Raw genomic sequence first — 57,671 nt, 5'->3', positions numbered from 1 at the left:
CAGAAAGGTCATCAAGGCTCTTGTTTGAGACGTGTCGCCTTACCCGATTATGTCAGGCATCTGAAGGTTGAAAAATGTTGCTGTTGCCAGTCTTCGCTTATCGATATTAAACCCACCAAATACATTGAGCGACAGGTTTTTGATCCAGGTAGACCCGGAGAATTTGAAGTTACCGCGTACTGGGCAGACGTTAAAGTATGTCCTTGTGGTAAACGGAACACCGCTGAGTTTCCCCAAGGAGTGAAAGCCGCTGCTCAATACGGAGAAGTGACTCAGGCAATGGCTGTTCATTTAAACCAGTATCACTTCATCCCATATCACCGGGTGTCTGAGTATTTCAATACTATTTATTGCATGAGTGTCAGCGCAGGCTCTGTTGCCAATTTTGTTGCCTATACCCATGAGAACCTGGCCTCTACTGAGCAGAGTATCCGCGATGCTTTACAAGAAAGTCCGGTTGCAGGAGCGGATGAAACTGGCATGCGGGTTGACGGTTCACTGTGGTGGTTACACATTATGCGAGATGACCAATGGACGCTTTACTACCTCTCAGAAAGGCGAGGTTGTGAAGCAATGGATGCAATGGGCATCCTGCTGACTTTTGCAGGCATTCTGGTTCACGATCATTGGAAGTCCTACTTTGCCTATGCGGCAGTGCATGTGCTTTGTAATGCCCATCATCTGAGAGAGCTTCAGGGAGTTGTCGATAGGGATGCGAATAAGCTGGCTCTGCGGCTGATGAAATTGCTTACGCTCTCCTGGCACTTCTGCAAGAAATACAAAGCAGCCGGTCTGACTCAAATGCCTGGTGCAATACAGCTTCGCATTGAGACGATATACGACCAAATCCTTCAAAGGGCTCTCACGAAGGAAACCGCTTATATGGAAAAACAACGACAGGTGCTTGGACGTAAGAAGGTCAGGAATACCAAGGCCTACAACCTGTTCAAAAGGCTTATTGAGTTTAAGGTTGAAACGTTGCGCTTCATGTCGGACTTTTCAATTCCCTTCGATAACAATGGCAGTGAACGTGATGCCAGGATGGCCAAACTTAAGCAGAAGATCTCAGGCTGCTTCAGAAGCGAAGACGGAGGTACCATGTTTACCCGAATCCGAAGCTATTTATCATCTGCTAAAAAGCAGGGGTTGAACATATTTCAGGCGCTTCTTAAAGCGGTTCGAAATTACAACAATACGCCTTTGCTGGGTGCTGAATAGTTACAAACAATGAATAAGTACCTAGCCAATGACAGTCATTTTATCAGAGCGTGTGGTGGCGGTACCGTTGGTTATTGTGTAGCTGTCGCCATTGACAGGGAAGAAGGTTTGGTTGGCGTGCGTGATACTAAAGATAATCACAAGCATACGCTGGTATTTAACAATGAAGAGTGGCAACGCTTTATCGCAGCTGTGAAAGCCGGTGAATTTGATGTCCAGCAGTAGTTAGTATTGATAAATACAGTGAAAGGTAATGTGGATAAAAGATTACTTCTGGCTTTGAATCGCTTTTGATGATATGTGTCATTAATGGTTTGAATGGCATATATCATCAGTCTTATTGGCCAACAGCTGAAATCAGCGTGGAACCATGAGGCACTCTCCTAGACATATGGAGGTTCATATGAATACTGTCCAGCCACTGGAACCTATCCAGAAAGTGATGATCCGGCCAATTTCTGAAGAGGATTTTCCGGCATTTCTTGCATTGTCTACCGTCATGCATAAAGAGTCTGAATACCGACATCTGTCATTCAGTGAGAAGCGGGTACATGCGTTTTTTCGCAAACATTTGACTGAGCCTGATTTTGCCGGCTGGGTTGTAGAAGTGAATGGCAGTCTGGTTGCCGGTTTCCTCGCCCAGTATAGCTATATCAGCCAGTTTTCAGATGATCGTGTAGCCTTTGAAAATGGTTTTTTTGTCCATCCTGACTACCGGTGTCAGGGCATCGCTGAGCAATTGTTTAATAGGTATGAAGCGTGGGCTCAGAATAAAAACTGTCGTTACACATATTGCTCAGTAACGACCGAAGTGGAAGATAAAAAGACAGTCGCACGGATAGAAAAAATGGGTTACAAACCGTGCGGCACATTACTCAAAAAAGCGTTTTTAGATGAATGCGCTTCTTTTTGTCGTTAACGTAGGTTACCAACTGGTTAAAAAAGGCGAAGCATCAGGGATGCTGTGATTCCTTTGTAGTAGAAGCGGATGTGCATTTTCCTGATAATTTGAGTCTGCATCAGGGGGGCTGCCGTAAAATAACCGAGATATCAGGAATTGTGGCCTTTGAGCTTGGTGATACCATCCTGCGTCAATAGAATTTTCTATTGAATGAGCTGGTCAATCGATACCATGCGGTTCGCAGGCTTTCACACACTTCAGCCAAAAGCGAACAACGTCAGGCGTCTAAAGCCAGACAGATAGAAGACGCTTGCGTGGCATATTTTAAACACTGAAAATATATCCGGATAAAATGTCAGACAACTTTTTCTTTATAGGATAAACGGAGTTTAAAGACAGTCACCCGAGTACCGGGAAGTGGATTAGCTGCTTTTGAACGGAGTCTAGCCTTCGCAGTTGTCAGTAATAACCTTCAACGTCTGGGTAAACATTACTCGTGCGGGACAGGGATAAGCCACATATCCAGAAAAGAACAGCATGAATAGAGAAATCTCCGAATTACGAACTGATATCAACTCCGATGAGAGTAGCAATTATCTGGAAATTGCCGTTTCAACAGAAAATCAGTTTCTGAATTCAAGAAACCGAGTAAAAGCAAAATATAAATGAGTCTTACATGCTCAATGAGTTTATGGCTGTCGCTTTGGAGGGGGGGGCAGACACTATTTTCATATCAATCGGAACTTTTTGATAGCTATCAGGTCGGATACTTACACACAAGAAATGTATTTATATCCAAACCTTAAGTAACGGACTACATTATGCAAGCCATTCATTCTCATAGGCCTAGTGTTCCAATGCAGGAGCCAAGTCGGCCTGAAAATACTTCATTGTCATCGCCAAGCCTTACTGAGTCTGGTCTTGCTCCAGCTCAGCAGGAAAAAGCATTAACTGAATACAAAGTTGCCATAACCAGTGCTGTCCCAAGCCTGAAAGACACCAGTCAAATACCCGATCTGATGCCTGAAGATGACATCGTATCGATGCCTTCTCTGTCTTTTACCAACGGTAAAGAATATCAACTGGTCGAGCCCATTCCTGATCAAGTATGGTGTGAGTTTAAAACCGAGTTGGCAAGCAGAGCAGAAAAAACTAAATGTACTTTGTCGAACTTTGATGACAAAGAAAGGGCATTCACAATAAAGTTGGAAAAACAATTAGATTTTGGAGAGTGGGGGGCTACCTATTCAGGTTTGGTAAAAAAAGGGCAAACCATAGAAGATCCAAATCGAGCCGTATTTGATTTTTTTTCGATGAGGATTTGAATGAAGATAGTTCACCATTTGAGTTGTACATGAGTACTAATCGGTTGATTCCCAGACTGGTGAGTAATATCACGCCTGAGGAAGATGAAGATCATGTAAGAATAAAAATATATGCATGTCCTCTTATGGAAACCCCCTACTGTGACGGTGAGATAAACAAAATCCCACCGAAGACTATCGATAAATCAGCCAAATGGCATTATCTGCATTACCCACAGGCTGCCTTCTGTGAAAGCACCAATCATCTAATTGTAACCCGTGGCATTATTACCTGTTACGCTTTGGCACTGCAGGATATGAAAACAAAACAAACGTTTTTTATTCATAATTTATTTTTCGGATTCAGCCACGAAAACATGTCAAAAACTCTTGAAAAATGTAGGGCGAAGGGCATGGACAATTTGCAGGTTTCAATCATAGGAGGGCATGGGTATGCTTTTTATTTAGATGGAAGCCTTATTGAATTATGTCAGTTTCTCAGGAAACACAATATCCCGGTAAAACAATTCCATGTCGGACATTATGGTGATCGCCCTGAAGATATAGTGCTTGACACTTCGAGCTTCACCATACATGAAGTAGATATAACAAGTGAGTGTCAACCTTTAGAATGGGATACAGAAGAAGACAGTAAGAACGAGTCAGGATATAAGCTATATCATTGCAAATGAGATCAGCGCGATTTCTGGTGACACTGTCTATATAGTGCCTGTCCAAATACCTTTGAGGCTGAGATAAACGGTTACAGTGCTATTTTTAATAGTGAACCCGCAGTCGGGATGACAACTGCTTATCATGTTTTTTCTGTATACGTTCGACAGGCAGGCATTGCATAATCAAGCCATTGAGCCAGAAACTGGTTATGCTGCTCTTTTTCATCCGGCTGATGCATTTTACTATTGGGGTAATCGTATCGTGGTTGGATTATGTGGCTTGTTTTTCGAGAGACAATTTCAGCCATATCAACGTCGTGATAAAGACGTACTTCAGCTTGTGGCATTTTGAATAACTGCCCCCAGTCAGCTTCCATTTGCACCTTTAGCAAGGTGGTAAATGGAGACCGCTCCAGGACGTCAATAGTCAACCATTCCATACCATTGTTCAGACTGTTCCTATGCTTAACCGGGAGGCGAAAGTGTTCCTGCTCTGATAACTCTGGCAGCAGGCGCATAATGCGTAAGTAGTTTCTTTCACAAACCTGCTGCAGGCGTATCAGGTTGACCTGGTAGTTTGGCTTTAGAGAATTTCTTTTCATAGTATCTATTATAGCGTCCTCCTCCCTTCAGCCTAAAGAAGCAATATCCATAGAGGAATTCGTCATACTACTGCATTTTTTGCGTAAATTAGTGTAGATTTCCTTGATCTGAGTTTGATACAGCGATTTTATCCCCCACCAGGGACCAGTCTGTAGGCCTTACAATGAGAAGTGCAATGACCGACTGGCGAACTTTCCAAGGATCACAAAATTATGTCACGTAATAGTCGTAGAGGGTTTCTGCTTGCTGCCCTGGCGGGTGCCGTGTTGAATGTACAGGCTGCGCCAACTCAGTACAACCTGCTGGATGTCTACAATATGGCGCTGGAGAATGATGCTCAGCTGGCGGCTGCACAGGCATCCATGAAGGCGACTCAGGAGACAGTTAACCAGAGCCGGGCTACATTGCTTCCAACACTTGGGCTATCTGCTAATACGCAATACAACAAAGCGGCCCGTGACTACGTTAGCGGTGGGGATCAGGAAGATAACTATAACTCCCACGGTTGGGGTGCGACCTTGACGCAGCCTCTTTTCAATATGAACAGCTGGTTTAACTATGAGCAGGCCAGGTCCGTGGGTGATCAGGCCTCTGCAGTATTTGCCAATGCCCAGCAACAGTTAATTCTGCGTGTGGCAGAGTCCTACTTCAATGTGCTCCGGTCTGAAGATAGTCTGATGACTGCCAAAGCTCAGGAAAGGGCATTGAAACAGCAGCTGGATCAGGCTCGTGAGCGTTACAATGTCGGCTTGATTGCAGAAACCGATGTACTCGATGCTCGTGCAGCTTATGACAACGCCCGTGTTGCCCGTATCCAGGCTCAGAACCAGGTTTCAGTGAGTTATGAAGGTTTGCGTACCATCGTTAATCAGGACGTAACCGATATTGCCCAGCTGGAAAAAGCAATGCCGGTGGTTGCTCCGACACCAAACAGTCCTGAAGAGTGGGTGAGCACTGCTCTGGCCAACAATCTGGGATTAAAGGCCGCCCGTGAAGGCCTGCAGGCATCCGAATCCAAAGTGAAAGCCAGTAAGTCTGGTCATGCACCAACGGTGAATGCGTTTGCCAGCTATAACTATAGCTCCAGCAATTCAGCGACTGCCAGGGTGCCAGCTAATAATGGTCTGACTTATTCTGGTGATGGTAACCAGACGGTTGTTGGTGTTCAGTTTGATCTGCCGATTTTCTCTGGCGGAGCAACCACATCTGTGACCCGTCAGGCGGGCTACCAACTGGAAGAAGCTCAGAAAAATTACGACCAGCAGCTTCGTGACACCAACGCCAGTACTCGTAACCTGCTGAGAACCGCTACCTCTGATGTAGACCGTGTTCATGCCAGCTGTCAGGTGATCATCTCTTCTGAAAGCGCATTGAAAGCGACTCAAAGTGGCTATGAGGTGGGTACCCGTAACATAACGGATGTTCTGGACTCTCAGCAGCAACTCTATTCTTCCATCAGTAACTACCTGAACACCCGTTATGACTTTATCGTCAATACGCTGAAGCTCAAACAGGCTGCGGGGACTCTCAGCCCAGCAGACCTGGAAGAGCTGAACCAGTGGATGACGGATGCCAGTGACGAACTCTCTGTACCGGACGAGTGCCGTGGTTAATTACTGATAGTATTACTGTTTTTTGAAAAACGGCTCCTTAGGGAGCCGTTTTTGTATGGCATGGCAAATTCTGTAGAACGAGCGTTGTCGATGAATTCATTCTTCTATACTGAATAAATACCCGTTTATGGAAGATGACGTCATGGATGAGCATATCAAGAACTGTGAAGCCCGTATGAAAACCTTTGTAGATGATGGCTGCTCGTTAGCTGAAGCTTTTCTGAAAACTTTTGCCCATGAGGACCTGGAGGAGCAGCAAAGGGTTATGAACCGGATTCTTGGAAAATTGTCCATTCAGGGGCTTCAATCCGGCAGTGATTACTACTTTGTGGATGGTAGTCGCCTGAATATTGATCCCGCAGTTGACTCCATGCTGGCAACCAAGTCATCCAGCACGGATATCAGGCCAAGACCCTCTGTCTAACTATGCTTCATAAACTGGCTGATCAGTGAGAGTACTCTATCAAGTGCTCCACGATTAGCGTTGACGAATTCACCTGCCTGTCTGCTCATCTTGAGATACTCACCTTGATCCTGGATCAATCGAGTCGCTTCCTTGGCCAGTTCTTTGCTGTCATCCACAATTTTCAAGCCTCCTGCCTGAACAAGTGATTCACTGATCTCTTCAAAATTAAACACATGAGGCCCGGACAAAACCGGCAGGCTTAATGCGGCTGGTTCCAGCATATTATGGCCACCAGTTGCTACCAGGCTGCCACCCACAAAGGCTATGTCAGATGCGGCAAACAGCTTCATCATTTCACCCATGGTGTCCCCGAGAATCACTCGAGTCTCATCAGAGGGCTGGGTTCCCTGACTGTGACGTACCACTGGGAGCTGGTTGTCCTGAATCAGCTGATGAACACTGTCAAACCGCTCAGGGTGTCTGGGGACTAACAGCAAGCGAACTTCAGGTGACTCTGTCAGAATGGTTTTGAACGCATCAAGAACTTGCTGGTCTTCACCTTCATGGGTGCTGGCGGCTACCAGAATACGAATATCACTGCCCATACCCTGCTGCCATTTATGCCTAAGCTCCTTGCCCGCTGTGATAACTTCTGGAGAGACGTCAAGGTCAAATTTGACACTGCCGGTAACGTTGAGTTGCTGTTTGGGCAGGCCAAGCTCCAGAAATCGTCGGCCGGTTTCATTGTTCTGGGCAGCGACCATGTCGATCTGCTCCAGCATCGGGCGGGTAAGAAAAGCAAAACGTCCATAGCCTCTGGCAGAGCGCTCGGAAAGTCGAGCATTGACAATCAGCACTGGAATAGAACGTTTGTGGCAGGCTGCGATTGTGTTGGGCCACAGCTCTGTATCAATGACGATAGCCATGACCGGCTTTACCTTGTCCAGAAATCGCCTGACAGCGGCTGGAAGATCATAGCTGGCATAGACATGGTCCACACTCTCTCCATGAATCTTTCGTACCTGAGCTGAGCCAGTGGGTGTCATGGTGGTAATTAAAATGCGATGGGCTGGGTAGTGCTTCTGCAGTTGCTTTACCAGCGGGCCACTGGCAATCGTTTCCCCCATGGATACCGAGTGCACCCAGATAATGGGTTTATCTGTGGCGGGAAGGCTGAAGAAGCCGAACCGTTCTGCCTTTCTTTGCCAGTACTCTGGCGCCTTTTTGGAGCGCAGGTAAAGGCGAACCATTACCAGAGGGGAGATCAGGTATAACAGCAACGAATAGAAGAAACGACTCATGCACCAGTGCCAGTTTGCTCAATGAAACGGAAAATAATAACAGATTAGGGCGGTTCTAATGGATACCTGTTCTTTTGATGATAAGCATCGTAATAAGTTCTACCGTTAAGTGTGCTTTTTTACCTTTGAACTTTTCTGCCCTTATAATGCGGCTCACTCATTTCTAACAGGCTGGAATTTCCGTTATGGGCAGCAACACAACACACACGCTGATGGTTCAGGGTACGACCAGTGACGCCGGGAAAAGTGCATTGGTGGCAGGGCTGTGCAGGGTGTTCAGACGGCACAATATCTCTGTAGCTCCCTTTAAGCCCCAGAATATGGCGCTGAACAGTGCGGTTACCGAGGATGGTGGTGAAATTGGCCGGGCTCAGGCTCTCCAGGCGGCTGCGGCTGGACTTGAGCCTCATACGGATATGAATCCGGTGTTGCTGAAGCCGAACAGTGATATCGGTGCCCAGGTGATTGTTAATGGCAAAGCCGTGGGGGAAATGAATGCGGTTGAGTATCATGCCTATAAACCTGAGGTCATGACCGCCATTCTGCGTTCCTGGCGTCGGCTACAAGGCCATTATCAAGCCGTGCTGGTGGAAGGTGCAGGCAGCCCGGCAGAAATTAATCTTCGGGAAGGGGATGTAGCCAATATGGGGTTTGCTGAAGAAGCGGACTGCCCAGTAATTATTATTGCGGATATCGATAAGGGGGGAGTGTTCGCCCACCTTTACGGTACGTTGGCACTGCTCTCGGAATCTGAGCAGGCGCGGGTGAAAGGTTTTGTGATTAACCGTTTTCGAGGTGATGTAAAACTGCTCGAGCCGGGCCTTCGTTGGCTGGAAGAAAAGACCGGTAAGCCGGTGCTGGGGGTTTTACCATACCTCCACGGCTTACATCTTGAGGCAGAAGATGCCGTCATTTCTCATCAACATATTGAAGATCAGAAAAAAGTTTTGAACGTCGCTGTGCCGATTCTGACTCGCACCAGTAATCACACAGACTTTGATCCTTTGCGTCTTCATCCTGAGGTGAATATTCACTTTGTTGGAAAGGGACAGCCTATTCCAGAATGTGACCTGGTCATTATTCCCGGTACTAAAAACACCCGAACCGATCTTGAATTTGTAAAAGAAAATGGCTGGGATCAGGATATTCTCAGACATCTGCGCTACGGCGGTAAATTGATGGGGATCTGTGGCGGCTACCAGATGCTGGGCAAAGCGGTACATGATCCTGATGGTATTGAAGGTTCTGCCGGAAGCTCTGATGCGTTGAACCTTCTGGATCTGGAAACGACCATGATTCGTCAGAAGACACTCACTCGGGTCAAAGGGGGTATGCAGTTGCCGGGTCAGGAACCTGTACCTGTAACTGGATATGAGATTCATGCCGGGGTAACAAAATTATCAGCGCTGAATCAACCATTAATCAAACTCGACCAGGAAGTGGATGGTGTAATGTCTGACGATGGTCAGATATTTGGTACCTATCTGCACGGGGTGTTTGAGGAGCCTGATGCCTGCACAGCGATTTTGAAGTGGGCAGGCTTGCGGGAAGCCTCAAGAATCGACTATCACCTGCTGCGGGAAGAGGGTATTAACCGCATGGCAGACGCCATCGAAGAAAATCTCGATATGAGTAAAATCTTTGCACTGTGTGATGTTGAACCACAAAGTCACTAAAGCACAAAGAAAGCGAAATAAGACAGTCTAAGGCACACGGTTATAGATGTGCCTTTACATTACTCCGTGTCTCTGTGCCATTGTGGTTCAAGACCGGTTATCAAGATTGCTAAAAGAATCTGAGACATGACTGAAAAAAAAGGCTATAGACTTACCCGAATCTACACCCGTACCGGTGATAAAGGCACAACCCGTATTGGTGATGGCCAGCAACTGCCAAAATCCCACCCGAGGATACATGCTATTGGCTCTGTGGATGAAACCAACAGCTGGCTGGGTATGCTGATCCACTCCCTGAAGCAGGGTAATGAAGTCACTGAGCAGCAGCTGAAAGAGATTCAGGATATCCAGCATCGGATGTTTGATGTAGGTGGTGAGCTGGCCATGCCGGGTTATCAGCTGATTCAGGAAGCCCATACTAAAGCGATTGAGGCTCTGATTGACGAACTCAATGAACCATTACCACCCCTGAAAAACTTCACGCTGCCTGGCGGCGGACAGTCTGCCTGTCATTGCCATATGGCTCGAACCGTATCCCGTAGGGCTGAGCGTCATATCATTGAGTTAAACAATGAGCTTCAGGAAAGCGGTGAAAAGATCAATGAACCATTGCTGAAATTTGTTAACCGCCTGTCAGATCTAATGTATGTTCTGGGGCGTCATTGTGCGCTTCAGGATGAAGGTGAAGTGCTCTGGCAAGCATCAGATACCAATCGTATTTCCTAACTCCCTATTGCGCTGTCTGTCTGGTGCGTAACCCTGCGTTGAAGCTCCTCGCCATAGCTACCGCTATGACTCGTCACGTCGCCTTGCTTTACACTCCAGACAGCCATGCTCATAACGGGGTTAGAAAATTAGATTGGTATGAGAAAAGCAAAACAGCTGACCCGGATCAAAAATAAGTGCAAGAAATCGACAAGTCCCTAGTGATTTAAGACGAATGTTTGGTTAGTATTGCGAAACTTTGTAAGGGTTTCGTCAGTGATTGGTTGGAATCACGACGCTTTTGACCGCTCATCTCGGATGCAGCGAATGAGTCAAAAGAGGGAACAGGGTGAAAGACCCTGACTTTACCCGCAACTGTAATGGAAGAGTTCTCAGCAATACCATTGCTGCTTGCTAACAGTGAGAGCGAGCAAGTTATTTTGGGCAATTGGGCAAGGCGAAGTGACGAGTCATAGCATTACTATGGCGAGAAGCTTCAACGCAGTCCAATTGGTAAAAATAGCTGCACAGCCCACGGTTAGCGAGTCGAAATGGTATCAACGTCACTGGTTATACCGGGAAGGCAGTTGAGAACGACGACGCCAGAGTCAGGAAACCTGCCTTTGCAAAGCCCAAGATGGGAGCCAGTCGGATTTACCACTGACCTACTGCGAAAAAGCCGGATTTGGCCATTTTTTATGCTGCTTTTCGTTGAATAGAACCACTATTCGCCTCAAATCAGCATAAAAAATGACTCAAATAGGACTTTCTCTCGCTACGGTCGGCTAAGCCCGGCAGACTCCCGAGCAGCCTGTATATTCGGGCGCAAACCGGGCGGGTAACCTGGCGGCTGGGAACACATCTCCTTTTACACTGTGCTTTTTCTGAAAAAGTACAGTGGCCGCGTGTGCCGCCCTGAGTATTGGTTGTGACTCAGGGACACCATGAAAACACATTCCGTACAATACAAGACACTGAAGAACAGACTGCCCAGGGTAATGCTGGTCATGGCTATGGCGTTGGCCAATGCAGTTTCGTTTCCTTTCAGTACTGTTCAGGCGAGCGAGCCTGATAGCCAGTATTGTGTGACCGACATGAGCGACCGCTCTGTCTGCCTGAATACCCGTTCGCCCAGAATCATCAGCCTGTCTCCCGGCTCCACTGAATTGTTATTTGCTGCCGGTGCTGGAGATCGTGTCATTGCCGTTGACCAGCACAGTGATTTTCCTGAAGTGGTCAAACAACTGCCTAATGTGGGTGGTTACCCGAATGTGAATGTTGAAGCCATCGTGGCCATGAAGCCTGACCTGGTAGTGGTATGGACCGCGGGCAATTCCCAGAAAGTGATTCATCAGCTGGAGTCTCTGGGCGTCCGCACCTTCCATGTTGATGTGGTGGATTTTGCCGGCATTGAGCAGGCCATCCGAAGTCTTGGTCAGGTAGCTGGGACAGAAAAAGCAGCGAACCGTGTTGTTGAGGATTTTTCTGTTCGTTTAAAAACGCTGCAGAATAATTATGGCCAGCGAGAGCCTGTATCGGTGTTCTTTGAAATCTGGCGATCACCGCTGCTGACGGTAGGTAATGGTCAGGTCATTGATGATGTGATCTCTCTGTGTGGTGGTCAGAATATCTATGGTGATGTCTCTGAGCGTATTCCCAAAATCGGTATTGAATCCCTGATTACCCGTGACCCACAGGTCATTATTGGTTCTGACCCGAGAGGCGACACCCCGGAAACACGGAAAGATTTAATGGACTACTGGAGTCAGTGGCAAAACCTGCAGGCAGTAAAGAGCCATCAACTGTTTTCAGTACCCAGTGATCTGATTGCCAGACCAACGCCCAGGATTCTTGAGGGGGCAGAAATGATCTGCCACCAGCTACAGGCTGTTCGAACCGATGCGGGTCATACGGACTATGTGGCAGCCCAGACTCCATTTCATCAAGAGAGTCAGCTCTGAGCAGCATGAGCTAAAGACTGACTACGAAAAGTTTTAAGACCATTCGCTTACACTAAGGATGTAATCTACATGTCGTTTAATCAGCGTTCTATTTTTGCACGCACCGGGCTTTCTATTGCCGTTGCAATGTCCGTGATGAGTTCTGTTGCCCTGGCAGAAGAGGTTTATGAACTCGGAGAGATTGTTGTTACTGCGGCGAGAACGGCCCAAACGGTCGACGAAACGCTGGCTCCTGTCACTGTGATAAACCGTCAGCAGATTGAGCGTGCTCAGGCGACGACGGTAGCAGAACTGATTAACCAGTCGGCTCCGGGAGTTCAGGTTACCTCAAATGGTGGGCCTGGCAGTTCTTCTGGTGTTTATATCCGAGGCACAAAAACGGCACAGACTTTAATTTTGATGAATGGGCAGAAAATTAATACAGCCAGTTCTGGGTCGGCACCTTTGGAATATCTGGATACTGACCAAATTGAACGTATCGAAATTGTTCGTGGGCCGCGTTCAACACTCTACGGTGCAGATGCAGTTGGTGGGGTTATTAATATCATCACAAGAAAAGGCTCTGGTGACCCTGCTCTAACTCTTAAAGCTGGTGGTGGTAGCCGTGGTACGGGGGAGTACGGACTTAACTTTGCGGGCGAAATTGAAGGAACTCAGTTCAATCTTGGGGCCCGTCTTTTTGAAACACAAGGCTGTGACCGAACAGTTGATGGCGATAAAGGCACTAACTGGGATGATGATGCATATAGAAACAAGTCAGTTTCAGGCAGTCTATCCAGAAACTTTGATGATGGTATAGAGGCAGGGGTTAACTTTGCGCATGCTGAAGGGAAGTCAGAGTATGATAATGTTTATGATTTAGCTGCTTATCCTGTTTCTGATTTTGAAGAATCGCTGATAAATACATATGTATCAACGTCGATAAACGACATTTGGGGTAGCCGGATAGAAGCAGGGTTTGTTCGCGACCATCGGGCCGATTCAGGGAATGGTGACTCTAGCTATGCCGAGAATAAAAGATACTCTTTTAGTTGGTTGAATGACATCTCTTGGGCAGAAAACCAGTTGCTTACGACTGGAATTGATTACTCAAATGATACTGTTAACAGCAATACTACATACATCATTAGTGAGCGTTATAATACAGGCATCTTTGCTCAGAACTTGACAACCTTTGATAATAGCGATTTGCAACTTGGCGGTCGCTATGACGAAAATGAAGCTTTTGGTGGTCAATTTACCGGAAATGCATCATGGGGTGTTAATCTGCCGAAACAGATGAGATTGGTTGCTTCCTATGGTACAGCTTTCAGAGCGCCAACCTTTGCTGATATGTACAGGCAGTCCAGCTCTCAATGGAGCCAATCAATACCTAATCTTGACCTCAAGCCTGAGCATTCGAAAAATGCGGAGTTAGAACTCCGAGGTCAATTGGATGCTGAAAGTCATTGGACTGTCAATATTTACCAAAATGACATGGATGACATGCTGGCTGCTATGGAAGTTGAGCCAAGCACCTGGCAAACCGTTAATGTCGACAAAGCCCGTATCCGGGGGGTTGAGTTTGAAGTCGGCACCCATTACGCCGGTTGGGATATCAACACGAATTTAACCTATGTTGACCCTGAAAATCGCTCGGGCAAAGACAGTGGTAAGAAACTCCACTACAGAGCCCAGCAAATGGCTGCATTCAATATGGATAAAGACTTTGGTCGATGGTCGTTTGGAGGAACCTTCCGGGCTCAGGGCAAAACCTGGGTGGATACTGCCAATACGGCACAGCTGCCTGGTTTTGGAACGGTTGACCTTCGCGCTTCGGTTGAGCTGACACCTCAGCTGGAAACTCAGTTTAAAGTGGTTAACCTTCTGGATAAGAATTATCAGCCGGTTAAGGGTTATCAGGGAGAGCCAAGAGGCGTATTTGCGACTTTTGTCTGGTCTCCGAAGCTGTAAATGTTTTCAGGATAGCCCTTTCCCTTGTTTTCAATTTGCCTAAAACAAGGGAAGGGTGTCTGGTTCTTGAGAGCTCCTTTTCTGAATACATAGTTGTAGTGCCATATACATTAAGGTCAGGAGACTTCTTAACTCACCATTTTCCAGAATGCTCTCAATTTTACTCTGCGCACCTGCGCGGCTGTTTTGCTGGATTAATTCAACCAGGTCTTTAGTTTTATATGCCTCATCCAGCTTTTGAGTCGTTAATGTGTCATGTAATAGTTGCTGGAATCTTATATTCAAGGAATTTGCGTTTACCTGTTCTTCAGGGTTCCTGTGAATAAAATCGGCTATTAATGATTTGGCATTTTGATTGTAAGCGTTGGTTAGAAATCGCCGAGGATTATTTATTTTTATAGGAGAGCCGCCTTGTAGCGTAAATGGAGAACAATTATCTGTAAGAGGCTTGGTAAGGTCGCTTCTTTTGAGTTCGGATAACATCTCCTCTAACTTCATTTCAGCAAGGCTCTTATCTGCAGAGCCTAATGGAATAGCATCGCTTCTTTTAGGTGTTCGTATTTCACATTCCGTAAAGAGTCGATCTGTCTGCGTGGCCACTGTTTGAGAGGTCTCTGTCTGTTGATGATGATGGTCTGTTTGTGTGCTCATCGTTACGGTTTTCGTTGCTGATGGTGATACCTTACTGAGAGTGAGTGTATTAGTTGCCTGATAAAGGTTGCTCATGGATTGGCAGTGCTGCATTCTGCCCCGGCTATCAGTGACTCTGAAAGGGGTTGGCTGCGTTAGAGTTATCTTTGGCATGCGAGAGGGCTTTTCATTTTTTCTCGATGAATCTGTTGCTTCTCTTGCAGTTACTTCGGACGCTTTAATATAGGGTTTACCAGGCTGCACTTCCTTGGTTCTTCGTTGAAACGCCATTGAGACTGAGCTTTTACTTGCAGAAGCCGGTGAGCGTGACAGATCATCCATCGATTTTGAAAACGACATGTTGTGATTTGATAAACCCATTCGATCTGCCATAAAGATTTCCTGATAGTGATCAGCGTATTTGTAGACCGAGTGATTACTGTTTGGGTTCTGTAAACATTTAAGTAACCTGATTTTAGGTGTCAAGATGACTTTGAAATACTCCGGTGATATCCGTGAGCTCTGCTACCCATTTATCTACGAAGACTCCCCCCTGTGTGATTATGAAATTCTTACTGATGAACTGTGTGCCACACTCGGCGGAGTTATCAGTGAGCTGGAAGGGGATGAGCGGTTCGCCGATATCTATAATTTTCTGGATAAACTGCAGCCCAGAATTTTCCATATGAATGGCTCGGTTCGTGGAAAGCAGGCGATATTTGAAGAGCAGATTCAGTGGCTGGCGGGTTACTTTGACCAATACCAGAAAGAGATTGAAGGGCAGCTTCATGGCTTTGTACTTCCCAGGGGCGCGCGACCAGTACAGCTACTGCACAGTTGTCGTTCACTCTCCAAGAAGGCTGTCAGAGCGTTGGTCAAGGTAGACGCTCATGGAATTGAGGTGCCGGATGAGTTGCACCGGTTTGGCAATATGCTCTGTAATCTGTTTTTCCGGTTAACCGTGGTGATTAACCGTCGGTTAGGCATTGTCGAGCCAGAATATCAGAGTTTGAGTTATAACCTGAAGCCACCTTCCAGAAAGTAGGTCAGTTACATACCAGTGTAAATGAGTAGCTCGGCTCCCCTGAGTGGGGAGCCGACCAGATATTAATGCGTGCCGATCTTGCGGTAATCAAAACCCTTGAAGTTAATCTTGTACAGCAGTGAATAGATCACCGGCAGTACGACCAGCGTCAGTACGGTGGCAAAGCCAAGGCCAAAAATAATAGTCACGGCCATGGATTTGAAAAAGGCATCAAACAGCAGGGGGATCATTCCCAGCATGGTGGTCAGTGCTGCCATGCATACTGGACGCAGACGGCTGACGGATGCGTGGAATATTGCCTCATGCTCTTCCCAGCCTTCTTCCAGTTCCAGCTTGATCTGTTCCACCAGAACTATGCCGTTTTTAATCAACATGCCTGACAGACTCAGCAGTCCCAGCAGCCCCATAAAACTGAAAGGCGTATTGAGCACCAATAAGCCGGTAACAACTCCAATCAATGCCAGGGGAACGGTGCACCAGATGGCTAATGGCTGTCGTATGGTATTGAATAGAAACACCGTGATCAGAAACATCGCCAGATACCCCATGGGAATTGAGGCAAACGTGGCGTTCTGTGCATCGGTGGAGAGCTCATAAGCGCCACCCCATTCCAGTGTATAGCCCTCTGGTAATGGAATGGCTTCAATACCTGCACGAACTTTTCGGAACACACTGTCGGTGGTCTCATCGCTCATCAGGTCAGGGTCTGCCATGACCGAGAGCATTCGCTTGCGATCTCTGCGGATAATCAGGGGGTTTTCCCACTCGGTATCAAAGCTGGAAATTGCCTGAGTGATGGGTACATAGCTGTTGTAATCCGCACTCCATACCTGCAGGTCGGTGATACTGTCAGCATTGAGTCGCTCTGTTTCGGGGGAACGAACGATCAACGGCATCAGTTGGCTGCCTTCGCGATAAACACCAACCTGACGACCAGAGAAATTAACCAGCAGCGCATCGTCAAGGGCTTGCTTTGAAATACCACTGCGACGGGCGCTGGCTTCATCAAGGTGGGGACGGACAAGACTTACCTGGTTGCGCCAACCATGTCGTATATTGGTTGCTGTTGGCTCATTTCGAAGCACCGTCATTGCCTGTACAGCGAGTGATCGCAATACCTCAGGATCCTCTCCATAGAAACGGGCTTCGATTTCTGCCGGTGCCGCGGGGCCGTTCTGCATCAGCTTGATGCTGTATTCGACATCACTGAACTGTTCATCGAGTACGGTTTCCAGTGGAGGGATCAATGTGCTGATTGCCTCCAGGTCTTCAGCCTCGATGATCAGTTGACCGTAGCTGGTGTACTGTTTTTCAGGCTGATAAGGCAGAATAAAACGTTGTGCTCCCATACCAATAACGGAAGTGACATTGCTGACGCCCGGCATGGAAAGTACCTGTTGCTCAAAGTGCGCTATTTCTGACTCAGTCGCTCTGATATCACTGCCTTCTGGCATCCAGAAATCAACGAAAAAGATGGGAGTATTGGAAGGAGGAAAGAACACATTCTTCACAAAGCCAAAGCTCAAAATCGCCAGAACCAGTGCCAGTAGGGTGAGTCCCAGAGTGACAGGACGATGTTTCAGAGAAAAATTCAACAGCTGTTTGTAAAGAGTAAACAGTGCCCCCTGATACGGATCTACTGACGAGTCTGTCTGGTTCCCTGTGGCTTTTTCATATTTCTTGAACAGTATGTTGCAGAAGAAAGGGGTCAGGGTAATAGCTGTGATCCAGCTTAACATCAGAGAAATCAACAGTACCTGAAAAAGTGAGAGGCAGAATTCACCCGTGGCATCATCGGATAAACCAATGGGGGCAAAGGCCATTATGGCAATAACGGTTGCGCCCAATAATGGCCACTGGTTCTGGCTGACGACCCGCTTTGCTGCCTCCAACCGGGTTTGCCCTCTCTGGAGGCCAACCTGAATACCCTCTGTGACCACAATGGCGTTATCTACCAGCATGCCCAGGGCAATTATCAGTGCTCCCAGGGAGATCATTTCCAGGTCTATATCCAGCACTTTCATAACGATAAAAGTGCCGGAGATGGTCAGTAGCAGAACAGCACCCATTAACAGGCCAGCACGAATACCCATGGCCAACAATAAGACGACAATAACGATGACGATGGCTTCAGCCAGGTTAATCAGAAAACCATTGACTGATTTTGAGACAGTGGCCGGTTGGTCGTAGACGGTAGTGAGCTCGATGCCTACAGGTTGTTCTGAGGTCAACTCACTCAGACGAATGCGAACCCGTTCCCCAACATCCACGACATTGACGCCGGAGGCAAAGGAAACGCCGAGAGATAGCGCTGGTTGGTTGTTAGAGGTATAGAGCGTGTCGGGAGTTTCATCATAGCTCCGGCGAACCGAGGCTATATCTCCCAGACGAACCAGTTGTGTACTGCCGGGAGGACTGATGATTAACTGCTCCAGTTCCCGGACATTCCTGAATTCACCGGTGGGATGAATGCGAATGGAGCGCCCGTCAACCAACATATTGCCAGCATTGGAAACCACATTCTGATTCTGGATCAGGGAGAAGATCCAGGCGGGGTCAATGCCCAGGTTGGCCAGTTTGGCCTGGGACATTTCCACCACCACCTGCTCCTGACGGGCACCACCAATGGATACTTTCTTAACGCCATCTACCAGGACTAATTCACGTTTTAGATAGTCGGCATAATTTTCCAGGTCTCTGGAGGTATAACCATCGCCCGTGATGTTGAACAGCATGCCGAATACATCGCTAAAATCATCAACGACAACCGACGGATAAACCCCAGGAGGCAGGCTGCCCTGGGCATCATTAATCTTTCGCCTCAGCTCATCCCATATCTGTGGCAACTGGCTGGAAGGGTATTGCTCTTTCAGTTCCACCATGATCTGGGAGCGACCATTGCTGCTGATGGAGTCGATAACTTTTACATACTCCAGCTGCTGTATTGCCTCCTCCAGTGGCAGGGTGGCTTCTTCTTCCACCTGCTCTGGTGAAGCACCCGGGTAGTGGGTGATCACCATGGCCTGCTTAATGGTGAATTCAGGAAACTCCAGCTGACCAAGCCCAAAAAATGAAACCGCACCGCCCACCAGCAGGATGACAACAAACATCCAGCTGATGACTCGATGGGAAATAGAGTACTCCGCAATATTCATGGCTTACAGTCCCCGTTCCTTGCGCAGCGGTTTTACCGTCATGCCATCAGACAGTTGGCTCAAGCCTGCGGTGACAATTTGATCGCCCGGATTGATGCCGGACATGATCTGAACACCCGCTTCAGTTATGCGGCCTGCAGAAACTTCTACGGGATGAACCTGTTTGGTTGATGGGTCAAAGCGCCAGACAACGGTCTTGTTGTCAGTGTCATCCTTGGCAATAGCGGAGATGGGTACAAGAACATACCCGGGTTGCCCTTGAGTGCCAATAACCTGAGCAAGGTCAATAATGACCGTTGCAGTCATACCAGGAAGAATATTCATATTGGCAGGTGCAGTCCGGGTAAAAATGACTTCATAGCTTTGGGTTCCCGGTGTCACCCGTGTTGCGTGCTCTTTATAGCTGACGGGAAACTCTTTGCCTGGTGCACCAGGAAAGGTAGCCATCGGCTTATAGTCATGGTTAACGGTTTTCTTGTTAACATGAGAAACAATGCTTTCTGGAATCTGAATGCTGATATCCAGTCGGTCGCTGCTCTGCAGAATCAATACTGGCTGTTGAGCCTGAACCTGCTGGTGGGCTTCCGCCAGTGTCTGGGCAACCCGACCGCTGAAGGGTGCTGTCAGCGTTGTATAAGCCAGTTTGTCCCGGCTGAGTTTCAGGGCTGCTTCGGCTGATTTCAGCTTGGCACTGGCCGTATCGTAGTTAGATTGCGAAATGACTTTCTTTTTTAACAGGGAACTGGCGCGTTCGAACTCCGCCTTGGCAAGCTCATAATTAGCCTGACGATCTTGAAGTTCATTGCGGATATCCCGGTCATCCAGGTATGCCAAGACCTGCCCTTCAGTAACATCATCGCCCTGTTTGACTTCAATCTTGTCGATCTGTCCAGGTATGCGGAAAGATATTTCGGCTTCTTCGGTCGCCGTTACTTTGCCTGGAAAATATCGTAACTGTTGCTGCTGAGGATCTTTTACCTCAAACAGTTTTACCGGCCGGATGACGTCTTTGTGTTCGATTTGCTTCTGGTCACATCCAGTCAGCAGGCTGAAAGCCATAAGCATCACCATCGTGATGGATGTTTGGGTTGATGAGATAAGGTGCATTCTGATGTAGCTCCAAACCAATACGACAAGAGTGCTTTCTACATCAATTGATACCCACGATCAGTGTTGCTATTGCTCCGCTAACAGTGCACTTATTGCCGCGTAACAACATTGAACCGTCTGAATACATTGATGCCTGGAAAACACCTGGAATAAATAAACTCTGGCAGGTTTTAGTGATCTGTAAATTCAGAAACCGTTTGTTCAGCTCTGAGTTTGCTGTTCACGATGACCGAATCAGGGAATGGCTCCGGCCATCCCCAGCCCTGAAGATATTTGGCCAGGTTAGAGGTTAATAGGCCAAACCCGTTGTCTTTTTGTAGCGAGGGTTGTTTCAAACCAAAACCAGACATACTGATCTGGAATAAGCCTTCTCCCAGGCTCCAGATACCCATCAGAATATCGGCAAGCGCATGCTCCCGGTCTTCATCTGTAATGGATGGATTTTCAGCCATCAGCTCTATAATCAATGTCTCAACGAGCTGACTGATTGTCTGGTAAATGTCGTCCAATGCACGAGCTCGTTCTATTGACGCGCGTTGCCAGATATCAGGAGTCATGGCCAGCTGGCGAAGAAAGTAGTGGTGTGGCTGTTGCGCGTCGCACAGCCAGATCGACATGTTCAGGGTTAACAAACGCTCCATAGGAGGGGCATCATTTTTGATCACCTGATCAAAAACAGAAGCAATGGTTTTTGAGATGTGTATGGCACATCCAAGCAGCAGGTCTTCCTTACTGGAAAAGTGTGAGTACACCGTCCCCATGGAAAATTGAGCATGCTTGGCTACTTCCGACATCTTAAGATCCATGAAGCCCTTTTCCTTAAGCAGGAGCAGAGTGGATTCTATAATGGAGGCTTCTCTTTGTGTCCGTTTCTCGGCAGCAGACATGATCGATGACCAGAGAGTTAATGGGAATTTAGAAGAGGATAATGTATATTCGAATATCAGTCGAATAATATTCGAATTTTGTTTTTGCTTGGGTAAAGATTGAGGAGTACCGTTAATTAAGAAGAAAAATAGCCGAAAACAATAGATTACAAGTTTTCTGTTTTCATTCAGCGAGTCAGCAAGAGGAGCTTATAACGCTTTCTTCATCACTCCTGCTGGCAGCTGTTCTTCTGGAGGTATGGATGCTATTGGTAGTATTTTTTGCGCTTTTTATTGTTGCGATAACCGCTTTTTTATCCCTTCTTGAGTCTTCAGTCGTTGCCATTGATGAATTAAGGCTGGTGACCATCCTGTACAAAAAGCCCCGCAATCAGGAGGCTGTTAAGCTGGTTTTTCAGAAAAAGCGTGAGCACCTTTCAGCAATTGTATTGTTAAGTACATTAGTCAGTATATCTGGGAGCACTCTGCTTGGAGCATTGGCGGCAAAAGAATTCAATGACCTGTGGCTGGCTGTTTTTACGGCGCTGCTTGCTTATTGCATGCTGGTGTTTGCCAAGGTTCTGCCCAAACTGTTGGCTGTGCAAATTGCCGAGAAGGTCGTGGTTCAATGGGCTCCACTGATTCGCCTGATATATACCCTCACCCGTCATGTACTGATGTTGGCCCTGTTCTGGACCCGTATACTGCCCCATCATGTGGAGGAAGCACGAAGTAGCGATGATTTGCGAAGCATCATCAAGCATTACAACAAACGCGGGGTTATTGGCAAACGACAGAGAAAGCTGGCTGAGGCCGTATTAAGCTCTCATCAAAAGAATCTGGAAGAGCTCGTGGCGCGTTCTATTCCAGCTGTTTGTCTCTCGTCAGAGGATACCGTTGCTTCTGTTGAAAAAACGATGAAGTTATCCCCCTGCAAGCGCTACGTAGTACTTGCTGATGGTCAGCCTGTAGGTGTTGTACTCTATCGTCATTTAGCCCGCTGTCTGGTCAATGGTGAAGCAAATATGACGGTTGGTGAATTAATGCGAAAAACCATCAATCTGGCTCCTGAAACCTCACTTCATGAGGCAATGACTGAGCTTCATGAAACCCGAGCCTCTATCATTCTGTTGCTGGGTGAGACAGTCGAACAGACTCGAATCGTGACGGCTAAAAAGCTCTATCAGGCTTTGCTGCGATAGCCCATCACACAGAGACTTCTAACTGACTGTACCCCCATTCATCTTCGATAATCTCCCCGGTTTTAATTCCAAGGCGTTGATAAAAATGCGGTGCATTAAGCACCAGGGTATGAAACTCACCATCTTCGCCGGTTGGACAGATGCCCTGTTTTTGAATTCGGTCGGCAATGTCCGGGGTGAGCACTTTACCCAGCAGGTTTCGATCCAGCTTATCGGCTTTCAAGCTGACAATCATGGTTTCGAAATCATTAGCGAACATATCTTCTAGAAGCTGCTGTCTGTCGTAGTGCCAGAGAGGAAAAGCAGGAGAAACACCGCTTCCGGTCAGAACCGTTTCATACCAGTCCCGATGAGCCTGCAGGTCGATATCGCCAAAAGCCAGCTGGAAAGTCTTAAAGGCTCTTTGCACTTCCTGAAGAGCCGCTTTTAAACCCGCTTCATATTCCCCAACACTGGCCTTTCCAAAGATAATGGGGAGTCGCATGCAGGCTGCCTGAGCTTCCAGCACTTCTCTCGTCAGGCCGTGTGCACTGGTCTGGTCTTGATCACCTTTAAGCATGGTCAGCAGGCAGGTTGGGGTAAATCCCTTCTGGATCGATTTCCAGAGCGCAAAGCAGGCATCTTTACCACCACTCCAGGAGGTGCAGAATGATGTGTTCTGTGTTGCAGGTATCATGCCTGAATGCCCATGAAAAAAAACGGAATACTAGCATTCAGTCATTAATTTCTCATCGTAACTATTCAGCACCCAGCAAAGGCGTATTGTTGTAATTTCGAACCGCTTTAAGAAGCGCCTGAAATATGTTCAACCCCTGCTTTTTAGCAGATGATAAATAGCTTCGGATTCGGGTAAACATGGTACCTCCGTCTTCGCTTCTGAAGCAGCCTGAGATCTTCTGCTTAAGTTTGGCCATCCTGGCATCACGTTCACTGCCATTGTTATCGAAGGGAATTGAAAAGTCCGACATGAAGCGCAACGTTTCAACCTTAAACTCAATAAGCCTTTTGAACAGGTTGTAGGCCTTGGTATTCCTGACCTTCTTACGTCCAAGCACCTGTCGTTGTTTTTCCATATAAGCGGTTTCCTTCGTGAGAGCCCTTTGAAGGATTTGGTCGTATATCGTCTCAATGCGAAGCTGTATTGCACCAGGCATTTGAGTCAGACCGGCTGCTTTGTATTTCTTGCAGAAGTGCCAGGAGAGCGTAAGCAATTTCATCAGCCGCAGAGCCAGCTTATTCGCATCCCTATCGACAACTCCCTGAAGCTCTCTCAGATGATGGGCATTACAAAGCACATGCACTGCCGCATAGGCAAAGTAGGACTTCCAATGATCGTGAACCAGAATGCCTGCAAAAGTCAGCAGGATGCCCATTGCATCCATTGCTTCACAACCTCGCCTTTCTGAGAGGTAGTAAAGCGTCCATTGGTCATCTCGCATAATGTGTAACCACCACAGTGAACCGTCAACCCGCATGCCAGTTTCATCCGCTCCTGCAACCGGACTTTCTTGTAAAGCATCGCGGATACTCTGCTCAGTAGAGGCCAGGTTCTCATGGGTATAGGCAACAAAATTGGCAACAGAGCCTGCGCTGACACTCATGCAATAAATAGTATTGAAATACTCAGACACCCGGTGATATGGGATGAAGTGATACTGGTTTAAATGAACAGCCATTGCCTGAGTCACTTCTCCGTATTGAGCAGCGGCTTTCACTCCTTGGGGAAACTCAGCGGTGTTCCGTTTACCACAAGGACATACTTTAACGTCTGCCCAGTACGCGGTAACTTCAAATTCTCCGGGTCTACCTGGATCAAAAACCTGTCGCTCAATGTATTTGGTGGGTTTAATATCGATAAGCGAAGACTGGCAACAGCAACATTTTTCAACCTTCAGATGCCTGACATAATCGGGTAAGGCGACACGTCTCAAACAAGAGCCTTGATGACCTTTCTGGCCACCTGGTTTATTGCCTGAAGATGGTCTAAGGCTTTTGGGGTTCGGTGTTTCCTGTGAGGAGCAGGGGGCTTCTTTGGAAGATGTATCACCTTTATCACTCCCTTTTTTACTGGGCTTTTGATAACCATCTGACGATGGTGGCTTACTACTGTTTTGACTGTTTTTATTAACCCTTTCTTCCAGTTCGCTGCAACGTTCCCGTAAAAGCGCATTCTCGGTCCGAAGCTCTTCATTCTCTTTAAGGAGAGCTTCGGTAAACGGAGTAGCTGGGAAGTCTGGTTCCATACTGGAGATTTGTTAGAAAAATTGAGTATAAGATGATGGTCGAAAAATCAGAAAATTCCAGATTTATATGAAGGGTGCTGAATAGTTACTTCTCATCAATTCTCTAGGTGGGCTATGTTGATCGAGAATTTTAGTAGAACCCCGAGAATAAGGCTGATCATGATAGAATCCAAGCAATCGTTCACAGGTCATAAAGATCCAGAATACCCCGCTCAGAGAGTGCCTGTTTGTGATGACCGAAAAAGAATTGATGAGTATACAGAGCGCAATGTTCGTCTCACTATCGCGCTTTACGGTTATAATTCAGCGCTAGCCGTATATCCGGCTCAGAATACACTTTCAGGTCACAATGCTCTTCAGGCTCAGAGTGAAGAGCAAGAAAGTAAACAGGTAATATCAAGGCGCATTAGGATTGAGTCAGAGTCCGTCAATTGGCTTGATCAAGAAAAGAGGGCGTTGAGTGATTTACTGCATGAAAAGGAAAAGTTAACTAATCAATTGATTGATCTCAAAAAAGAACGAAATACTAAAGAACTTTTGTTGAGAGATCAGCAGCTCAAACGGGAAGTTTGCGAAGGGACCAATGTTGCAAATGTACAAAACAATAGAAGTGATAATGCCCGAAAATCGAAAATACAGAAACTCAAGGCATTCTTTAGCTGTATACCTCCTTGAGGCTCCATTGTTAAATCGACTTAATATTCTCCGAAGTTTGCCCTACAAAAAACAATGGTGTGCACCTGTATTCAGGTTGAGATCAGCTCTTCTGGGTCGACTGTCAGTGTGCAAAGCAGGACCTAGAGATATTTTTTTGAGATTATAGGCATAGTACAGACGGCTCTACAGCAAAATTGCGATGCCAATGCACAGCAGGTATATGTAAAAGACATTCTGGATGACCTTAATGCTGACGTTTTTTGCCAGCTTCAACCCGATCGGTGGGAAGATGGCCATCGTGATTGAAATGATCAGGAAAGCGGGCAGGTAGACATACCCCAGCATCAGGTTTGAGCCAGTATGTTCGGAATGTAAGCCGGAAAAAATGTAGCCGGCACTGCCAATAACGGCATAAGGAACCGCCAGCATCAGGTTGGTACCGAGAACGGTTCGGTGGTCGGAGTATCGGGATAGAAAAGGGATCATCAGAATTCCCAGTGCGATACCGGCGAGTCCACTCAAGGTTGAGCTGATGATACTCATGAGGATAATCAGCACAGGTTCTACAGGTCTTGGAACTTCCTGGTGAGATCTGAAGCTTTTGGTCAGTTTATAAACGGCAATAAATAGAATTAATAATCCGATATACCACCTCAGCCAGTGAACGGATAAAGCACCTGCTAACTGAGGCGCAATAATAGCTCCTGCAATGACGCCCGGCAGGCACAGTTTGATCAAATGTACGTCATACAGTTGTGATTTTTTGTAGCTGATAGCGCCAGATGCGCTGCCGATGATCAAGGTGGCCATGCAGGTGGCAACAGCAACCTGCAGTGAAATCGCTTCGGGAAACAGTGTTGGAAATATCAGGGAAAGAACAGGCAGAATCGCCAGACTGCTGCCACTGCCTAAAGCGCCGATGATAATGCCGCCAAGTGCACCTGTTAACAGGTATACGACATAAATAAGCATTATGTTCCCTCTTTACTGCCTGGTTGCGAAAATTGTCAAAAAGGAAGGGCTGGCAGGGTATTCTACCCGCTGTAGCCTGACTATTAATACGGTGAGCTATGTTATAATTCCGCCCATTTCAGGTCATCTCAGATAGTTGAACTCTCTTATGTCTCAAACTGTTGAAGCCGATGTGGTGGTGATTGGCGGTGGTATTGCCGGTCTCTGGTTATTTCGCACGTTGAACACTCTGGGTTATCGAACCCTGTTGCTGGAGCAGGATTCTCTGGGCGGTGGTCAGACCATCAAGTCTCAGGGCATTGTTCATGGGGGTACCAAATACACCCTGACTGGCCAGCTTACCAACGCTTCCCAGGCCATTGCCGGGATGCCGGAACGCTGGCGTAATGCCCTGGCTGGAAAGGGGGAGGATAGGGACCCGGATCTTCGGTCGGCTCGCATTCTGTCTGAATACCATTATTTATGGTCACCGGGTGATATTGGTTCACGAATGACCTCGTTCTTTGCCAGCAAGGCACTGAGAGGGCGGGTAGATGCATTAACCAAAGAGCAGTTTCCGGCAATTTTCAAGCATGATGGTTTCCGCGGGAAGGTATACCAGCTCAATGAAATTGTTCTGGATATCGCTACCGTTACTCAAGCCCTGGTCAACGGCCTGGAAGATAAAACGATTAAGGTGGATTGGAGTGAACAGGGTAATGCCCGGTTGTTAACGGATGCCAGGGGAGACATTGATGCTGTTGAGTTAGCTGATAGCAATGGTCAGAAAACTCTGCTGAAAGCCAAACGGTTTGTGCTGGCTGCTGGTGAAGGAACCGAGGCGCTTTTGAATACCTGGGGTATCAATGATCCAAAAATGCAGATACGTCCCCTGCAGATGGTGATGGTTCGTCATGATCATCCTGAGCCCATCTATGCGCACTGCCTTGGTACAACACCACTTCCGAGAATCACCGTTACCAGCCATCCCGATAAGGATGGGAAGTGGGTGTGGTATCTTGGTGGGGGCATTGCTGAAGATGGGGTCAAACAGTCTGCTGAGGCGTTGATTGCAACGGCGAAAAAAGAGATGAAAGCGTTACTGCCCTGGGTAGAGCTTGATCAGGCTGAGTGGGACACCCTGCGGGTCAATCGTGCTGAGCCAAAACAGAGCCGTTTGCTTCGCCCGGATGCGGCTTTCTGCCAGCCGGTTGCCAATGGCATTGTGACCTGGCCCACTAAGCTGGCTCTTGCGCCCAACCTCTCTGATGAAGTTATTCGACTGTTGCAGGAAGACAATATTCGTCCAGCGGGCGATGAAACTTTCTCGATGCCTGAAGGATTTTCCCGACCTGAAATTTGTCCAAACTTCTGGCAAGGGCATTTTGAAGAGGGCAAAGCGTCATGACTCAGTGTCTTGGAAGAAAGCGAATAGCGGGTACTGATCTTGAAGTATCGCCATTGGGTTTTGGCACGGTAAAGTTTGGGCGGGATCAGGGCGTAAAGTACCCGGAACATTTTACGATCCCTGATGACCGTGAAATGGTAAACCTGCTTACCCTGGCGCATGATCTGGGTATGAACCTGCTGGATACGGCCCCAGCCTACGGTACCAGTGAAGAGCGTCTTGGTCAGCTGTTTGCAAAACACAAAGGGCTTCGTGAACAGTGGGTCATCTGCAGCAAGGTTGGTGAAGAGTTTATCACCCTTGAAAATGGTCAGGGGGAGTCTCATTTTGATTTCTCAGAGCAGCATATCCGATTCAGTGTGGAGCGAAGCTTGAAGCGCCTGAATACCGATGTGATTGAATTGATGCTGGTTCATTCCAATGGTGATGATGTCAATATCATTGAGCAGACAGGCTGTTTGGAAGTGCTGGCGGATCTTAAAAAAGAAGGGAAGATTCTCGCTTCGGGTATGTCCACCAAAACGGTGGAAGGTGGCGTTCTGGCGCTGAAACATTCCGACGTTGCCATGGTGACTTATAACCTGAACGAACAGGGTGAAAAACCGGTATTGGACTATGCGCTGGAACACGGAAAAGGGATCTTTATCAAGAAGGCGTTTGCCAGTGGTCATGCCTGCCTTTCTGGTCATCTTGCTAATGAGAACCGGGTCCTGGAAAGTATGAAACTGGTTTTCTCACACCCCGCCGTTTCTTCAGCTATTGTTGGAACCATCAATCCCGCACATATGCAACAGAATGTAGAGGCGTGTCTGGAGGCCTGTCGGACTTAAGGTGACCCAGGAGCTTCTATAGGAGAGGCTCCCATGCAAAATGCCCTGGTGGTTATCGACTATATCAATGATCTCGTACATCCGGATGGCAAGCGAAGGATGTACGCCAGACAAGTGTCCGAGAATCAGGTATTGGTTCAGGTCAATAAAGCGGTTGCCTGGGCCAGGAAAACATCCACGCTGGTTGTCTTTGTGAAAGTTGGCTTCTCCCCGGATTATCGAGATTTGCCAACCGGTTCCCCATTCTTTTCATCGCTGGCTGAGGCCGGTGCTCTTCGCCTGGGAAGGTGGGGAACGAAGTTTCATGAGGATCTGGATGTACAGTCTGATGACCTTATTGTGATTAAACCCCGCATAAACCCCTTTTACAGTACTCGTCTGGAAGCGATCCTTCGGGCAGTAAAGGTAACCGATATCTATTTCAGTGGTGTTGGTACCACCTGGGCAATCCAGTCCGCGGTCAGAACAGCCCATGACATGGATTACAATGTTTTCGTGATCAGTGATGCCTGTGCAGCGGCTTCGGAAGAGGAGCACCTGCAGTCACTGACGATCCTTTCCCACTTATCGACACTCTGTACGGCTGATGATTTAAAGGCATCATTTGTACGCTGATCTTGTTTTTTAATCGAGTGGAATGATTGGCCTAAATTGATGCTCGTTTTCGCCGATAGCTGATGTTCTCTAACCAATACTAAATCAGAGTTCATTCATTACATTCAATCAGTGTTGTTCGTTGCTATGCCTATTTTTAAAGCGTTCAGAGTTTTTGCTGTCTGTGTTTTCCTGACAGCATTCTCAACAGCGGAAGCTCAATCTGCTCTTGCCGATTTTAATAATGCATTCAGAGAAATATACGCAAACACGCGTACAGAAATGGCGAAGCAATATAAGCCATTGATTGTCGCAAGCCCGTTTTCACTGAATCTGATTGGTAATGATGCTAATGAAAACCGGCAATATGTATTCTCATCACCGGCCTATACGAATTTAAAGTCTGTCAGTCATATTCCTTTAACGCTTTATGTCTTGCTGGTCACGGAAGAGGGCAGACAGCTACCCGAAAATAAAAGGAAGGAACTTAATCAGTTAATAAGCCTTATAAAACGTATCGAAATAGATCTGCCCAGCCTTGGATTTACTGAACAGCAATTGATAAAGCAGCAGATACTGACTCAGATGAGTCTGGACTTTGCCCAAAAAATACTGGCGAGCGAAGTAGTCGATCCAAATGAACTCACCCGTTTTGTCAGAAATAGCCGAACCATCATTGATGCCAATGTTCATGATGCGGCAGTAGCCCAGATCGACTGGCTTCATCAGGTCGTAAAGCCTTGGTATGACAGCCTTTCAGGCTCTGGAAAAAGAGACCTCAAAGTTCTGATCCTTGCTCCAAAAGAACCTCGGGACGGGTATTTGATGACGCAGTATTTCTCCCGACTGCTGGGTGTCAAAGGGGAAGGGATGAAGATTGTTTATGCCGAAAATGTGTTTGATGCAGAGGCCGGGATGAATGTGTTGGGTACTTTCCTTTTAGACACGCAGATAGGTCGTGGCTTTTTTGATGATTCATGGCGGATGCATGAGGATTTGCTGTCCCATGCAACCAGAGACTATATCCAGACTTTGGCGTTTTGATACTGAAAATATTGTTCTGATTGTTAATAAAAGGGAGGCATGATGAAACGTAACTCAATGGATTGTGTGAACACAGGTACTTTTTTAACACGGCTTAAGAATCAATACCAACTCTGGCAGTTTCGTGCTGAAGGTCGAAAGAACCTGGCAAGAATGGATGCCCGATTGCTTAAAGATATCGGTTTGACAGAGGCTGATCGTTTGCAGGAGATCTCGAAGCCTTTTTGGAAAGCGTAAATGGAACAAGGCGATATCTACATTCAGATCCGCTCTTATTACGGGGAAGAGAGCGATAGATGTCTGTGCATTGTCCAACATGGCCAGCAGAATCATCTCTGCTGGCCGGTGGTGAAGGCTATTTTAGTTGTCAGGCTGGCTGAGCTTCTTTTTCATCACGAATCTTATCCACAATGGCAGTTGTAGAGCAGTTTTCGAGGAAGGCCAGGACTTTCACTTCGCCACCATATTCATGGACTATTGGAGCGCCAACTACCTGGTCCAGAGTATAATCACCGCCTTTAACCAGAACATCGGGTTTGACGGCTCGAATCAGATCTTCCGGTGTGTCTTCATCAAAGCTGACAACCCAGTCAACAGCCTCAAGGCCAGCCAGTACTGCCATTCGCCGGTCAACAGGGTTAATCGGACGACCTTCACCTTTCAACCGGGTAACGGACTCATCACCATTGATGGCAAGAACCAGTCTGTCACCCTGCCTGCGAGCCTGCTCCAGATAACCCACATGGCCGGCGTGAAGAATGTCAAAGCAACCATTGGTGAAGACAATCTTCTCGCCATGGGCACGGGCATCTTCAACGGCAACCAGTAATTGCTCCGGAGAAACCGCCCCACGCTCAGCACCCAGCTCACGATTCACTTCGCGTCTCAGCTCTGGCATAGATACACTGGCGGTTCCCAGCTTGGCAACCACAATACCTGCAGCAATATTAGCAAGGCCAGCAGCCTGAGGCATTCCACAACCCGCCGCCAGGGACGCGGCAAGTACAGAAATGACAGTGTCTCCTGCGCCAGTCACATCAAACACTTCTCTGGCTCTTGCCGGGAAGTGAACTTCAGGTTCATTTTCCCGGATCAGGGTCATACCATGTTCACTGCGGGTAATAAGCAGAGCTCCCAGTTCCAGCTCTTTCAATAATTGCTGACCTTTATTGACCAGTTCTTCTTCACTGCGACAAGGACCAACAATCGTCTCGAACTCTTTCAGGTTGGGAGTGATGACTGTTGCACCCCGATAACGCTCAAAGCTGGTACCTTTGGGGTCAACAAGAACAGGTATATTATGAGATTGAGCCAGACGAATGAGCTGCTGACATCCCTGAAGAGTGCCTTTGCCGTAATCTGAAAGAACAATCGCACCCAGGTTCTGGATCAGCTGTCCTGCTTTTTCTTCAATCACATCTGGGCTCAGACCTTCAAAGGCTTCTTCATGGTCCAGTCGAATCAATTGCTGATGCTGGGAAATAACGCGTAATTTGGTAATGGTTGGTACACCGGGAATCCGCGCGAAGCTGCAGTAAATACCTGCGGCTTCCAGTCTGGTTTGAAGAGCATCTGCGGCTTCATCATCCCCCGTTGCTCCGATCACCCAGGCAGGTGCGCCCAGGGTGGCAATATTCAGGGCAACGTTGCCCGCTCCACCTGGGCGGTCTTCTATCTGTCCAACTTTGACTACAGGTACCGGAGCTTCCGGTGAAATCCGGGAAGTGGCACCATGCCAGTATCGATCCAGCATGATATCGCCAATCACCAGGACTTTGGCCAGATCAAAACGGGGGATAGTCAGTTTCATCAATGATATCCAGTCAGCTTAATGACAGTGTCTTACCATATCACAGCCGTGCGAAAAGCACCTTCAAGCAAGCTTTCTAGAAAAGGTTAAACAGAGCACAGATACCACCTGAGCTTTTATTTGAACCTTTCTGAAAACAGTACGACCGTTTTTGGGGTAAAGGTCGCATTTTATCATAGATGTTTTTTACAGCGTAAGTAACGCAGGTGAGTAATCATCGGATCTTATGAGAAGATTTTCTTCACAAGTATCTCGAAAATCTATGCAATATCTCTTGTGAGTGAGGAGGTACAAAAAGCACATCGGGTCGCTTCTTTATGAACAGGGCTAAAGCAATGAGGGCATAATCTGTTTTTTGGCTCCTCCTTGACCTCTTCTGTTTTTTCTTCGTCCTGACGCAGGTGATTGATGCCTTTAACCATTAGAAAAGCGATCCAGGAAACAATCAGGAAGCTGATAACGCTGTTCAGCAGCAGTCCATAGCTTAAGGTTACTGCTCCATCTTTATTGGCATCCTCAAGGGTAATATAAGGTGAGCCTTCACTGCCTTCTTTGAGCACTAAAAACAGATCGGCCAGATCAACACCGCTGGTCAGCAGGCCGAAAACAGGAGCAATGACATTGCTGACCAGGCTGGAAGTGATGGTTGCAAAGGCGCCACCGACCACAATACCGATAGCCATATCCAGTACATTGCCTTTCAAGGCAAATTTTTTGTATTCAGCAATAATTTTTTTCATACCATTAACTATTCATAGTGACATTTTTTTCTTCGGTTAAAGACACTATTGCTTTAATCAGAGCAGGAGTCAGATATTAGAGATAGGCGATTAAATTGAGGGGTGAGCAGGCTGGCTAATCAGCCCCCCCGCCATTTGCTCGGTTGGAGTCAACTCAATCAATCCAATATTAACCCGGGCAGGTGCTGCAAGAGCATAAAGAACCGCATCAGCAATATCTTCAGCTTTCAAAAGAGTTATTTCAGTCATGATTTTTTTAACGACTTTCGGGTCTTTATAGGCCTTTTCAAAGAACTCGGTTTCAACTCGGCCAGGGCAGATCTCGGTACAGCGGATAGGTGTTCCTTTCAGTTCCAGCCTGAGATTCTGGCACATCATATGAATGCCACCTTTGCTGGCACCATAGACGGATGAAAATAACGGATAGAGACCGGCAATAGAGCCTAGATGGATGATATGTCCTTTACTGCGAGCCACCATTCCCGGAGCAATAATATTGATCAGGTGCATGGCTGCCAGCAGGTTGGTATTCATTGCTGTCGTCACCTCTTCCCGAGATGCTTTATGAAGTGGTGTACTGCCAATTCCCAACCCGGCATTACTGACCAGGATATCGACATCGAGTCCTGTCAGCTGCTGATAGAGCTCATCGGTATCGCAGATATCAAGTACCATTGGTATTGCGCCAGTTTGTTTGGCAAGGATGTTGAGTCGGTCCGCCCTCCTTGCCAGCGCATAGACAGTAATCCCCTGTTCGGTTAATGCTTTTACAACACTGGAACCTATGCCACTGGAGGCACCGGTCACCAGAGCGGTTTTATAGGGTATTTGAGGCATGCTTTGCTCCGATGAATACGTAATGCATTAATCAGAATAGTCAGATCTTCCAAATCTGCGCTGAGGAGTGATGTTTATAGAATGGCTTCAGCGCTCTCTTTGGCTTTTACCAGTCCAAAGTCAGCAAGAATGGCATAGGCCGTAGGAATCACAAACAGCACCATCAATGTGGACGCAAATATGCCAAAGACAATGGAAATCACCAGTGGCTGAACTACCTGAGCTTGCAGGCTGCGTTCCAGTAATAGCGGTAACAGACCGACAGCGGTTGTCACCGATGTGAGAAAGACCGCCCGGAAGCGATCTCGGCTGGCAAGTATTGCTGCTTTGTGGACCGTTTCTCCTGCATCAATATGATGTCGGATATATTGCACCAGCAAGATTGAGTCGTTGACGACAATACCCGCCAGAGAGACAAAGCCCATAATGCTCGGCATACTCAGCGAATACCCCAGCAGGAAGTGTCCCCAGATCACGCCGACCAGCGCCAGTGGAATGGCCAGCATGACCACAAAGGGTTCGAAGTAACTGCGGAACTGGAAACTCAGAATGGCGAAGATGCCAAAGAGTCCGAGAATAAATCCTTTGCTCATGGAGTTGCTGGTTTTGGCGTTCTCTTTAACTTCGCCTTCAAAACCAAAACGAATACCCGGGTAGTGTTGTTTCAGTTCTGGCAAGAGTTCCTGTCGCAGCTTTCGATTAATTTGACTGGCACTGGCTTTTTTCTGATCGATATCTCCGGTAATGGTCAGTGTTCGCAGGCCATTGATTCGCTGAATACGGACAAAATTGCGTTCATAGGTCAGTGTTGTGATGGTTGCCAGAGGAACCTGACTGCCGTCAGGCAGGATAATGGGCAGATTGATCAGATCATCCAGCTGGTTAATGTCCTGGCTGTCCAGCTGCACCTGTATTTCCAGGTTTTCAGAGCCGACCTGTATTTCATCTGCCGTCTGGCCAAAATAGGCAGCACGGAGCTGGCCGGCAATCAGCTGGCCATCAATACCAAAGCTTTCTGCCCCCGGGCGGAGTTTGATCACCACTTCCTCTTTTCCACGACGCATGTCATCCATTAGATTGCTGACACCGTCGAAATTGCCCAGGAAAGATTGAATATCCAGGGATGCCGCTTTCAAGGTTTCCAGGTCCTGATGCTGTGCACGCACTTCAATGGCTCTACCGGAAGGGCCAATGGAACCCATGGTAAAGCTCATGGCAATGGGGCCGGGCAGCTCGCCAACATCTTCCCGCCAGGCGTCCAGAAAGTCATCCAACAGGGTATTTCTGGCTTCTGCGGAGCGTAGATCAACTTTTACCGTGGCAATATGTGGGCCTTTCTCACTGGCATCGGGGTTGAAGTTGTACCGTTCCGTGATGTTTTCTACCAGTGGGTGTCCATCCTCATTTTCTTTGGAAAGCTGACGGTTGAGCTTTTCAGCACTGGCAACCACTGTTTCTACTATGGATGCGGTTTGCTGCAGCGTTGCGCCCGGAGGCAGAATGATTCTGACCTCGGCCTGATCACCATCCACTTCCGGAAAACCAATGAAATAGATAGCCCCGCTGGTGATGAGGGAGATGGAGATCAACAGCAGAGATAGCACACTGCCCATAAACAGGTAGCGCCACTCAATCACCTTGGTGACCATATTGACCAGCCTGTCGGTTCTGAACTGTTCAAACTGCTCAAGAAAGCGTTGTTTAACGGCAAGCACTGGGCGTTCTTTGTTATGTTTCTGCGCGCTTCGGTGCAGAGAGTGAGCCAGATGGTGGGGAAGAATCAGAAACGCTTCAATCAGGCTCAGTGTCAGTACCAGAATCAATACCTGGGGAATGACTTTTAATACCGAGCCCATCTGCCCTTCCAGAAACAGCAGGCTGCCGAAGATGCAGATGGTGGTCAGGTAGGAGGATACAACGCCGGGCAGTACCTTTTTCACGCCAGCCAATACGGCATCATCCACTTCCATTCCCCGATCCAGGTGAGCGGCAATGGACTCAGAAATTACAATGGCGTCATCCATCATAATCCCGATGGCCATCAGCAGAGCGACCAGAGAGATGATGTTGATAGAGAGGCCCAGTTGCGCCATCAGCATAATACTGCCCAGGAATGCCACGGGCAGGCCAGCGGCGACCCAGAAGGAGTAGCGCAACGAGAAAAACAGCCACATCACCCCAAAGACCAGCAGAATACCCTGCCAGCCATTACGCACCATCATGGTCAGGCGATCCCAGAGTACTGAGGAGAGATCATTGGTCATGGTCAGGGTAATGCCATCGGGTGCTCGGGTCTGCTCCTGTTGGACAAAATTCTCAACCACACTCTTTACCCGCAGGGCATCATCCGCCTTGTTTTTGCTGATGGTCAATATGGCTGCTGGCTGACCATTAAACTGGATGCGGTTTTCATCCAGCTCAAATCGGTCCGTGATCGTGGCAATATCCGCAAGGCGTATCACACTGCCAGAAGACGACGATGTAATAATGGTTTGGCCCAGTGTTTCAGGGGTGACTTTGCGTTCATCGAATCGAATCAGCAGGTTTTTATCCCGGGTTTCAATATTACCGCTGGGCAGTTTGATGTTTTGCCGGGCCAGTTTGCTGGCGATATCACTGACCGTCAGGCCCAGCTGCCGCAAACTGGACTCCCTGAGCTCTACCTTTAGCTGGTGGTCGGAGAAGTTATGCAGTGCTACCAGCTGCAGCCCTGCGTCCACTTTCATTCTTTTTTTTACATCTTCCGCATAGGCTTTCAGGTCAGGAAGGCTGGTATCCGCCGTGATGGCCACATCCACAACCCGCTCATTCCAGTCCAGCTCCTGAACGACCGGGGACTCGATTTCGCTCGGAAAATCATTGATGGCATTAATCTGGGTTTGTACATCAACCAGCATCCGGCCAATATCGGCACTTTTATCAAGCTTGATATTCATCGAGGCGCTGCCTTCCAGCGCCTGGCATTTGGATTCTTCTATGTGACTCAGGCCATCAATGGCATCTTCCATTCGCAGGCAGAGACTTTCTTCCACTTCTTCCGGTGTGGCTCCAGGGTATGCAACGGTGGCGGAAATATAGCTGGGTGAAAATTCCGGAAAGGTTTCCCGTTTAATCTCTGGCAGAGATAAAAAACCGGCAATTAGCAGCGCGGCCATCATCAAGTTGGCCGCCGTTGGGTGTTTGAGAAAATAGCGGATCACTGGTTGGCCTCCGCTGTTTGGCTTTTCTCTTGTGAATGATTCCCAACCCGTTTGAGCTTCATGCCGTCAATGGCTGGGATCAGGTCAGTCATGACTATCATGTCGCCCTGTTGAACAGGCCCATCAATGGCAGCAAGGCCATCCCTGCGGAACAGGACTTGAATATCCACTTTGTTCAGGGCTTGCTGTTCATTGATTCGATAGAGCGTATTGCCATGCAAGGCGGCTTCGGGAACCAGCAGTTGAGGTTTTGCCAGTCCTTCAATCATCGCTTCCACAAATAGGCCATTAGACAGTGGAACCTGGTTGCTGTTGACCATTGTCCGTAAATCCTGATCGATCTCGAGAATAACGCCAACCGTTCCTTGGTTCGGGTCAATGGTTTCACTGATTCTGACCACACGGGCTTCACGCTCTGACCGGTAGTTACCGCTGCTGATAAGCACTCTGGCTTTCAGGTTGAACTGGTCCGGCCGGATTCTCGAGTAGTCAGTGGGGTTGCCGGAATCAAAGGTAATGGTATTCATCAGGGTTTTAATGTCGTGTAATGGTACCTGGGCTTCAACTTCCATCTGGCTGATGCCGTAAAGCAGTGCCAGTTGTTGTTGAGGATTTACCGCTTCGCCCACTTCGAAATCCACACTGGCAACCCGGGCAGTCAATGGCAGGGTAATGGTTGTTTTACTGAGCTGGCGTCTGGCTTCCTCCAGCCTGGATTCATTCACTTTGACCTGGGCTTCACTGGTACTGCGATTATCCGGAATCAGTGCCAGCTGGTTTTTCAGATTAAGTACCTGGCTTTGCTGAGAGAGAAAGTTGAGCCGCTGCTGATCGACATCGGATTTGGAAATCACATTTTTATTGAGAAGATTCTCCTTGCGAGCCAGCTCTTTTTCAATCAGTGAAAGCCGTTTGTCCTCAATGTCCAGTGATGCTTTCAGGTTTTGTTCTTCAAGGTTCAGCCTGGCCAGTTGAGCTTTGCTGGAGTTCAACTCGGCCTGAGCTCTGGCGAGTTGTAACTCATAATCAAGAGGGTCGATTTTCAGCAGGGTTGCACCGGCCTTGAGGACTCTGCCTTTTTCCAGGTCGGGATGACGGTAAATGATCTTTCCACTGGTCTCTGCTACGGCTTTCCATTCCACTTTGGGCTGTACACGACCAAAGCCAGATATAAGAGGTGCGATCGCCTTCTGTTCAATGGCTCTGGCCTGAACAGGAACGGCCCGATCGGATGCAGGATTAAGCGGGGGGGATTTCCGGTTGGCCAGTGCCAGAATAAAGATGATCACCCCTGCACCAAGGGCAAAGAAGAAAAGCCTTTTCTTTGGAGCCTGCACGAAAATGTCCTTAGTTATATTCCCCTAAGGACATTATTATTCATGGTTTAGAGTACGGTTTCACGCTATTTATCGTTAAGCGAGAACCTGCTCTACAGTAACAGGCGGTTCATCCTGGAACTGCATCTTGTGCAGTTTGGCGTAATGCTCGCCTTTCGCCAGCAGTTCGGTATGAGTACCCCGCTCAATAATTCGGCCATGCTCCATCACCAGTATGCAGTCGGCATTCTCAATGGTTGAGAGGCGGTGGGCAATAACCAGGGTAGTGCGGCCTTTCATGATGTCATCCAGGGCCGCCTGGATATGGCGCTCGGACTCCGTGTCCAGAGCTGAGGTTGCTTCATCCAAAATAAGAATCGGAGCATCTTTGAGAACCGCACGGGCAATGGCCAGACGTTGACGCTGCCCGCCGGAGAGAAGAACGCCATCTTCGCCAACAATGGTATGAATGCCATCAGACATGTCTTTGATGAATTCTGTGGCATGAGCAGCTTCTGCGGCCAGACGAATATCCTCCTCTTCTGCAGTATCACCAAGAGCGCCATAAGCAATATTTCGGGCGACGGTATCATTGAACAGGGTAATGTTCTGACTGACCAGGGCAATATGGCTGCGAAGGTTTCTCAACTCAAAGTCATTCAGGGGCACGCCGTCAATGAGTATGTCGCCTTCGGTATGGTTATAGAACCTGGGGACAAGGTTGGCCAGCGTGCTTTTTCCTGAACCGGATCGACCAACCAGCGCGTAGGTCTGCCCGGGCTGAATGGTAAAGTTGATGTCTTTCAGCGCGGGTGATTCAGCGCCAGAATAGGTAAAGCCAACCTGCTTGAATTCAACACAGCCGGTTACCCGGTCACAGGTATACTGGCCATTATTGGCTTCTGGTATTTCATCCACCATTTCGAAAATGCTTTCCGCTGCAGCAATACCTTTCTGGATGTTGGCATTTACTTCACTGAGCTGGCGGATGGGCTTTGGCAATAGGGCCGCTGCCGTCACATAACCAACCAGAGTCGCCGTAGTTGAGTCGCCTTTGACAAACAGCACCATAAACAGCAGAAGGGCGAGGGCTATCGAAACAATGAACTGAAGAACCGGTGTGTGGACGGAGCCCGCTTTGGCCAGCTTAAGGTTCTGGCGTGTATTGGCTGCACTGGATGCCGTGAAGCGACCACACTCATAATCTTCCCCGCCAAAGCCCCTGACTTCCCGATAGCCATTGATGGTTTCAGACGTCACATGGGTCAGGTCTCCCATGGAATTTTGAATATTTCTGCTGATCCGGCGAAATCGCTTGCTGGCATAGGAAACCACCATGGCGATGACTGGCAGTGCGGCTATAAATATCAGTGTCATCTGCCAGTTGGTGTAAAACAGGAAACCGAGCAGGAATACCACGGTCAATCCTTCCCGGACGGCAACACGGATAGCGTCGGTAGCCGCAGAAGTTACCAGGCTGACGTTATAGGTAATACGGGCAATCAGGTGGCCGGAATTGTTGTTATCAAAGAATACATTGGGTAGGTTGACCATTCGTTCGAACATCTCGGTTCTCAGGTCGTGGATAACAAAGTTTGCGACCTTTGAGATATAGTAGTTACCCAGATAGGAGCCAATACCTCGAACGATGGCGATAATGACCATCAGCGCCGGGATCAGCCAGAGTGATGAAATGCCTGAGCCGGAAAGCCATTCCCAGTTCTGCAGCAGGGTGACCTCTTCACCTTCCAGTGCCTGAACGAAGTATTCAAGAAGCTTGGCAAAGGCGGGCTGGGTTAGGGCAAAGATGGCCAGGCCAAGGAGGCTCAGGGCAAAATAGCCCGCATAGGGTTTTACGTAAGTCAGCAGTCGAAGGTAAATCTGCAGACTGCCAGCATTAGGGTTCTGTTCTGACATGGTATAGGATCATTTTCCGGCTCTGGACATAAACTTGCCATGAGCGTAATTGCCGCTTCCCTTTAATCGTTTGGTTGGGAAGAACGTTCTGGCGGCATTTTCATAAAAAATAAAAATGAACCCGCGAGGATAACAGCGAAATCCGCCATTTAAAAAGCCTTTTTACGGAGCTTTTGCGGAAGTGCTTCAGGAAAAATAGCAGGTTTGCTTATTCGGTTGCGGAAAAAAGTTGGCTGGTTAGTGCATTATGGCGTAGGGGTTTTGGTCGGGATGGGGTAATATTGCGCCCTTTTTGTAGAAACAGCGGTTAGTTGAAAAGCCATCACCTCCCCCGAAACGTATGGCTTTAGGCTAGTCTGTGGCTAATAGCCCCCGATAAATAGATCAAATCCCCCTGGATTTCTGACAGGTATCGAAAACGGTGTCCGTTTTCGTCGCAGGTGGATGAATTGAGAGAATGACACAGTGATCGAAAAACTGCGGAACATCGCCATTATTGCCCACGTCGACCACGGCAAGACCACGCTTGTGGACAAGCTGCTGCAGCAGTCAGGTACACTGGGCCGTAAGGACCAGGGCGCTGAGCGTATCATGGATTCCAATGACCAGGAAAAAGAGCGTGGTATTACCATCCTGGCCAAGAACACTGCGATTGAGTGGCGTGACTTCCACATCAATATCGTTGATACCCCTGGACACGCTGACTTCGGTGGTGAAGTTGAGCGCGTACTCTCCATGGTTGACTCGGTTCTGCTGCTGGTGGATGCGGTTGATGGTCCGATGCCTCAGACTCGCTTTGTTACCCAGAAAGCCTTTGAACAGGGCTTGAACCCGATTGTGGTTATCAACAAGGTTGACCGTCCGGGCGCTCGCCCTGACTGGGTTATGGATCAGGTATTTGATCTGTTTGATCGTCTGGGTGCTACCGATGAGCAGCTGGACTTCCCGGTCATATACGCCTCTGCACTGAACGGTATTGCCGGTCATGATCCGGACAATTTGGCAGATGACATGACGCCGCTGTTTGAGATGATCACTGAGCGTGTACCTTCTCCTCCCGTAAACGTTGACGGTCCTTTCCAGATGCAGATCAGTGCCCTGGACTACAACAGCTACGTAGGCGTTATCGGTATCGGCCGTATTACCCGTGGTATCCTGAAACCAGGTCAGCCGATTGTGCTGGTGGATCGCGATAACAAGCAGCGTAAGGCAAAAGTGCAGCAGGTAATGGGGCATCTTGGCCTTGAGCGTGTTGAAGTGGCTGAAGCCCGTGCCGGTGATATCGTCTGCATTACCGGTATTGATAAACTGAACATTTCTGACACGATCTGTGATCCAGAGCGTCCTGAAATGCTGCCGCCGCTGACGGTGGATGAGCCAACAGTCAGCATGACCTTCCAGGTGAATGACTCTCCATTCGCTGGTCAGGATGGCAAGTTTGTCACCTCCCGTAATATCCGTGAACGTCTGGATCGTGAGTTGATCTCCAACGTAGCACTGCGTGTTGAGCAGGGTGATGATGCGGATAAGTTTAAGGTTTCCGGTCGTGGTGAACTCCACCTATCCGTTCTGATTGAGACCATGCGTCGTGAAGGTTTTGAGCTGGCGGTTTCCCGTCCACAGGTCGTGGTAAAGGAGATTGATGGCGTCAAGCAGGAGCCTTTTGAGCACGTGGTGGTGGACATTGAAGAACAGCACCAGGGTCCCGTTATGGAAGAGCTTGGTCAGCGCCGTGCTGAACTGAAGGACATGGTGCCCGATGGTAAAGGCCGTGTGCGTCTGGACTTCATCATGCCAGCCCGTGGTCTGATCGGCTTCCGTTCCCAGTTCCTGACCATGACTTCAGGCAGCGGTATCCTGACCTCTATCTTTGATCACTATGGTGAAGTCAAGGGTGGGGAAGTTGGTCAGCGCAATAACGGTGTTCTGATCTCCATGGTGAACGGTAAGGTGCTGGCTTATGCACTGTTCAGCTTGCAGGAGCGTGGCCGTCTGTTCATTAACCCTAACGTTGATGTTTATGAAGGTCAGATTATCGGTCTGCACAGCCGCGATAATGACTTGACGGTGAACCCAACCAAGGCCAAGCAGCTGACTAACGTTCGTGCTGCAGGTACGGATGAGAACATCATCCTGACACCGCCGGTTCGTCACTCTCTGGAGCAGGCGCTGGAGTTTATCGATGATGATGAACTGGTTGAGGTGACGCCAAACCATATCCGTATTCGCAAGAAGTTCCTGAAGGAGCACGAGCGTAAGCGTGCCAGCCGTTCCAAGTAACTATTAGAGCAGCCCCCTCATCAGGACATTCTGATGAGGGGTATGAATTAGAAGAGAGGAGGGTATCGAAAAATATTTGCTTTTCCATATGGCCCCCAGATGATGAAGGCTGATAGCCCGGCGCCAGCGGCTGCCCAGGAAACTATGGAATAACCAGGAGACTCAATCCAGGGAACCATCCAATGCTGTGGCTTACCTGATGTTAATTTTGTCCTTGTTAATCCTTTCTTGTCTTCGCTATCTTCCTTACGCTCAGGATGCGGTTGTTTGGCTTTTTGGGCCATTTTATTATCAAGTTCTGTTTTCAAATCTGTTTGGAATGCAATGTACTCACTGCCATTTGGGGTGCTTAATAATATGATGGAAGGCATTTCTGAATTGTGATGATGCTGTAAAAGCTCTCCAAGATACTCTTTGCTATTTTCCTCCATAATTGGCGGGTGAGGGGAGGTCTCCAGCTTTTCCGGGCTTAGTATTTTAGAGGTGACGATATTATTTCTGCTGATATTGATGTCTATGATATTGAGGCTTATCCTTTTGGCCAGGCACTGGGAAAGTGAGCGGCGTTTTTCTTTGGCCGTTTTAAAATATTCAAGTAAGGTTACTTCCGGTAAATGTTGAATCTGGTGGGAAGTCATGCTGGTCAATAACAGGAAAAAGTTTGAGCAGAAATCTGGGTCCTGAATCAGAATTTTGTCGAGCGTGATGTAGTGCTGAAGCCATTGTGCTAACTCAGTGGCATCTTGCTCCATAAGCAGGGTTTCAAAAGCCTGGTTTTGTACTTTGTTTAAATTCAGCTTTGGCTTAAGGAGTTCAACAATCAGTGATTCACCTGCATTGGTTTGGTCAATAATCAGTTGCGCTAAATGGCTGTAAAAGTGATTAGGGTGGGAACGGTGAAAAGCTTGAAGGATAAGTAACGTGTTTGACTCAAGCTCTGTTAATAATAATTCATGGCTAATGACTGGGTGTGTTTCAAGATCAGAGCTTTGAGCCCACTGCTGGACTACCGGGTAATCATCAAGTAAAGCAGGCTGCGTGGCAAAAGCACCATTACTGGTTAGAGCGATCAGTGTAATGGTGGCTAGATTTCTTATTGCTTTCGATAAGTGCTTCATGTTGCAGTTCCCCCTCCTAGGGCTTTTAGTCCAAGTGGTTAGAGAGCTAATTTACGGCATCTCTGTGTTTTTTTGATGTGTACATTCCTCACGATGGGACAACAATGTCCTGATTTTTCTAGTTTTTTCTTTTCTGTAAGGTTTAGACATCCTCTATGAGAGTTGGTTCCCATTAAGTCTCTCTCAAGAGAATGATCAGTAGCTTTGCTGCAATAACCGTTTAAGGTTAAGGTAAGACATTGTTCTGGTGTTTTCCCGAAAGGATTTTCCATGCGCACCCTGTATCCTGCCATCAAACCCTATGCTACCCAGCACCTGCAAGTTGATGATATTCATGAGATATATGTTGAAGAGTGTGGTTCCCGGGATGGGATACCGGTGTTATTCGTGCATGGGGGGCCTGGGGCAGGCTGTACTGAGAGGGATCGCAGTTTTTTTGATCCGGAAAAATACCGGATTGTTCTCTTTGATCAGCGGGGCTGCGGGCGTTCCAGGCCTCACGCTGAGCTTAAGCAGAACAACACTGGTCTGTTGATAGAAGATATTGAAGCAATTCGAAAAAAACTTGGGGTTGATCAGTGGCTGGTGTTTGGCGGATCCTGGGGGTCTACGTTATCGTTACTTTATGCTCAGGCTCATCCGAAACAAGTATCGGGGGTGATTGTCAGAGGGGTTTTTCTATCCAGGCAGCAGGATCTGGACTGGTTATATAAAGATGGAGCCAGCAGGGTATTTCCGGATCATTGGGCACACTTCCTTGAGTTGATACCAGTGAATGAAAGAGACGATCTTCTGAAGGCTTATTATCAGCGGCTGTTTGGAGAGGATGAGCTGGCAAGAATGAATGCAGCCAAGCACTGGTCCCTGTGGGAAGGAAATACGGCAACCTTGCGACCTAATCATGAACTTGTTGATCACTTTGCTGATCCCCACCTTGCATTATCCCTGTCGCGAATAGAGTGTCATTATTTCAAGCATAAGTCTTTTATCAAACCAAATCAGATTATTGAAAAAATGAATCTGATAGCCACTATTCCCGGTGTGATTATTCATGGCCGCTATGACATGATCTGTCCGCTTGATAATGCACAGGCTCTGGCGGATCACTGGCCGGAAGCGGATCTGCAGGTTATTCGAGATGCCGGTCATGCTTCCTGTGAACCGGGCATTGTTGATGCACTGGTCAGGGCAACGGATGATTTTGCCAGACGGTTAGCACCATAATGGTTTTATTTGTAAAGTCCGCCCCATTCTTGGAATGGGGTTGATTTTATAATGTATTCTCATGAGCTGTTTTTCGATGATGGGTCACTATCTCTGTGCAAGTGAACTTGAGTGAAATAGCCACTGCCTACATAGTAACGCCCTATGGTTGTAGTTATTCTGATTACATAGAGTTTACCGCTGGTGATCTTAAGTATATTGGTGACAACTCTGGGCAGCTACTTGTCCAAACGCGTGATACGGCAAAAGGATGTGCAGGAAGCTTTATAGGCAGGAAGCTTTCCGTAATGTCTAAGGTAACTCCAGTTTTTTCGTTTACGTTAACGTCATGCTATATACCTGATGTATTTCCTGGTCACTTTCACGCTCGTCAAATATCTACCAGTGGTCCCGAAATAAGCGCTTTTGATGATTAGTCAGTGAGTAGGGCTGGAATATCGTCAATAGCAATTCTCACAGCGGTTAGAATATGGGCTGTCCAGCGTATGCATTATGCCCAGATTCTTGTGAGAGAAGTCTTGAAGTAACTTGAGAAATATAGATGAAAGGTCTGATTCAGCGTGTAAAGCATGCCAGCGTTGTGGTGGATGGGGAGACGGTTGGAGAGATTGGTCCCGGCATTCTTCTGTTACTGGGGGTTGAAAAAGGGGACGACCCGGCGCTTGCGGATAAGTTGCTTGATAAAGTACTGAAGTATCGAATTTTCAGTGATGATCAGGGCAAGATGAATCTTGGTTTGAAAGAGGTAGGTGGTGGTTTGCTCATTGTTTCCCAGTTCACTCTGGTCGCAGATACTCGAAAAGGTTTACGCCCCAGTTTTAGCTCTGGAGCCTCTCCTGAGCTGGGGGAAAAGATTTATAACTATTTTGTTGAACAGGCCGAAATCCAGCATCCGGACGTTGCCACCGGCCGCTTTGGTGCGGATATGAAAGTCTCTCTGCTTAATGATGGTCCAGTGACGTTTATGCTGGAGGTGTAGTTCTGTACGGTAACAATCGTAGAGGATGAGTGATACTTATAAAGCAAGTTTTTAGTAAAGTTGTCTACTCCGTGTCCCGAATGCTTTGTAGCTAAATCAAAGGCTGGTTGTAACTATTCAGCACCCTTCATATAAATCTGGAATTTTCTGATTTTTCGACCATCATCTTATACTCAATTTTTCTAACAAATCTCCAGTATGGAACCAGACTTCCCAGCTACTCCGTTTACCGAAGCTCTCCTTAAAGAGAATGAAGAGCTTCGGACCGAGAATGCGCTTTTACGGGAACGTTGCAGCGAACTGGAAGAAAGGGTTAATAAAAACAGTCAAAACAGTAGTAAGCCACCATCGTCAGATGGTTATCAAAAGCCCAGTAAAAAAGGGAGTGATAAAGGTGATACATCTTCCAAAGAAGCCCCCTGCTCCTCACAGGAAACACCGAACCCCAAAAGCCTTAGACCATCTTCAGGCAATAAACCAGGTGGCCAGAAAGGTCATCAAGGCTCTTGTTTGAGACGTGTCGCCTTACCCGATTATGTCAGGCATCTGAAGGTTGAAAAATGTTGCTGTTGCCAGTCTTCGCTTATCGATATTAAACCCACCAAATACATTGAGCGACAGGTTTTTGATCCAGGTAGACCCGGAGAATTTGAAGTTACCGCGTACTGGGCAGACGTTAAAGTATGTCCTTGTGGTAAACGGAACACCGCTGAGTTTCCCCAAGGAGTGAAAGCCGCTGCTCAATACGGAGAAGTGACTCAGGCAATGGCTGTTCATTTAAACCAGTATCACTTCATCCCATATCACCGGGTGTCTGAGTATTTCAATACTATTTATTGCATGAGTGTCAGCGCAGGCTCTGTTGCCAATTTTGTTGCCTATACCCATGAGAACCTGGCCTCTACTGAGCAGAGTATCCGCGATGCTTTACAAGAAAGTCCGGTTGCAGGAGCGGATGAAACTGGCATGCGGGTTGACGGTTCACTGTGGTGGTTACACATTATGCGAGATGACCAATGGACGCTTTACTACCTCTCAGAAAGGCGAGGTTGTGAAGCAATGGATGCAATGGGCATCCTGCTGACTTTTGCAGGCATTCTGGTTCACGATCATTGGAAGTCCTACTTTGCCTATGCGGCAGTGCATGTGCTTTGTAATGCCCATCATCTGAGAGAGCTTCAGGGAGTTGTCGATAGGGATGCGAATAAGCTGGCTCTGCGGCTGATGAAATTGCTTACGCTCTCCTGGCACTTCTGCAAGAAATACAAAGCAGCCGGTCTGACTCAAATGCCTGGTGCAATACAGCTTCGCATTGAGACGATATACGACCAAATCCTTCAAAGGGCTCTCACGAAGGAAACCGCTTATATGGAAAAACAACGACAGGTGCTTGGACGTAAGAAGGTCAGGAATACCAAGGCCTACAACCTGTTCAAAAGGCTTATTGAGTTTAAGGTTGAAACGTTGCGCTTCATGTCGGACTTTTCAATTCCCTTCGATAACAATGGCAGTGAACGTGATGCCAGGATGGCCAAACTTAAGCAGAAGATCTCAGGCTGCTTCAGAAGCGAAGACGGAGGTACCATGTTTACCCGAATCCGAAGCTATTTATCATCTGCTAAAAAGCAGGGGTTGAACATATTTCAGGCGCTTCTTAAAGCGGTTCGAAATTACAACAATACGCCTTTGCTGGGTGCTGAATAGTTACGGCTGGTTTTTATACCAGCCTTATTGTTATTTACATCTGTTCGACCGTCTCGATACCCAGCAGACCAAGACCCAGCTTCAGAGTTCTGGCAGTTAGAGCACAGATCTGCAGGCGGCTGTTGCGAAGCTCTTCAGAAACTCCTTCCTTGTTAACCGGGCAAGCTTCATAGAACTTCATAAAGGCACCGGAGATTTCGTACAGGTAAGCACACAGTTGGTGTGGTAAACCTTCTCTGGCAACCGACTCAATGGTTTCACTGAAGCGACACAGCTGCAGAGCCAGTTCACGCTCAGCATCATTCTCGATCATGATATCACCAGTGAGGTCAGACTCACTGATGCCGGCTTTGCGGAAGATGCTCATGATCCGGGTATAGGCATAGAGCAGATAAGGAGCTGTATTGCCCTCAAAGGCCAGCATGTTGTCCCAGTCAAAGACATAGTCGCTGGTCCGGTTCTTGGACAGATCCGCATATTTTACTGAGCCAATGGCCACAGAGCGGATCACATTCACCTTTTGTTCTTCTGAAAGGTCGTTGGATTTGCTGGCAATCAGGGCTGCTGCTCGTTCTTCAGCCTCATCCAGAAGATCCGCCAGTTTGATGGTGGTTCCGGCTCGGGTCTTGAACGGCTTGCCATCTTTGCCCAGCATCATGCCGAAGGCATGGTGTTCAAGTGACACGTGGTCAGAAGCAAATCCTGCCTTTCGGGCAATGGTGAATACCTGTTCGAAGTGCTGCCCCTGACGAGCATCTACGTAATAAAGAACACGGTCGGCGTTCAGGGTATGGCAACGGTGACGAATTGCGGCGAGGTCGGTAGTGGTATAGAGAAAACCACCGCCGGACTTCTCGACGATGACCCCCATTGGATCGCCATCTTTGTTTTTGAACTCATCCAGAAAGACAACTTTTGCACCGTCGTCTTCACTCAATAGCCCTTTTTCATCCAGTAATTTGATGATGACTGGCAGGCTGTCGTTATAGGCGCTTTCACCCATAACATCTGCAGTGGTCAGTGAGACATTCAGGCGATCATAGGTATCCTGGTTGTGTGACAGGGTGACATCGACCAGCTTTTTCCAGAGCTTCAGGCAGTATTCGTCACCCGCCTGAAGGCGTACTACATACTGTCTGGCGCGGGTTGCGAAGTCAGGATTTTCATCAAAGTGCTTCTTGGCTTCGCGATAGAACGTTTCCAGGTCAGAAAGCTCCATGCTCATGGCTTCCTGACTCTCTTTCTCGAGTTCTTCCAGGTGGGCGATCAGCATGCCGAATTGGGTGCCCCAGTCGCCCAGGTGGTTCTGTCGAATCACCTTGTGTCCAAGAAAATCAAGGGTTCTTGCAGTGGAATCACCAATGATGGTTGAGCGCAGGTGGCCAACGTGCATCTCTTTGGCAACATTCGGTGCTGAGTAATCAACGACAACGGTTTGTTTGTTGTCGGTTTCTGCAACACCGGCCCGAGGATCTTGGACGGCAGGCTGAAGACTGCTGGCCAGCCATTGAGAAGACAGATGTATGTTGATAAAACCGGGGCCGGCAATTTCAACATTGCTGGCAATGCCATCAAGATCAAGATTATTGATTACTTTTTGAGCCAGTTCCCGTGGATTCATGCCCATTTTTTTGGCGGCAGCCATCACGGCGTTGCACTGGTAATCACCGAAGTTCGCACGCGCGCTGGGGCGAACCATAGCTGGGGTATCTTCTGGAGCACCCGCAGCAATAAGCGCTTTGATGACTCGGTCTTCAAGCAGCTTGAGAATATTCATGCATGAGTCCTTGGTTAATACTCGCTGGTATTTAACGGCTGTTCCTCACGGCCCATTGAATGTATTGGGATGAGAGGCAAATCTAAGCTCAAGGTGCCCATAGATACTGAGACTTGATCACTGACAATGGCTAAAAAGGTAAGAGCACACTGGCAGCATGAAGTTCATTAAGGGCGTTACAACGGTTTTACATCGAGCCTGTCCATGGGAGTTTGAAGCATTTACTGTGGTCTCGATACTTTGGTGAAAGTAGGACTGATGTAATGATTCAATCAGTTAAGATCAGGCAGGCAGGTTGTTGTTCTGAGCACTAAATGGTGGGAATGCTATCGAAAAAGGCCACTTGTCTCAATAGAAGCACTTCCGTATTCGAATAGCTGTGCTTGAACTTATATCAGTAAGGCAGAAGATAATGGTATCTTTATCGAATAGTGTTCATAAAGAGCCTGATTGAATACTGACCTGACGAAATGAAAGTTGAGAGATATGACATCCAGATCTAACAGTACCAGGCGCGGAGCCAGTAAGTCGAAAAGCACCAGCAAGGCGTCGGGTGTGTCACTGCCAGGTTGGGCCTGGATGTTGGCAGGTTTGGTGATTGGTGTTTTTGTTGCCTTTCTGGCAGGGCTGGCACCTTCAGCCAAAGATGTGCGTACGGTAGCTGAACAAGTCGCTTCCTCTTCAGAGAATGCGCAGAAGAAAGACCATCAGCCTGTATTTGATTTTTATACTCTCCTTCCTGAGTCTGAGGTGACGGTATCCATTGCGGAACCAGAACCGGTGGCTGTTCCTGCTAAAACACAGAGTGGTAAGCCGGATCAGAAGCCTGCAGCAACCGCGACAACCAAGCCTAAAAAATATCTTCTGCAGGCAGGTTCTTTTCGCAGTTCCAAGGATGCTGAGCGACTCAGGGCACAATTACTGCTGGAAGGTTTAACACCTAAAGTTGAGAAAGTCAGTGTGGGCGGTGGAGAAACCTGGCACCGGGTGCAGCTGGGGCCATTTACTGATCGTTCATCACTCCAGAATGCTCAAAAAGTGCTGGCAAGCCAGAATATTGATAGTCTTCTCTTACAACTCAAATAAAAAAAAGCGCAATTCCGGGCGGGTTTCTCTCCTGCCCCACTTGATAAATAATTCTCTTCCCCCCATATAAGGCCCTGTTATCCGTTTTTTATTAAGGAGCGAGCCTTGGAACAGTATCGTGGCACAACTATTCTGTCGGTACGTCGTGGCGGCAGTGTCGTGATCGGTGGTGATGGCCAGGTTTCGCTGGGTGATGCCGTAATCAAGGGCAACGCCCACAAAGTACGCCGACTGTATCAGGGTAAAGTGATTGCCGGGTTTGCCGGTGGTACCGCTGATGCATTTACCCTGTTTGAGCGTTTTGAAGCCCAGCTGGAAAAACACCAGGGACGACTGACCAAATCAGCGGTTGAGCTGGCCAAAGAATGGCGAACCGAGCGGGCACTGCAACGTCTGGAAGCCATGCTGATTGTTGCTGACGCCACTGCCTCCCTGATTATCACTGGCAATGGTGATGTGATGGAGACGGAAGATGGCATTCTGGCCATTGGCTCCGGTGGTTTTTATGCCCAGGCAGCCGCAAAGGCCCTGTTTCATAATACCGAGATGGGGGCCCGGGATATCGTTGAAAAGAGTCTGGGTATCGCCGCAGATATTTGCGTCTACACCAACTCAAACCAAGTCATCGAAGAGCTTCCAGCTGCTTGAAGCAATAGCAATATAACGAGTTTCTGATATGTCAGATATGACACCCCGTGAAATTGTCCATGAGCTGGACAAGCATATTATTGGCCAGGACGAGGCCAAGCGCGCCGTTGCAATTGCCCTTCGTAACCGCTGGCGTAGAATGCAGTTGAGTGAAGATCTGCGTAACGAGATCAGCCCGAAAAATATTTTGATGATCGGCCCAACCGGTGTTGGTAAAACCGAGATTGCCCGTCGTCTGGCCAAGCTTGCTAATGCACCGTTTATCAAGATTGAGGCCACTAAATTTACGGAAGTGGGTTATGTAGGCCGCGATGTTGAGTCCATAGTTCGTGACCTGATGGACGCTGCCATCAAAATGCTTCGTGAGATGGAAATGGAGCGTGTTCGTCACCGTGCATTGGATGCCGCTGAAGAGCGCATTCTGGATGCACTGCTGCCGCCTCCCCGTACTTTTGGTGAAGAGTCTCAGCCCCAGGACAACTCGACCCGTCAGGTATTCCGCAAAAAGCTGCGTGAAGGTGACCTGGACGACAAAGAGATTGAGATTGATGTTCGCGAAGCAGCCATGGGTGTAGAAATCATGGCCCCTCCTGGTATGGAAGAGATGACCAGCCAGCTTCAGAACATGTTCTCTAACCTGAATACGGGTAAGTCCAAAAAGCGTAAGCTGAAAGTCAAGGATGCCATGCGTCTGGTTCAGGAAGAAGAAGCGGCCAAGCTGGTGAATGAGGATGAACTCAAGACCAAGGCCGTTGATGCTGTTGAGCAGAATGGTATTGTCTTCCTTGATGAAATTGACAAAGTGGCCAAGCGCTCCGGTGCTTCGAATGCGGATGTTTCCCGTGAAGGGGTTCAGCGTGACCTGCTGCCATTAATTGAAGGCTGTACCGTTTCCACCAAGTACGGCATGGTGAAGACGGATCACATCCTGTTTATTGCATCCGGTGCGTTCCACCTGGCTAAGCCGTCCGATCTGATTCCAGAATTGCAGGGCCGCCTGCCAATCCGTGTTGAACTGAAAGCACTCTCTTCTGATGACTTTATGCGTATTCTGACGGAGCCAGATGCTTCCCTGACAGAACAGTATCAGGCACTGATGGCAACAGAATCGCTCAATATCGAGTTTGCCGACGATGCCATTCGTCGCTTGGCTGAGGTTTCCTGGCAGGTGAATGAACGTACTGAGAATATCGGTGCCCGTCGTCTCCATACCGTTATGGAGCGTCTGCTGGAAGAGGTTTCTTTTGGTGCTGCAGATCTGGCATCTGCCCAGGATGGCGCACCTCTGAAGATTGATGCTGCCTATGTGGATAAGCATCTGGGTGAACTGGTTCAGGATGAAGATCTGAGCCGTTATATCCTCTAATCTCTGAGATGCAGTGGTCAGTGTCTTACTGGCCACTCCCTTTTCTTACTCTTTCGTAATGAGTGGATACCCTGCCTGAAATGACGACCCCGATTCCTTCCGCTATTAAACTGCACAAACGCTCTAAGACTTTGGAGGTTCAGTTTGGTCATGAAACGTTCCAGCTGGAAGCAGAGTTGCTACGAGTATTAAGCCCTTCTGCAGAGGTTCGTGGTCATGGCAACCCCGTCCTGCAGACCGGCAAACTGAATGTGGCTGTCACCAGTGTGGAAATGGTTGGCCAATATGCCATCAAGCTGATTTTTGATGATGGACATGACAGTGGCATTTATGACTGGGGTTACCTTTATGAGCTTTGTCTTAACAAGGAAGCCATGTGGTATAAATACCTGCAGGCATTGAGGGATGCTGGTGCCAGTCGAGACCCGGAAGTATCAGTGGTTCGACTTTTTCAGTAAGTACTTTAAGGGGGGGGGACTCTATGCGATTTATATATATTTTATATTTAAAATAAATTTATTATTTCTTTAGTAAATATCTCATTGGAGCAGTCACCCAGAAAGTCATTAGAGTGTCAAACTCTTATAGGACTTTCGCATTGACAGGCAGCTGTAAAAATTGCTAGATCAGCAAAAAATAGCGGATGTCGTCGTGCGTAGAAAGATAACAAGACCTACAACAGCTGGGTGTGATTTGCCGAAATATACAGGGTTTCTATTGTGTGAGCCGAAATCAGCAACCTGTACTCGCCTTAGTGAGATCGGAGATATGTCACACCACAGCGTTAACCGTTTTCTACAACGTGAAGACTTTGCTCCCAATGACCTTTTCATGGAAGTAGCCGCAAGGCTGATTCTTGATGGGGGCACGCTATCGGTTGATGATACGGTGCTGGATAAGCCGTACAGTAACTACACGGCATTCATCGGCTATCATTACTCGGGCAAGCATCATAAAGCCGTCAAGGGCATTAATCTCATAACGCTCTATTACACCGATATCAAAGGCTATAGCCTTCCTGTCAATTTCCGTATCTATGACTCTGCGGACGGAAAGTCCAAAAATGATTATTTTCTCGAGATGCTGAAAGAAGTACTTGTATGGGGCTTACGACCTGCATTTGTTACGGGGGATTCCTGGTATAGCAGTGCCGCAAACCTGAAGACTGTGAAAAACAACGGTCTGGGTTTTATGTTTGCCGTTAAAAGCAACCGTACTGTTTCTATCCAAAAGGGTGACTACCAACAAGTGCAGAGCCTGGAGATTCCTGAAGAGGGAATAACCGTTTGGCTACGTAATTTTGGTTCTGTGCGTTTGTACCGGACGCGGCTAAAAAACGAGCTGCGCCATTACGTCGTCTACACACCCCATGCTGGATCAGAGGTATCACCACAGGTAGGCTTTAATGAACTTCACCTGCACCATTGGGCGATCGAAGAGTATCACCGGGCGCTGAAACAACTCTGCAGTATTGAGCGCTTTCAGGTGAGAGGAAAGCAGCAGGTCAGGAACCATATTTTTGCCTCTATCTTTGGGTATGCCTGCCTTCAGGCCAAGAAAGTATCTGAATCTCTCAGTAGCATCTATCGCGTTAAGAATGATGCGCTCAAGGATGCTATTTGGGACTTCATTAAGAGCTTCTCTGATGGTAAAGACTGGCTGAGACCATCTTTTATCAGAGCTGTCAATGCGTAAGTTCTATCTTAACAACTCTCTCACTCTATCAACTGATTTACATCTAAGACCGATAGCCTCTGAACATTTCAATATTTGTCAGTACTCTGTCCTAAACTGTTTAGAAAACAGAAGTTGACAGATTCAAACGGAGTGTTTAAAATTATTGCTGTTGTTATCTTAATAACCTGATATTGAATCTTTTCTAAACTGTATTAAATATAAGCTTAATTGCCAAGGATGGCTGCTTATGGATGGTCCAAATAATAGCGGTAAGACTGGTGGGGTTCAGCCCTTTTCAGAAGTACCAGAAGCGGATAGTAAAACCACTACTCAAGATATAAAAGCCACAAAATCCAGAAATGGTCGGACTATATCGCTCAAAAAGTCATTGAAATCCTTAAAATCCTTTTTTACAGGAAATAAAAAAAGTAGTGACCAGACGGAGAAAAAGGCAAACCTGTCTGATAGAAAGGTCAGACCCTCAAACCCACCAAGTAATCATGCGACCAGAAACAGCCTGAAGCCGCTTTCAGACAGTATTCCTGACGCCGTTCTAAACCCAGCTACCATACCTCTGCTTAGCGATGGTAAGGAAGCGATCAACGTAGATTTAACAGTCACTATTCCGGATACGCCCGCGCCCGATGCGCCCGTACCTGACGGACCCGGAGCTGCTGCGCCGATTCCAGATAACCCTGTATTGGATACTTATACTCAAGAGGTCCCTATTTCTGAACCTCCTGTTCCAGAACCATCAGCTCCAAGTATTGTTCCTTTTACCCCATTGAGCTCATCTCCGGAGGTTACTCCTGTTCCTGAAGAGCCTGAAATCCTTCTGGAGGAAGTTCCCGCTGAAGTGATCACTGAGGTAGCATCTCCGGTTGAACTCCTGCCTGAAGCTGCATCTGCCTTTGAAAACGCTGCTCCCACTGTTGAAGCTGGCACTGATGCTATTGCTCCGCTCGAAGCTGCTGGTGATGTTGTGCCACCTATCGAAATCGGTATTGATATAACCACAGAAACGGTGAAATCCCAAGCCGAAGCGGTGTTCGAAGCATCCAATATTGATGCTGGGATCGGTGCCATATCTCATGGTATTACCCTGGGGCTTAAGCTTTACAAGCTTTCTAAGCTGGAGCAGAGAAAAGTTGCGTTTGAAGCCTGTCCCAAACTGATTAAAAAGTGGGACAAGCTCAGTCCCAAGTCTGGTGAGGTAATGACCGTACAGGATATGAAAGACTATGGAAAGATTGCCAAATTATCAGCTGATGATGCTACCTCTGTCAGTAAGCATGACTCGCTTCGAATGGTGCTTGGTGAAAATAAATGCCGCTATGCAAATGACCAGCAGATCATAAGACTGACAAACAATTTACTGAAGCTAACGGAGCGGGGGAGGGGCTTCACGAAGGGGGTTCATCAGCGTCTGGACGCCTGGCAGAAAGAATTCAAAAACCGGGCTGAGACGTTTGAAAAACGCCTTGAAAAAGGAGAAACCGGTAAAGAACACGGTATTTTGAAAGCGGGTCACCAGTCTAAAAAAATGATGAAAGCGTTTAATGACATTGTTAAAACGATGGGGGTCAAAATAGATTACTCTACGCCAGTTAAACAGGGCAAATCAGCCTTGGCTTCACGTCACAAGTTTGAGATAGACAATAAGAAACTTCACGCATTTTTAACTATGTCTAAGCAGCTTCCAGCAAAAGCAGATGTTAAGGCACATATTGTATCCTACAAAAACCATGCAGATACGCTCAAGATGTTTTCAGGTTATGAGGCAAGAAAAATACGGCATCAGGAGAATCAGGTTGGGTGGACTGCTGGAGCACTGGCTGCTTCTTTACTTCCAGTTATCCAGGTTGATAAAGCAGTGCGATATGGTCGGGAGTTTTCGGAACACCGATACAGAGAGCAAAATAATAAGATTCTGGATTTTAAACTAGGTAAAATAGGGGATCTTTTTCGCAGTAATTTTCAGCTGGTAGAGCAAAGACCAACATTAAAAAATGCGTTGGATCTTGCTGTTGATGTTATCAGGGCAAAAAAAGATCGTACCGAAATCAAGTCTGATACTGCTGTCGCTCATGGAACCATTGATGCTGTCGGGGCGGTTGCCGGAACGGTTACTGGAATAATTGCACCAGGGGTTGGCAGTTTGGCAACAAACGCTGCTGTTGGTGTAGCCAGAACAACCGCGACAATTGCTGGAGCTGCTGATCGATATGCTACCGACAAAAAGAATCAGCAGTTTGGGCGTATAGAAACCAAAGTCTACAGCGAACTGAAAAAAGCTCATAATGAAATACCAACGGACAATGCTGGGCGTGCGGCTATTCGAAACATTACATCCCAGCTTTTTGATATTTCCGATAAGCAGGCCGATTTACTGTTTGCTCAGGAATCGACTCAGGATCTGGTTTCTGGAAAAGGCTTGATTCGACTTCGGTTTAATAACTTTAAAATTAAGGATATCCCGGCGAATAACGCATCGACTATTGATTCTTCGAAGGGAAGTAAACTTCCCCCGCCCCCACAGGAGTGGCTCGATGATATCAGGTCTATGAATGCCCCTCAGGGATCAGAGAAAGGTGCACCAGCTCAAGAAAAGTGACCTTGTCTGTTTGGTAAGAAATATCTGATAGTCGCAGAAGTCAGAGGGGTGCTCTCTCAATTTGATAACTGACTCATAGGTTAGCTTCAACCTTTCCAGTCATGAACTCAGACCAAAGTTGTTCCCAGCGCCCCTTACTCTGGATCAGTGCTCTTGTTGTCAAAAGCACTTCCGCTCCTGTTGCTTTCCACCTCATTCCAGAACCACATAATCGTTGCTTTACCAGAGTCTTACAAGCCGCTTCAGTAACTCCTGAACCTATTGGCCAATGGCGTTTAAGCGCCTGATGATAATTCATTAACTGGTGATTGTTTGTAAAATAGCTCACAGCTTTGTAGCGCTTCTCTGTCAGTGCGATTGTCTTTTTCGGGAGCTCGGCTGATTCAATTTCCTGAAGGATTTTTTTGGCTGCTCCACGCTTGTTTTTCAAACTATGTAGCCTGTCTTCAAGCCACTGGTGTCGCTTCGCCTTACTGGTTGGAAACAGTGCTTCCGCTGCTCCAGCTAAATATTCAGATGCATGATAAAAATCGAGTATCTGCCCAGAGGTATGTTGTTTCAAATAACTCCAGTTTTCTCTAGCCCCGTCAGCTACCCCGATGTATGTGGCATTTGGGTAGAGTCGTTTTAGATCTGCAATCTCCTCGTCGAGCTTGCTCATAAAGCTTTGTTTACCATACTCTGGCGAACTGGCTGTATATATCGTGTGGAGCCTGTCTCCATCTGCAGAATATAGGCTCAATGTCCCACACATGGCTTCCCTCCAGCCTTCTTCACAAAGCAGCATGCAGGTTCCATCCAGACCAATGGCTATTGTTTCAACAGGCTCTTTTAGTGGAGGAAGGTGGTAGTGAGTGTCTTGCTGGTCTTCAATTAATGCACCTACTCTGTCCGATAAATGCTTGATATAAGAATTTGAAAGCGTCCTTTGATGGTTGGTCTCAAAATCTTCTTTTACCGCAGGCGCTGGCATCTGGCTGTATTTCCAGGCGATAGACTTGGCAAATTTGGGGGTAGCTGAACCAATAATACCGGCACGAAGATCAAGTGCTGCCAGAGTACTGCCACCTCTGACACCCTGATATACGGAGCGCTCCAAAGGTATACGACCGTATAAGGTTTCATAGTGCTTAAGAACCTTTCCTTTGTAGTTCCACTTCTGCTGATTAACGACGATAGGTTCTTTATTGGGTGATTCAAATAGCCCCAATAACTCTTTTGTTCCAAGCTGCCCGGCTTCATTGAGTGCACGCTGTAAACTATCTTCAAGATTCAGCATGTTGCCTGAATCTATAGAAACTTCAATTTGCAAAACGATGCTTTTGGTA

Annotated in this window: 47 protein-coding genes and 1 riboswitch (2 of these 48 cut by a window edge); of the genes, 29 read left to right on the top strand and 18 right to left on the bottom strand. The window is 47.6% G+C overall.

Features of this window, described 5'->3' with window-relative positions; genetic code table 11:
- The 5 genes from tnpC (ACOCLE_RS14675) to ACOCLE_RS14655 all read left to right on the top strand — a co-directional run.
- Positions 1 to 1,218, top strand: partial view of an IS66 family transposase gene (tnpC, locus tag ACOCLE_RS14675; protein WP_419533096.1) — the 3' portion only. Its footprint begins 288 nt before the window's first position; only the last 1,218 of its 1,506 coding nucleotides appear in the window; its start codon lies off the left edge, out of view; its stop codon occupies positions 1,216 to 1,218.
- A 9-nt stretch (positions 1,219 to 1,227) separates the two neighbouring features.
- A complete protein-coding gene (locus tag ACOCLE_RS14670) occupies positions 1,228 to 1,443 on the top strand; it encodes a DUF397 domain-containing protein (protein WP_419533095.1) in 216 nt (71 codons plus the stop codon).
- Between the two features lie 178 nt (positions 1,444 to 1,621).
- Positions 1,622 to 2,137 (top strand): N-acetyltransferase family protein, encoded by a 516-nt coding sequence (locus tag ACOCLE_RS14665; RefSeq protein WP_419533094.1) that lies wholly within the window; start codon positions 1,622 to 1,624, stop codon positions 2,135 to 2,137.
- Positions 2,138 to 2,940: 803 nt separating this feature from the next.
- On the top strand, positions 2,941 to 3,444 hold the full coding sequence (locus ACOCLE_RS14660) for a hypothetical protein (protein WP_419533093.1): 504 nt from the start codon (positions 2,941 to 2,943) through the stop codon (positions 3,442 to 3,444).
- Positions 3,445 to 3,503: 59 nt separating this feature from the next.
- Positions 3,504 to 4,115, top strand: coding sequence for a hypothetical protein (locus ACOCLE_RS14655; protein WP_419533092.1), 612 nt, complete (start codon positions 3,504 to 3,506; stop codon positions 4,113 to 4,115).
- Positions 4,116 to 4,237: 122 nt separating this feature from the next.
- Here ACOCLE_RS14655 and ACOCLE_RS14650 read toward each other — a convergent pair whose 3' ends face one another.
- Positions 4,238 to 4,615: a DUF1249 domain-containing protein gene (locus ACOCLE_RS14650; protein ID WP_419537213.1), complete on the bottom strand. Its 378-nt coding sequence runs from the start codon at positions 4,613 to 4,615 to the stop codon at positions 4,238 to 4,240.
- Between the two features lie 297 nt (positions 4,616 to 4,912).
- Here ACOCLE_RS14650 and ACOCLE_RS14645 point away from each other — a divergent pair, with 297 nt between their 5' ends.
- Both ACOCLE_RS14645 and ACOCLE_RS14640 read left to right on the top strand, forming a co-directional pair.
- On the top strand, positions 4,913 to 6,313 hold the full coding sequence (locus ACOCLE_RS14645) for a TolC family outer membrane protein (RefSeq protein WP_419533091.1): 1,401 nt from the start codon (positions 4,913 to 4,915) through the stop codon (positions 6,311 to 6,313).
- A gap of 127 nt (positions 6,314 to 6,440) precedes the next feature.
- Positions 6,441 to 6,737 (top strand): hypothetical protein, encoded by a 297-nt coding sequence (locus ACOCLE_RS14640; protein ID WP_419533090.1) that lies wholly within the window; start codon positions 6,441 to 6,443, stop codon positions 6,735 to 6,737.
- On the opposite strand, the gene waaA is transcribed toward ACOCLE_RS14640, so the two are convergent.
- On the bottom strand, positions 6,734 to 8,020 hold the full coding sequence (gene waaA, locus ACOCLE_RS14635; protein WP_419533089.1) for a lipid IV(A) 3-deoxy-D-manno-octulosonic acid transferase: 1,287 nt from the start codon (positions 8,018 to 8,020) through the stop codon (positions 6,734 to 6,736). The genes ACOCLE_RS14640 and waaA overlap by 4 nt on opposite strands.
- Before the next feature lie 185 nt (positions 8,021 to 8,205).
- On the opposite strand from waaA, the gene ACOCLE_RS14630 reads away from it, so the two are divergent.
- The 4 genes from ACOCLE_RS14630 (at position 8,206) to ACOCLE_RS14615 (ending at position 14,315) form a co-directional block, all read left to right on the top strand.
- Complete coding sequence (locus ACOCLE_RS14630; RefSeq protein ID WP_419533088.1) at positions 8,206 to 9,696, top strand: cobyric acid synthase; 1,491 nt, start codon at positions 8,206 to 8,208, stop codon at positions 9,694 to 9,696.
- A 126-nt stretch (positions 9,697 to 9,822) separates the two neighbouring features.
- Entirely contained in the window at positions 9,823 to 10,422 is a 600-nt protein-coding gene (locus tag ACOCLE_RS14625) for a cob(I)yrinic acid a,c-diamide adenosyltransferase (protein WP_419533087.1), read from the top strand.
- A 267-nt stretch (positions 10,423 to 10,689) separates the two neighbouring features.
- A riboswitch (cobalamin riboswitch) is annotated at positions 10,690 to 11,041 on the top strand.
- Between the two features lie 358 nt (positions 11,042 to 11,399).
- Positions 11,400 to 12,362 carry a cobalamin-binding protein gene (locus ACOCLE_RS14620; protein WP_419533086.1) on the top strand — a complete coding sequence of 321 codons (963 nt, stop codon included), beginning with the start codon at positions 11,400 to 11,402 and terminating at the stop codon, positions 12,360 to 12,362.
- Positions 12,363 to 12,431: 69 nt separating this feature from the next.
- Positions 12,432 to 14,315, top strand: a complete 1,884-nt coding sequence (locus tag ACOCLE_RS14615) for a TonB-dependent receptor domain-containing protein (RefSeq protein WP_419533085.1) — start codon at positions 12,432 to 12,434, stop codon at positions 14,313 to 14,315.
- Between the two features lie 39 nt (positions 14,316 to 14,354).
- Here ACOCLE_RS14615 and ACOCLE_RS14610 read toward each other — a convergent pair whose 3' ends face one another.
- On the bottom strand, positions 14,355 to 15,338 hold the full coding sequence (locus ACOCLE_RS14610) for a hypothetical protein (RefSeq protein WP_419533084.1): 984 nt from the start codon (positions 15,336 to 15,338) through the stop codon (positions 14,355 to 14,357).
- Positions 15,339 to 15,432: 94 nt separating this feature from the next.
- On the opposite strand from ACOCLE_RS14610, the gene ACOCLE_RS14605 reads away from it, so the two are divergent.
- Positions 15,433 to 15,990 (top strand): cobalamin adenosyltransferase, encoded by a 558-nt coding sequence (locus ACOCLE_RS14605; protein WP_419533083.1) that lies wholly within the window; start codon positions 15,433 to 15,435, stop codon positions 15,988 to 15,990.
- A gap of 62 nt (positions 15,991 to 16,052) precedes the next feature.
- Here ACOCLE_RS14605 and ACOCLE_RS14600 read toward each other — a convergent pair whose 3' ends face one another.
- From ACOCLE_RS14600 to ACOCLE_RS14590, 3 genes are all read right to left on the bottom strand, one after another.
- Positions 16,053 to 19,145 carry an efflux RND transporter permease subunit gene (locus ACOCLE_RS14600; RefSeq protein ID WP_419533082.1) on the bottom strand — a complete coding sequence of 1,031 codons (3,093 nt, stop codon included), beginning with the start codon at positions 19,143 to 19,145 and terminating at the stop codon, positions 16,053 to 16,055.
- Between the two features lie 3 nt (positions 19,146 to 19,148).
- Positions 19,149 to 20,204: an efflux RND transporter periplasmic adaptor subunit gene (locus ACOCLE_RS14595; RefSeq protein WP_419533081.1), complete on the bottom strand. Its 1,056-nt coding sequence runs from the start codon at positions 20,202 to 20,204 to the stop codon at positions 19,149 to 19,151.
- Between the two features lie 221 nt (positions 20,205 to 20,425).
- Complete coding sequence (locus ACOCLE_RS14590) at positions 20,426 to 21,142, bottom strand: TetR/AcrR family transcriptional regulator (protein WP_419533080.1); 717 nt, start codon at positions 21,140 to 21,142, stop codon at positions 20,426 to 20,428.
- A gap of 242 nt (positions 21,143 to 21,384) precedes the next feature.
- Here ACOCLE_RS14590 and ACOCLE_RS14585 point away from each other — a divergent pair, with 242 nt between their 5' ends.
- Entirely contained in the window at positions 21,385 to 22,323 is a 939-nt protein-coding gene (locus tag ACOCLE_RS14585; protein WP_419533079.1) for a CNNM domain-containing protein, read from the top strand.
- A gap of 4 nt (positions 22,324 to 22,327) precedes the next feature.
- Here ACOCLE_RS14585 and ACOCLE_RS14580 read toward each other — a convergent pair whose 3' ends face one another.
- The gene (locus ACOCLE_RS14580) at positions 22,328 to 22,999 is read right to left on the bottom strand and encodes a diphthine--ammonia ligase (RefSeq protein WP_419533078.1); all 672 of its coding nucleotides are present in this window, start codon (positions 22,997 to 22,999) and stop codon (positions 22,328 to 22,330) included.
- 61 nt (positions 23,000 to 23,060) lie between these two features.
- The gene (gene tnpC, locus ACOCLE_RS14575; protein WP_419532963.1) at positions 23,061 to 24,566 is read right to left on the bottom strand and encodes an IS66 family transposase; all 1,506 of its coding nucleotides are present in this window, start codon (positions 24,564 to 24,566) and stop codon (positions 23,061 to 23,063) included.
- Between the two features lie 159 nt (positions 24,567 to 24,725).
- On the opposite strand from tnpC (ACOCLE_RS14575), the gene ACOCLE_RS14570 reads away from it, so the two are divergent.
- Complete coding sequence (locus tag ACOCLE_RS14570) at positions 24,726 to 25,241, top strand: hypothetical protein (protein WP_419533077.1); 516 nt, start codon at positions 24,726 to 24,728, stop codon at positions 25,239 to 25,241.
- Between the two features lie 165 nt (positions 25,242 to 25,406).
- Here the strand turns inward: ACOCLE_RS14570 and ACOCLE_RS14565 are convergent, their stop codons facing one another.
- A complete protein-coding gene (locus ACOCLE_RS14565) occupies positions 25,407 to 26,195 on the bottom strand; it encodes a sulfite exporter TauE/SafE family protein (RefSeq protein WP_419533076.1) in 789 nt (262 codons plus the stop codon).
- Positions 26,196 to 26,343: 148 nt separating this feature from the next.
- Between ACOCLE_RS14565 and ACOCLE_RS14560 the strand changes: the two genes are divergently transcribed.
- The 5 genes from ACOCLE_RS14560 to ACOCLE_RS14540 all read left to right on the top strand — a co-directional run bounded on the left by ACOCLE_RS14560 (position 26,344) and on the right by ACOCLE_RS14540 (position 30,287).
- Positions 26,344 to 27,582, top strand: coding sequence for an NAD(P)/FAD-dependent oxidoreductase (locus ACOCLE_RS14560; protein ID WP_419533075.1), 1,239 nt, complete (start codon positions 26,344 to 26,346; stop codon positions 27,580 to 27,582).
- Entirely contained in the window at positions 27,579 to 28,412 is an 834-nt protein-coding gene (locus tag ACOCLE_RS14555; protein WP_419533074.1) for an aldo/keto reductase, read from the top strand. Before ACOCLE_RS14560 ends, ACOCLE_RS14555 begins: the two co-directional genes overlap by 4 nt.
- A gap of 33 nt (positions 28,413 to 28,445) precedes the next feature.
- Positions 28,446 to 29,027, top strand: a complete 582-nt coding sequence (locus ACOCLE_RS14550) for an isochorismatase family cysteine hydrolase (protein ID WP_419533073.1) — start codon at positions 28,446 to 28,448, stop codon at positions 29,025 to 29,027.
- A 126-nt stretch (positions 29,028 to 29,153) separates the two neighbouring features.
- Positions 29,154 to 30,050 carry a hypothetical protein gene (locus tag ACOCLE_RS14545; RefSeq protein ID WP_419533072.1) on the top strand — a complete coding sequence of 299 codons (897 nt, stop codon included), beginning with the start codon at positions 29,154 to 29,156 and terminating at the stop codon, positions 30,048 to 30,050.
- A 39-nt stretch (positions 30,051 to 30,089) separates the two neighbouring features.
- Positions 30,090 to 30,287 (top strand): DUF1127 domain-containing protein, encoded by a 198-nt coding sequence (locus ACOCLE_RS14540; RefSeq protein ID WP_419533071.1) that lies wholly within the window; start codon positions 30,090 to 30,092, stop codon positions 30,285 to 30,287.
- A gap of 130 nt (positions 30,288 to 30,417) precedes the next feature.
- Here the strand turns inward: ACOCLE_RS14540 and hldE are convergent, their stop codons facing one another.
- The 6 genes from hldE to msbA form a co-directional block, all read right to left on the bottom strand.
- Positions 30,418 to 31,860 (bottom strand): bifunctional D-glycero-beta-D-manno-heptose-7-phosphate kinase/D-glycero-beta-D-manno-heptose 1-phosphate adenylyltransferase HldE, encoded by a 1,443-nt coding sequence (gene hldE / locus ACOCLE_RS14535; protein WP_419533070.1) that lies wholly within the window; start codon positions 31,858 to 31,860, stop codon positions 30,418 to 30,420.
- Positions 31,861 to 32,120: 260 nt separating this feature from the next.
- Positions 32,121 to 32,600: a large conductance mechanosensitive channel protein MscL gene (gene mscL, locus ACOCLE_RS14530; protein WP_419533069.1), complete on the bottom strand. Its 480-nt coding sequence runs from the start codon at positions 32,598 to 32,600 to the stop codon at positions 32,121 to 32,123.
- Positions 32,601 to 32,690: 90 nt separating this feature from the next.
- Positions 32,691 to 33,437, bottom strand: a complete 747-nt coding sequence (locus ACOCLE_RS14525; RefSeq protein WP_419533068.1) for an SDR family oxidoreductase — start codon at positions 33,435 to 33,437, stop codon at positions 32,691 to 32,693.
- A 74-nt stretch (positions 33,438 to 33,511) separates the two neighbouring features.
- Positions 33,512 to 36,637 (bottom strand): efflux RND transporter permease subunit, encoded by a 3,126-nt coding sequence (locus tag ACOCLE_RS14520; protein WP_419533067.1) that lies wholly within the window; start codon positions 36,635 to 36,637, stop codon positions 33,512 to 33,514.
- A complete protein-coding gene (locus ACOCLE_RS14515; protein WP_419533066.1) occupies positions 36,634 to 37,974 on the bottom strand; it encodes an efflux RND transporter periplasmic adaptor subunit in 1,341 nt (446 codons plus the stop codon). The genes ACOCLE_RS14520 and ACOCLE_RS14515 overlap by 4 nt, the downstream gene beginning before the upstream one ends.
- 75 nt (positions 37,975 to 38,049) lie before the next feature.
- Complete coding sequence (gene msbA, locus ACOCLE_RS14510) at positions 38,050 to 39,870, bottom strand: lipid A export permease/ATP-binding protein MsbA (RefSeq protein WP_419533065.1); 1,821 nt, start codon at positions 39,868 to 39,870, stop codon at positions 38,050 to 38,052.
- Positions 39,871 to 40,335: 465 nt separating this feature from the next.
- Between msbA and typA the strand changes: the two genes are divergently transcribed.
- Positions 40,336 to 42,150, top strand: coding sequence for a translational GTPase TypA (gene typA / locus ACOCLE_RS14505; protein WP_419533064.1), 1,815 nt, complete (start codon positions 40,336 to 40,338; stop codon positions 42,148 to 42,150).
- Between the two features lie 47 nt (positions 42,151 to 42,197).
- Here typA and ACOCLE_RS14500 read toward each other — a convergent pair whose 3' ends face one another.
- A complete protein-coding gene (locus ACOCLE_RS14500; RefSeq protein ID WP_419533063.1) occupies positions 42,198 to 43,268 on the bottom strand; it encodes a hypothetical protein in 1,071 nt (356 codons plus the stop codon).
- 270 nt (positions 43,269 to 43,538) lie between these two features.
- On the opposite strand from ACOCLE_RS14500, the gene pip reads away from it, so the two are divergent.
- The 3 genes from pip (at position 43,539) to tnpC (ACOCLE_RS14485) (ending at position 47,175) form a co-directional block, all read left to right on the top strand.
- Positions 43,539 to 44,492 (top strand): prolyl aminopeptidase, encoded by a 954-nt coding sequence (gene pip, locus ACOCLE_RS14495; protein ID WP_419533062.1) that lies wholly within the window; start codon positions 43,539 to 43,541, stop codon positions 44,490 to 44,492.
- 541 nt (positions 44,493 to 45,033) lie between these two features.
- On the top strand, positions 45,034 to 45,471 hold the full coding sequence (gene dtd, locus ACOCLE_RS14490) for a D-aminoacyl-tRNA deacylase (RefSeq protein WP_419533061.1): 438 nt from the start codon (positions 45,034 to 45,036) through the stop codon (positions 45,469 to 45,471).
- Positions 45,472 to 45,669: 198 nt separating this feature from the next.
- A complete protein-coding gene (tnpC, locus tag ACOCLE_RS14485) occupies positions 45,670 to 47,175 on the top strand; it encodes an IS66 family transposase (protein WP_419532963.1) in 1,506 nt (501 codons plus the stop codon).
- 34 nt (positions 47,176 to 47,209) lie between these two features.
- On the opposite strand, the gene argS is transcribed toward tnpC (ACOCLE_RS14485), so the two are convergent.
- Positions 47,210 to 48,952, bottom strand: a complete 1,743-nt coding sequence (gene argS, locus ACOCLE_RS14480; protein WP_419533060.1) for an arginine--tRNA ligase — start codon at positions 48,950 to 48,952, stop codon at positions 47,210 to 47,212.
- 486 nt (positions 48,953 to 49,438) lie between these two features.
- Here argS and ACOCLE_RS14475 point away from each other — a divergent pair, with 486 nt between their 5' ends.
- The 6 genes from ACOCLE_RS14475 (at position 49,439) to ACOCLE_RS14450 (ending at position 56,343) form a co-directional block, all read left to right on the top strand.
- Complete coding sequence (locus ACOCLE_RS14475; protein WP_419533059.1) at positions 49,439 to 50,038, top strand: SPOR domain-containing protein; 600 nt, start codon at positions 49,439 to 49,441, stop codon at positions 50,036 to 50,038.
- Between the two features lie 105 nt (positions 50,039 to 50,143).
- Complete coding sequence (gene hslV, locus ACOCLE_RS14470; protein ID WP_066014130.1) at positions 50,144 to 50,686, top strand: ATP-dependent protease subunit HslV; 543 nt, start codon at positions 50,144 to 50,146, stop codon at positions 50,684 to 50,686.
- 28 nt (positions 50,687 to 50,714) lie between these two features.
- Positions 50,715 to 52,052, top strand: a complete 1,338-nt coding sequence (gene hslU, locus ACOCLE_RS14465) for an HslU--HslV peptidase ATPase subunit (protein ID WP_419533058.1) — start codon at positions 50,715 to 50,717, stop codon at positions 52,050 to 52,052.
- 80 nt (positions 52,053 to 52,132) lie between these two features.
- Positions 52,133 to 52,510, top strand: coding sequence for a gamma-butyrobetaine hydroxylase-like domain-containing protein (locus ACOCLE_RS14460; RefSeq protein WP_419533057.1), 378 nt, complete (start codon positions 52,133 to 52,135; stop codon positions 52,508 to 52,510).
- A 193-nt stretch (positions 52,511 to 52,703) separates the two neighbouring features.
- On the top strand, positions 52,704 to 53,747 hold the full coding sequence (locus ACOCLE_RS14455) for a transposase (protein ID WP_419533005.1): 1,044 nt from the start codon (positions 52,704 to 52,706) through the stop codon (positions 53,745 to 53,747).
- A 229-nt stretch (positions 53,748 to 53,976) separates the two neighbouring features.
- A complete protein-coding gene (locus tag ACOCLE_RS14450) occupies positions 53,977 to 56,343 on the top strand; it encodes a hypothetical protein (RefSeq protein WP_419533056.1) in 2,367 nt (788 codons plus the stop codon).
- A gap of 73 nt (positions 56,344 to 56,416) precedes the next feature.
- Here ACOCLE_RS14450 and ACOCLE_RS14445 read toward each other — a convergent pair whose 3' ends face one another.
- Positions 56,417 to 57,671 carry the 3' portion of an ISKra4 family transposase gene (locus tag ACOCLE_RS14445; RefSeq protein WP_419532972.1) on the bottom strand. The gene runs 26 nt beyond the window's last position, so the window shows 1,255 of its 1,281 coding nt (coding positions 27-1,281); the start codon falls outside the window, past its right edge; its stop codon occupies positions 56,417 to 56,419.

Source organism: Endozoicomonas sp., assembly GCF_965196975.1.
Classification (GTDB): Bacteria; Pseudomonadota; Gammaproteobacteria; order Pseudomonadales; family Endozoicomonadaceae; genus Endozoicomonas.
Note: the sequence above shows the minus strand (reverse complement) of the source record. Positions and strands in the feature narration are given on the sequence as shown.

Coding starts and splice junctions, on each gene's coding strand:
- ACOCLE_RS14620 (WP_419533086.1), top strand. CDS start 11,400: ATGCTGGTCATGGCTATGGCGTTGGCCAATGCAGTTTCGTTTCCTTTC.
- hldE (WP_419533070.1), bottom strand. CDS start 31,860: ATGAAACTGACTATCCCCCGTTTTGATCTGGCCAAAGTCCTGGTGATT.
- ACOCLE_RS14500 (WP_419533063.1), bottom strand. CDS start 43,268: ATGAAGCACTTATCGAAAGCAATAAGAAATCTAGCCACCATTACACTG.
- ACOCLE_RS14475 (WP_419533059.1), top strand. CDS start 49,439: ATGACATCCAGATCTAACAGTACCAGGCGCGGAGCCAGTAAGTCGAAA.
- ACOCLE_RS14600 (WP_419533082.1), bottom strand. CDS start 19,145: ATGAATATTGCGGAGTACTCTATTTCCCATCGAGTCATCAGCTGGATG.
- ACOCLE_RS14450 (WP_419533056.1), top strand. CDS start 53,977: ATGGATGGTCCAAATAATAGCGGTAAGACTGGTGGGGTTCAGCCCTTT.
- ACOCLE_RS14560 (WP_419533075.1), top strand. CDS start 26,344: ATGTCTCAAACTGTTGAAGCCGATGTGGTGGTGATTGGCGGTGGTATT.
- tnpC (WP_419532963.1), top strand. CDS start 45,670: ATGGAACCAGACTTCCCAGCTACTCCGTTTACCGAAGCTCTCCTTAAA.
- hslU (WP_419533058.1), top strand. CDS start 50,715: ATGTCAGATATGACACCCCGTGAAATTGTCCATGAGCTGGACAAGCAT.
- ACOCLE_RS14525 (WP_419533068.1), bottom strand. CDS start 33,437: ATGCCTCAAATACCCTATAAAACCGCTCTGGTGACCGGTGCCTCCAGT.
- ACOCLE_RS14605 (WP_419533083.1), top strand. CDS start 15,433: ATGACTTTGAAATACTCCGGTGATATCCGTGAGCTCTGCTACCCATTT.
- ACOCLE_RS14540 (WP_419533071.1), top strand. CDS start 30,090: ATGATGAAACGTAACTCAATGGATTGTGTGAACACAGGTACTTTTTTA.
- msbA (WP_419533065.1), bottom strand. CDS start 39,870: ATGTCAGAACAGAACCCTAATGCTGGCAGTCTGCAGATTTACCTTCGA.
- ACOCLE_RS14545 (WP_419533072.1), top strand. CDS start 29,154: ATGCCTATTTTTAAAGCGTTCAGAGTTTTTGCTGTCTGTGTTTTCCTG.
- ACOCLE_RS14630 (WP_419533088.1), top strand. CDS start 8,206: ATGGGCAGCAACACAACACACACGCTGATGGTTCAGGGTACGACCAGT.
- ACOCLE_RS14650 (WP_419537213.1), bottom strand. CDS start 4,615: ATGCGCCTGCTGCCAGAGTTATCAGAGCAGGAACACTTTCGCCTCCCG.
- argS (WP_419533060.1), bottom strand. CDS start 48,952: ATGAATATTCTCAAGCTGCTTGAAGACCGAGTCATCAAAGCGCTTATT.
- ACOCLE_RS14550 (WP_419533073.1), top strand. CDS start 28,446: ATGCAAAATGCCCTGGTGGTTATCGACTATATCAATGATCTCGTACAT.
- ACOCLE_RS14570 (WP_419533077.1), top strand. CDS start 24,726: ATGATAGAATCCAAGCAATCGTTCACAGGTCATAAAGATCCAGAATAC.
- ACOCLE_RS14595 (WP_419533081.1), bottom strand. CDS start 20,204: ATGGCTTTCAGCCTGCTGACTGGATGTGACCAGAAGCAAATCGAACAC.
- ACOCLE_RS14640 (WP_419533090.1), top strand. CDS start 6,441: ATGGAAGATGACGTCATGGATGAGCATATCAAGAACTGTGAAGCCCGT.
- tnpC (WP_419532963.1), bottom strand. CDS start 24,566: ATGGAACCAGACTTCCCAGCTACTCCGTTTACCGAAGCTCTCCTTAAA.
- dtd (WP_419533061.1), top strand. CDS start 45,034: ATGAAAGGTCTGATTCAGCGTGTAAAGCATGCCAGCGTTGTGGTGGAT.
- ACOCLE_RS14565 (WP_419533076.1), bottom strand. CDS start 26,195: ATGCTTATTTATGTCGTATACCTGTTAACAGGTGCACTTGGCGGCATT.
- ACOCLE_RS14665 (WP_419533094.1), top strand. CDS start 1,622: ATGAATACTGTCCAGCCACTGGAACCTATCCAGAAAGTGATGATCCGG.
- ACOCLE_RS14625 (WP_419533087.1), top strand. CDS start 9,823: ATGACTGAAAAAAAAGGCTATAGACTTACCCGAATCTACACCCGTACC.
- pip (WP_419533062.1), top strand. CDS start 43,539: ATGCGCACCCTGTATCCTGCCATCAAACCCTATGCTACCCAGCACCTG.
- ACOCLE_RS14610 (WP_419533084.1), bottom strand. CDS start 15,338: ATGGCAGATCGAATGGGTTTATCAAATCACAACATGTCGTTTTCAAAA.
- ACOCLE_RS14460 (WP_419533057.1), top strand. CDS start 52,133: ATGACGACCCCGATTCCTTCCGCTATTAAACTGCACAAACGCTCTAAG.
- ACOCLE_RS14615 (WP_419533085.1), top strand. CDS start 12,432: ATGTCGTTTAATCAGCGTTCTATTTTTGCACGCACCGGGCTTTCTATT.
- ACOCLE_RS14590 (WP_419533080.1), bottom strand. CDS start 21,142: ATGTCTGCTGCCGAGAAACGGACACAAAGAGAAGCCTCCATTATAGAA.
- ACOCLE_RS14645 (WP_419533091.1), top strand. CDS start 4,913: ATGTCACGTAATAGTCGTAGAGGGTTTCTGCTTGCTGCCCTGGCGGGT.
- ACOCLE_RS14580 (WP_419533078.1), bottom strand. CDS start 22,999: ATGATACCTGCAACACAGAACACATCATTCTGCACCTCCTGGAGTGGT.
- waaA (WP_419533089.1), bottom strand. CDS start 8,020: ATGAGTCGTTTCTTCTATTCGTTGCTGTTATACCTGATCTCCCCTCTG.
- ACOCLE_RS14585 (WP_419533079.1), top strand. CDS start 21,385: ATGCTATTGGTAGTATTTTTTGCGCTTTTTATTGTTGCGATAACCGCT.
- ACOCLE_RS14660 (WP_419533093.1), top strand. CDS start 2,941: ATGCAAGCCATTCATTCTCATAGGCCTAGTGTTCCAATGCAGGAGCCA.
- ACOCLE_RS14670 (WP_419533095.1), top strand. CDS start 1,228: ATGAATAAGTACCTAGCCAATGACAGTCATTTTATCAGAGCGTGTGGT.
- ACOCLE_RS14555 (WP_419533074.1), top strand. CDS start 27,579: ATGACTCAGTGTCTTGGAAGAAAGCGAATAGCGGGTACTGATCTTGAA.
- mscL (WP_419533069.1), bottom strand. CDS start 32,600: ATGAAAAAAATTATTGCTGAATACAAAAAATTTGCCTTGAAAGGCAAT.